Here is a 57,671-nt window from a genome sequence, read left to right as displayed (position 1 = left end):
TTGGTGTTGTTGATGTGGATAAGAATCTTGCGCTGCTCCGGCAACTGCTCCAGCACTTCCAGCATGCCGCCGGGACCATTCTGCGCCAGGTGGCCCATTTCCCGCCCGGTGCGGGTACCGACGCCGCGCCGCTGCATCTCGTCGTCTTCCCACAGGGTGCCGTCCACCAGCAGGCAGTCGCTGCCGCTCATGATCTCCAGCAGCGGCGCATCGACCTTGCCCAGCCCCGGGGCGTAGAACAGCTTGCCGCCGGTGCGCAGGTCTTCGACGATCAGGCCGATGTTGTCGCCGGGGTGCGGATCGAAGCGGTGCGGCGAATAGGGCGGCGCGGCGCTGCGCAGCGGCAGCGGGCTGAAACGCAGGTTCGGACAGGCGGGAATGACGAAGCTGCGATCGAGTTCGATGCGGTTCCAGTTCAGCCCGCCGTTCCAGTGGGTGAGCATGGTGAACAACGGAAAACCGCTGCTGAGGTCTTCATGGACCATGTCGGTGCACCAGACCTGATGCGGGCAGCCTTCGCGCAGGCTGAGCAGGCCGGTGGTGTGGTCGATCTGGCTGTCCATCAGGATGATCGCGCTGATGCCGGTGTCGCGCAGGGCCCGGCCCGGCTGCATGGGGGCGAAGCTCTGGAGCTGGGCGCGGATGTCCGGCGAGGCGTTGCACAGGACCCAGTTCACGCCGTCGTCGGAAATCGCGATGGACGACTGGGTGCGAGCGTTGGCCCGCAGGCTGCCGTCGCGAAAGCCCGCGCAGTTGGCGCAGTTGCAGTTCCACTGGGGAAACCCGCCACCAGCGGCGGAACCTAGAATCTGGACAAACATGGCCGCTCCATCAGGTCAAAGCTGAAAATAAAAACGCCCCGGCGAGCCGAGGCGTTGCACCGCACAACCCATCAACGGCTGGCGAAGTACATGGTGACTTCAAAGCCGATGCGCAGGTCGGTGTAAGCGGGTTTGGACCAAGTCATAGAGATACTCCTTCAGGTGGGTGGGACGGTTGAGATCTATACATATAGTCCACCTCCAGCCGGAGATGTTCAGATGCTTAGGGGGCTATCTTACTAAATTCCTTTCGGGGAATGACCGCAATTGTCGAAGAAAGCTCGTTGCAGCGTGGGTAACGATCATTTTGTTGCTCGCCAGGGCTGGCCAGGACCCGCGCCGTTGGCCAGGCAGCGCCAACCGCCTTGCGCTTGCTGCAAGTGCGTGGTCGCGAGCAACAGCTGTTGCCGGCTCGTCGCCATAATTTCCTGTTGCAATTGTTCCAGGTAATCCGACGGGTGGCCGGCCAACCTGGCGTGCCAGAGCAGCTCGGCCAGTTGCGCCACGGGCAACGCGGGGGCGACGAACTGAGCGGCCAGGTTGCATTTCAGAGCGTCCAGAGAGGCGTCGTCCAGCGCACCGAGCCATTCGGGCAGGCGTGCAAGGAAGGCGCGGATATGTTCGAGGATCTCGCTCAACGAGGCGCTGGGCGATTGCACGCCGAACAGCAGCCCGGTCTGGCCATTGACCTGCCGGACGCCGCTGAACACCGCATACCCCAGTTGCAGCTCGACCCGCAGGCGCTGGTAGAACGGCGTCTGGCCAAGTTGCCCGAGCAACCGCCAACAGGCCTCCTGCGCCAGCGTGGCGTCGAGAGCCGGGCAAAACAGCAGCAAGGCTTGCTCGCCGGCGCCGGTGGCGATCTCATGCCAATGCTGCTGTACGGCGATCGAGGCTGGCGCCGAGAGCTGGCTGTCGGCAGTGCCCGGGGCTTTGCTCAAGGCCGCGCCGATCGCGCTTTGGGCCTGGCCCAGGCCCAAGGCCAGGCCATCCCAGCGGGCATTGCTCCATAACGTTTGCCAGCTGTGCTCGTCAGTCGGTTGGGTCTCCAGCAGCGCCGATTGACCCAGGCAGCGCTCGGGTAGCTCCTGGAGCAATTGCCGGATCGGCATCAGCGGCGCGGCAACGCCAGGTTGCGGCGCTAGCCAGAACTTCGCGCCGGGCTTGCCCAGTTCCAGCAGTGCCTGCTGGAGCATGGCCGGGATGGGCTCGGGGTGCCCCTTCAGCGTCAGCAGGCACTGGTTGCCCGCGACTCCCAAGGACAGTTCGACGCCCGCCTGAAGGCCGTCATCCCGCAGGTTGCGCAGATGGTTTTGCAGGCGGCTGCGCAGGTCCTGCGATAACCCGCCCGGCAATTGCCAGCGCAAGTACAGGGCGGCCTCGCCGGCATCCTCGGCGATGGCTGGGCTGAAGGTCATGCCCGACGATTCGCGTCGCTGGCGCAAGCGGTCCTGGGCAAAGGTTCGCAGGCCGCGGTGGGCGCTGGTTTGCCCGCGGATCAAACCGGCCCGGGCCGCTGGCGCCGAGCTGCGCAGGAAGGGGTTGGGCGCGGGCAGTTGCCAGTCGACGCCGCTGGCCTTGGCCGGCGGGGGGCACAGTTGCGACAGCAGGGCCTTGAGGGCGATGACGCCTTGCTCGGACAACTGCGGTTCCAGCTGCTCGTTGTTCAGTCGGGCCAGTTCCAGCGCGCCGGCGACCTGGCGCTTGCGCCGTTGCAGCAGGGCATACTCCTCGCGCAATGCGGGCCAGTCGTCCTGGCGGCTGAAAAAGCCCAGCCAGTCGAAGAGCAACTCGCGAACCTGCTCCAGTTGCTCTGCACCCCGCGGGCTCAGGTCGAACTGGATATGCAGCAGCGCCTGGCCGGCGAACTGGTACAGCGGAGAGGCTTTCAATCCTTCGACCAGCCCGCTTTCTTCAAGCGCGGCAAGCAGCCCGCCGGGTTTGCCGGAGGCGGCCCAGGTGCAGAGAAAATCCATGGCCTCGCGCGCCGCCCCGGGCAATTGCTCGCAGGCGAACAGCAGGTTCAGCCGGCGCCCGTGGAGGTGCTGATAATGACGTTGCGGGGAAGCGAGCAAGGGCGTGGGCGTGCCTTGCGGTTGCGCTTTGGCGGCGTGGAGGGCCGCGCTAAAGCCTTGGGCCAGGGTCTGCAGCTCGTCCAGCGGCTGCGGGCCGGCCAGGCTCAGGGTCATTTGCCCGCTCTGGTAGTACGCCACGTGGAAGGCCTTCAGCGCTTGCTGGAACGCCGGGCGCGGTACGTTGAGGCTGTAGCGATTGCCGGCGTGGAACGCCCGCAGCGGATGCTCCGCGGCAACGCCGCCGAGCAGGGCGAACTGCTGTTGCGCGGTGGTATCCCGCGACCAGGCGATGAACTCCGCGTGCAGCACTTCGCGCTCGCGCAGTTGATCGTCCTGGCTCATGCGCGGATGAGCGAGCATGTCGGCCAGGCGCTCCAGCCCGGCGGCGAAATCCACAGGGGCCAGCTCGAAGAAAAAGTCGGTGTGGCGTTCGCCGGTACTGGCGTTCACCTGGCCGCCGTGGCGCTGTACATAGGCCATCAGGCCCTGCGGCGCGGGAAAGCGTTCGGTGCCGAGAAACAGCAGGTGTTCGAGAAAGTGCGCCAGGCCCGGCCAGGCCAGCGGTACGTCGTGGCTGCCGGCAGACACTCGCAGGGCCGCCGCGCAGCGCTTCAGTCGGGGATCGTGGTGCAGGGAAATCCGCAGGCCGTTGGCCAGGGTTTCCCGAAGAGGGAGCAGGTGGTTCAGCGCGGGCATGGGCACTTCCAGGACAGGGAAGCGCCCATGCTAGCGGATAACCCCGGATCAGCGCTTGTTCAGGTCGTCGTACAGCTCTGGGCGACGGTCATGGAAATAGCGGTTGGCCGCCCGCGAATCGAGCATCAGTTGACGGTCCAGAGCGCCGCTGATCAGCGCTTCGTCCAGCCCGGCCTGGGCGATTCGCTGGCCGTCGGGGGCGGCGATGCTGCTCTGGCCGCAATAGTGGATGTCGTCTTCGTGGCCGCAGTAATTGGCATAGGCCACGTAGCACTGGTTCTCGAAGGCCCGGGCGCGAATCGTCACGTCGGCGACAAAGTCGTAGGGAATCATGTTGGCCGTCGGCACCAGGATCAGCTCGGCCCCGGCAAGGGCCAGGCGCCTGGCGTTCTCCGGGAACTCGATGTCGTAGCAGATCAGGAAACCGAGCGTCCAGCCGTTGAGTTCCACCAGAGGGAAATCGCCGGCGCCGGCGCTGAACATCGAGTGGTCGAGATCGCCGAACAGGTGGGTCTTGCGGTAGTTGCACAGGCGCTGGCCGTGGCTGTCGATCAGTTGCACGGCGTTGTAGATCTGGCCGTCGCCGGCGCGTTCCGGGTAGCCATAGAGAATGGCCATGCCCGTCGACTGCGCGACGTTGGCGATGTATTGCGCCGATGGGCCGTCCTGGGCTTCGGCCAGGGCGCCGACCGCCTCCACGCCGATGTTGTAGCCGCTGAGGAACATCTCCGGCAGCACCAGCAGGTCGGCGTCCGAGGCTTCCACGGCGATCTTCTGCAGGCGTTGCAGATTGCCGGCGACGTCCAGCGGCAAGGGTGGGCATTGATAGAGCGCGACACGCATGATGCGGACTCCTTGTGGGCTCCATTGAGCCGCTGCCGATGACGCTCGGCAGCGGCTACAGGGCGCTTAGTCGGCCAGGGCGATAGGGCCGATTTCGTGGAACACGTCGCCCGGCCCAGGGTTCTCGGCGTGGGTCTGCCCGCCGAAGTGTTTCATGATGCCCCAGACTGCGTTGAGCGAGGTCTGTACCGCGCCTTCGACCCAGGCCGGCGTCCAGGACACATCGTCGCCGGCGATGAAGATGCCGCGCTGTTCGGCCGGCATATCGTCCTGCATGAAGTGCGCGTACATGCGCTGGTTGTAGCGGTAATGGCCGGGTAGAGCGCCTTTGAAGGCACCGAGGAAGTGCGGGTCGGCTTCCCAGGACACGGTGATCGGGTCGCCGATGATACGCCCGGCGATATCGACTTTCGGGTAGATCTTCTTCAGGGCGTCCAGGGCCAGCTTGACCCGCTTTTCCACCGGGTGCGGCAGCATCTTCAGGGCGTCGCTCATCCACGAATAGGACAGGCAGATGACCCCCGGCTTGTCGTCACCGTTGTCGAACAGGTAGGTGCCGCGGGTCAGGCGGTCGGTCAGGGTCATGCTCATCAGGTCGCGGCCGGTTTCCGGGTCCTTGTCCTTCCAGAACGGCCGGTCGACCATGACGAAGGTCTTCGACGACTGCATGTAGCGGGTGCGGTCCAGGGCCATCCACATCTTCTGCGAGAACAGCGACTCCTCGCATTCGATCTGGGTGGTCAGCAGCCAGCTCTGGCACGTGGTCAGCACCGCCGCGTACTGGCGGGTATCGCCCCAGTTGTCGGTGACGCTGAAGCGGCCATCGGCGGCCCGGGCGATGCTTTTCACCCCGGGACGCGGCGCGCCGTGGTGCAGCGAACTGAGGCTGGTGCCTTGCGGCCAGTGGGCGCAGCGTTCCGGTACATGGCGCCAGATGCCCAGCGGTACCTGTTCCACGCCGCCGACCACCAGGTGCTGGTGATCATCGCAGTTGGTCATCACCACGCGGAAGATTTCCAGCATCGAGTTGGGGAAGTCCGAATCCCAGCCGCCGGTGCCGAAACCGACCTGGCCGAACACTTCGCGGTGATGGAACGACAGTTTGGCGAAGGCTTTCGAGGTGGCGACGAAGTCATAGAAGGTGCGGTCGTCCCACAGCGGCACCAGGGTGTTCCACAGCTCCTTGAGGCGCGGCACGTCGCGATCGCGAATCGCTTGCTGGATTTCGCCGAAGCGCGACCCGTCTTCCAGGGCGTCGGCCCAGGCGTCGGCGACTTCCTGGAACAGCGCCGGCAGGTCGGCGAGTTTCTGCGCGTAGTGGGTCTGGCCTTCGAGGTCGATCACCGTGCTGCCGGACGCAGGCGTCAGCGGGTTGGGAAAGGGTTTGGTCTCGAGACCCAGCTTGTCGACGTAGTGATAGAACGCCGTGGAAGACACCGGAAAACGCATGCCGCCCAGCTCGGCGATGATCCCTTCGGCGCCCTCGAAGGCCTGGGAACGCAAGCGGCCGCCCATTTTCGAGGCTTCGTACACCACCGGCTTGAGGCCCAGTTTCATCAACTCGTAGGCCGCCACCAGGCCGGCGATGCCTGCGCCGACAATCGCCACTTCGGCGCCATGGCTGGCCTCGGGAATGCTGCCCAGGCCCGCCGGGTGCTCGATCCAGTCGTCGAAGGCAAACGGAAAGTCCGGGCCGAAAATGGTGATGGGTTTCTTACCGTCTGCAGGATGGCGATTGTTCTTGTTCATGGCTGACCTTGCTGGCGACTCGAGCAGAGCGCTGAGTATAGGAAAAGATGGCAGCCATTCTAGGGAGCGTTGCGCACGTTAATAAGACGCAAAGTGTCGTCGTTATGAAGGATTGCCATTCAATATGACGAAATATTTTTGCTTACTGACGATCATTTCCCCGTGGCCGCTGCCGAAGGCTGCGCCCGAGCGCGAAGCGCTCGCCACCGAGCCGGGAGACACCTTCAGACCGGCTGCCCACGGTCGATCTTGCTGCTGAGGATGATCGAGGTGGTGGTCTTGTCCACGCCGTCGACGCTGCCGATCTGGTCGAGCAACTGGTCCAGCTGCTCCGGCGAGTCGGTGCGCAGCCAAGCGACATAATCGAACTCGCCGCTCACCGCGCAGAGCTGCTGGACCTGGGCCATGGCGCTCAGGCGACGCAGCACCTCCTTGCCGGAGCGCGGCTGCACCTTGATCCCGACATAGGCTTGCAAGCCGCCATCGATGACCCGTTGGCCCAGGCGCACGCCGTAGCCGGTAATCACCCGGGCCTTTTCCAGGCGTGCCAGGCGCGAGGTCACGGTCGTCCGGGCGATCCCCAACTGCCTGGCGAGCATCGCCACGCTTTCGCGGGCGTTGATCTGCAGGGCCGCGATCAGTTGGCGGTCGATTTCGTCGAGGACGGGAGGGCGGCTATCAGACAAGGTGAACTCCGGCGCAGGGATCGGTGGGCCGCATGTTACAGGCTCGCCCTTGGCGATGCATGGGCCTTGGCTGTGCGGTGTGGCGGTTGGATCCGGAGGGGCGGATGACATTTTTCGTCATGAATTGCCTGCGACAAGTTGTCATAAGTAACTGGTTAGTACATTCTTGCGCCACGCAACGAATGAGAGAGATTTTCGACATGAACAACTCTGCAACGGCCGCGGGCAGCCAATGGCTGCTGGTGGCGCTGGGTGTGCTGATCGCCTTGATCGGCCTGGGGCTGGCCGGCGGCGGTGGCTACCTTGTCAGCCTGGGCGGTAGCTGGTTCTTCCTGCTGATGGGCCTGGCGATGATCGTTTCCGGGCTGCTGGTTGCCCGGCGCAACCCGCGCGGCGCCTGGTTGTACGCGGTGGCGCTGGTGGCGACGGCGATCTGGGCGGTGTGGGACGCCGGGCTGGAATACTGGCCGCTGGTTTCGCGGGTGCTGACCTTCGCTGTGATCGGCCTGGTGCTGGCGCTGGTCTATCCCGCCCTGGCAAGGGCCTCGGGCGCGACCGCCGGCCGTGGCGCTTATGGCCTTGCAGGCTTGCTGGGCGTTAGCATCGCGGCGACCCTGGCCTATATGTTCGTGCCGAGCCATGTGGTCAGCGCCAGCAGCGAGCCGGCGATCAAGCCGGTGGTTCCTGGCACCGAGCAGAAAGACTGGGCTCATTGGGGCAATACCACTGCGGGCAATCGCTTTGCCGCGCTGGACCAGATCAACAAGGGCAATGTCGATCAGTTGCAGGTGGCCTGGACCTTCCGCACCGGCGATATCCCGCAAAGCACCGGCGCGGGCGCGGAAGACCAGAACACCCCGTTGCAGATCGGCGACACGGTCTACACCTGCACCGCCTACGGCAAGGTGTTCGCCCTGGACGCCGATACCGGCGCCGAACGCTGGAAGTTCGACCCGCAAGGGTCGGCACCCAACTGGCAACGTTGCCGCGGCCTGGGTTACTTCGATGCCGCCGCCGAGCCTGCCGCCGCATCGGCCGCCCCGTTGGCTTGTGCCAAGCGACTGTTCCTGCCGACCGGCGATGCGCGACTGATTGCGATCAACGCGCAAACCGGCAAGCCGTGCGACGACTTCGGCGACCACGGCACCGTCGACCTGAAGACCGACATGGGTGAAGTCAAACCCGGCTACTACCAGCAGACGTCGACCCCGCTGGTGGCCGGCAATGTGGTGATAGTCGGCGGCCGTGTGGCGGACAACTATTCCATCGGCGAGCCGCCGGGCGTGGTGCGCTCCTTCGACGTGCGCAGCGGCGAACTGGTCTGGGCCTGGGACCCGGGCAACCCGAACACCACCCAGCGTCCACCCGCTGGCGAGACTTACACCCGCGGTACGCCGAACGTCTGGTCGGCGATGTCCTACGACGCCAAATTGGGCTTGGTGTACCTGCCGACCGGCAACGCCACTCCTGACTTCTATGCCGGCCAGCGCACGGAACTCGACGACAAGTGGAGTTCCTCCATCGTCGCCCTGGACGTGAAGAGCGGCCAGGTGCGCTGGCACTTCCAGACCACGCACCATGACCTCTGGGACTTCGACCTGCCGGCGCAACCGCTGCTGTATGACATACCGGACGACAAGGGCGGCCTGCAGCCGGCGTTGGCGCAGGTCACCAAGCAGGGCGAGATCTTCCTGCTCAACCGCGCAACCGGCACGCCGATCGCCCGGGTGGAGGAGCGCCCAGTACCGCAAGGCAACATGCCGGGCGAACGTTATTCGCCGACCCAGCCGTTCTCGGTGGAGATGCCGTCGATCGGCAACCAGACCCTGACCGAATCCGACATGTGGGGCGCCACGCCGTTCGACCAACTGCTGTGCCGCATCCAGTTCAAGGGCATGCGCCATGAAGGCGTGTATACCCCGCCGGGCCTGGACCACGCCTTGCAGTTCCCCGGCTCCCTGGGCGGCATGAACTGGGGTAGCGTGTCGGTGGACCCGAACACGCATTACATGTTCGTCAACGACATGCGCCTGGGCCTGGCCAACTACATGATCCCGCGCGACAAGATCGCGGCCGGGGCCAGCGGTATCGAAATGGGCGTGGTGCCCCAGGATGGCACGCCGTTTGGCGCCATGCGCCAGCGTTTCCTCTCGGCTGCCGGCATTCCCTGCCAGAAGCCGCCGTTCGGCACTATGTCGGCCATCGACCTGAAAACCAGGACGCTGGTGTGGCAGGTGCCGGTCGGGACTGTGCAGGACACCGGGCCTTTGGGCATTCGCATGCACATGCCGATCCCGATCGGCATGCCGACCCTGGGCGCGTCCCTGGCAACCCAGTCCGGCTTGCTGTTCTTCGCCGGGACCCAGGACTTCTACCTGCGTGCCTTCGATACCGGCAACGGCAACGAAATCTGGAAAGCCCGCCTGCCGGTGGGCAGCCAGTCGGGGCCGATGACCTACGTTTCGCCGAAGACCGGCAAGCAGTACATCCTGCTGACCGCTGGTGGCGCGCGTCAGTCGCCGGACCGCGGCGACTATGTGATCGCCTATGCATTACCCGACTGACCGCTGATCTCGGTCTTGCAGAAAAACCGCGCCTGGCGCGGTTTTTTTGTGGCTGCTAGCGGCCAGAGCGTTCAGTGATGCACCAGTTGCTCGACTTCGTCGAGGCTGATGCCGGGAATGATCGAGGCAGGAATACGCGAGGTGGGAGACAGGTTGTACACCGAGAAATCCGTGCCCATGACCTTGTCTGACATCAGCTGCAGGGACGGCAGGATTCGCGATTGCAGATGCTCATCCAGCCCGCAGGGCGACTTGAAAGTGTCCGCCGTTTCATAGAAGCGGCCCATGGCCGGGGTCAGGTCGACACCGACCAGGATGGCGCTGCTGAAACCCGCGTGATAGGCGAGTTGCAGCGCCAGGTAGGCCACCGTGCGAGCATCGAAAAAGCCCTGTTCGAGGTCCTTGCTGAAACCGATGGTCCGGCTTCTGTTGCCGGCAATGAGGGGAGGGCGGACCAGCTTGCTGTTGCGCCTGAGCCACCATTCCTTCCAGGTCTGTCGCGGAGCTTTCTTCAACAGAAACAGCTCGCCTCGCGGCTGGCTCGGAATCGCCTGGGCATGTTCTTTCCAGAGCGCCACGCGCTGGCTGAGAGCCATTGCCTGGGCGAAGAGTTCGGGTTGCTGCAGGGAGAAACTGGTGTCGGTACAGGCATAGAAAAAAGGCCGTATACCGGTCCCGAGGAACATCGAGATGGCTCCGTTCATGGTGATCATTGGGATGTCGGAAAAGGCTTCGATGGGAAAGTCCTTTGCCGAGCTGCCGGATGCAATGATGAAAACCGGGCCTTGCCGGATATTGCGGCAACGAGCGAAGCCCGTTACCTGTCCTGGCGCAGGCGCCATAGGTACTACTTCCATGTGCTGTGTCCGCATCATCAGGCCACTCTGATTATTAGGGGGTGGCTCAGGTTTGTGCTTCACGGGGAGAAGGGCAGGCGTCCCTCGAACGAGTGGAAATGCAGTCCGGGGCAGATGAGGGTCGCGCGGCTTCCGTGCAGATATGACCGCCGCGGATTTTATTAGTTGTGCGCCAGGGCCGATTTCCTGGAAGAAAGGAGCAGTTTTTATGCCAGCCGAGTGAGCGGTTCGCCGGAAGGCTGCCCGCTGAATACGCGAAAGCCGCGCAGTGCGCGGCTTTGAAAAGTGGTGGGCCCACACGGACTTGAACCGTGGACCAAAGGATTATGAGTCCTCTGCTCTAACCAACTGAGCTATAGGCCCTCAGTAGGCCGCGGATTATAACGACGGTTTCTCGGCTGTGCTATCCGAAAAAGCCGAAACCGGCAGGCGCAGAAAGGTGGCGGCGAATTCGTTGGCGCTTAGCGGCAGGCTGATGATGTAGCCCTGGATCTGTTCGCAGCCTTCGCTGGCGAGAAATAGCTGCTGGTCATGGGTTTCCACGCCTTCGGCGATCACGGTGAATTGCATGCTGCGGCCCAGGGCGATGATGGCCCGCACGATGGCCACGTCGTGCGGGTCGTCGGGCAGGCCGCGTACGAAGGATTGGTCGATCTTCAGGAAATCCAGCGGCAGGCGCTTGAGGTAGCTCAGGGAGGAGTAGCCGGTACCGAAGTCGTCGATGGCCAGCTGGACGCCCAGGCGCTTGAGCTGGTGCAGTACCTCCAGGGCTTCCTCGGCCTGGCTCATGATGAAGTTCTCGGTGATTTCCAGCTGCAGCAAGCCAGGCTTGAGGCGGTTCTCCTTCAGCAATTGTTCGATCCGCCCCAGCAGATTCGGTTGGCGCAGTTGGGCACCGGCAAGGTTGACCGAGAGCGGCCCAAAACACTCGTAGCGCTCGTGCCAGGCACGCAATTGCTGGCAGGCGTGTTCCAGTACCCAGTCGCCGATCTGCAGGATCATGCCGTTTTCTTCGGCCAGGGGAATGAAGTGCTCGGGAGGGACATCGCCAAAGGTCGGGTGGCGCCAGCGAATCAGTGCTTCGGCGCCGACCAGGATCTGGTCGCCCAGGCTGATCTTGGGCTGGTAGTACAGATACAACTCGTTGCGCTCGATGGCACGCCGCAGCTCATGTTCCAGGGCTATGCGCTCGCTGGCCTGGGCGGTCAGGTCGCGGGTGTAGCTCTCGACCCGGTTGCGGCCCTTGGCCTTGGACCGATACATCGCGGCATCGGCGTTCTTGACCAGGGTGGCCACGTCGCAGCCGTCCTTGGGGTAGAGGCTGGTGCCGATGCTGGCACTGATGAAAAACTCATGCTCTCCGGCCTGGAAGGGTGCACCAAAGCAGTTCAGCAGCTTGTTGGCGATATGCTCTGCATCGCTTGGCTGGTGCAGGCCGGGGAGCAGGATGATGAACTCGTCGCCGCCCAGGCGGGCGACGGTGTCGATATCCCGCAACTGCTCTTTCAAGCGCACGGCGATGCCCTTGAGCAGCAGGTCGCCGACCGGGTGGCCCAGGCTGTCGTTGATGTGCTTGAAGCGGTCCAGATCGAGAAACAGCACCGCGCCCTGGCCGCCGTTTTCCTGCTGGCTGTTGAGCGCGCTCAGCAGACGGCTTTCGAACAGGGTGCGATTGGGCAGGCCGGTCAACGGGTCATGGTGCGCCTGGTAGTCGAGCTTGGCCTGGGCGTGCTTGAGGCTGGAGATATCGGCGAAGACGGCGACGAAGTGCGTGACGAAGTGGTCCTTGTTGCGTACCGCGCTGATGGTCAGCCAACTGGGGTACAGCTCGCCGTTTTTGCGGCGATTGGAAATTTCTCCCTGCCAATGACCTTCGGCGGTCAATTGGTGCCACATGGCGGCGTAGAAGGCGCTGTCGTGCAGGCCTGAAGCCAGCAGGCGCGGGGTGTGGCCCAGGGCCTCGGTTTCGCTGTAACCGGTGATTTCGGTGAACGCCCGGTTGACCGCGCTGATGTGCTGGCGGGTATCGGTGATCAGGACGCCTTCGGCGGTGCTCTCGAATACGGTGGCGGCCTGTTGCAGTTTCTCCTGCATCATGTGGCGTTCGGTAATGTCACGGGCGATGGTCAGCATGCAGTCTTCGTCACCGATCGGCAGTGGCCGGCTCGACAGTTCGCACAGGCGGATCTGCCCGTCGTTGCGGCGGATATGGCAGCTGAAATCGCGCACGAAGCCATCGCGCTGCAGCAGGTCGAGCATCTGCCGGCGCTCGTTCAGGTTGACCCAGATGCCCAGGTCCAGGGTGGAGCGGTCGAGGGACATGGCGCTGTTGAAGCCGGTGATGCGGCTGAACCCGTCGTTGACCTCGATCAGCAAGCCATCGCGCTGGCGGCTGAGCAACAAGCCGTCCGGCGAGGCGTGAAACGCCTTGGCGAATTTTTCCTCGGAGGTTTGCAACTGCTGCTGGGTTTCCTTCAACTGGCTGATGTCGCGGACCACCACGACCAGGGCGGGCGTGGTATCGAGGTCGAAGGGTTCGGCGGAAATCAGGCCGGTGAACAGCTGGCCGTTGCTGCGTCGAAAGGGCATCTCCAGATTGCGGATGCTGCCCGCCTGCAAGCGCTGCAGGAGTCCCGGGCCCACGCCCTGGATGCCCCAGATATTCAGCTCGGTGGCCGTCTGGCCGATGACCTGCCCGGCACTCAGGCCGATCTGCTCCTCGAACGCCTCGTTGACCTCCAGCAGGCAACCATCCGACAGGCGGGCAATGACCAGGATGTCCGGGCATTGCTGGAATACCGAGGCGAACCGCTGTTCCGAAAGCCGAAGGGCTTCTTCCGTGCGCTTCGTTTCGCTGATATCGATCATCAGCCCGCGCATGACGGGCTCGTGCCCATGCTCGATCAGGCTGACGATGTCGCGAACCCACAGGCAGCGGCCGTCGGCGGTGATGACCCGGTAATCCAGGCTGTGGTCGCGCCCGGCGAGGACTTCATGGTCGCAGAAGTTCTGGGCGCGGGTGAGGTCGGCGGGGTGGATGATGTTTCGCCAGAACCCGGGAATCAGCCAGTGGGAAAGGGGGTAGCCCAGCAGTTGCTCGGCATGGGGCGACACATAGCTGTAGGTAAAGTCGCTGATGCGCGCTTCCCAGGCAATCGCCGACAGGCTTTCGACCAGACCGCGGTAATGGTATTCGCTGCTGCGCAGTTCCTGCTCAAGGGCTACGCGCCGGGCGATTTCGGAGCTCAGCCGGCGATTGATGCGCAGCACTATCGCCAATATGGCAAACAGCAGCAGGAGCCCCGGCAGGCCATAGAGCAGCAGGTCCGACCAGAACGAACGATGATCGAGGACATTGCCGACCCAGCGCTGCTGGATTTCGCTGACTTCCGCCGGGCTGATGTCCGCCAGCACCTTGTCGAGAATCCCCACCAGGATCTTGCTGTCGCGCGGCACGCCCATGGCCAGTTGATAGCGGTAGGGGGTTTCCCCGCTGACATAGAGCCCGTCCAGCTTCAGTTGGCGCAGGCTCCATACGCTGGACGCCAGGTCGCCGACCACGGCGTCGACCTGATTGAGCGCGAGCGCCTGCAGGGCCGAGCTCACGTTGGGCAGGGCCACCAGGTTCAGGTCGGGATGGTGGGTACGGAGCAGTTCGTGGGGGGCGTAGTTCTCCACGACGGCGATCTTCAGGCCGTACAGGTCCTGGATCTTGCGCGGTTGCGCGCCGCCTTTGTGGGCCAGGATCACGATCGGGAAGTCGAGATAGGGGCGGGTGAAGGCCAGGTAGCTCTGGCGTTCAGGGGTCGACATGATCCCGGGCAACAGGTCCAGGTTGCCTTTTTTCGCAGTGTCGAGCACTTCGCTCCAACTGGCGGGTTCTATCGGCTTGAGCGTGATCGCCAGGCGATCCTGGATCAGGTGGATGTAATCCGCGGCAAGGCCCTGGTAGCGCCCCTCTTCGTCGCGATACTCGAAAGGCGGCCATGAGGCGTCTACACCCAGGCGCAATTCCGGGTGGGTCGAAAGCCAGCCACGTTCTTCATCGTTGAGAGTCAGCGCGCCAGCCGTTGCGGTCCAGGCGAGCAGCGACAGCACAAGCACGGTCGGCAGTCTGGGCATAACGGTCTCGTTATGGCACGGGGGAATGTTTCGAGTGTAGACGGGCAATCCGGAGGGGGCGAAGCATGGGGGATTTAAACTGCACAAAGCAAAACCCCCAGCAGGGCTGGGGGTTCTGGGTGTTACTCGTCGAGGAAGGAGCGCAGGTGCTCGCTTCTCGTCGGGTGGCGCAGCTTGCGCAGCGCCTTGGCTTCGATCTGACGAATCCGCTCGCGGGTAACGTCGAACTGCTTACCGACTTCCTCAAGGGTGTGGTCAGTATTCATGTCGATGCCGAAGCGCATGCGCAGTACCTTGGCTTCACGGGCAGTGAGGCCGGAGAGTACTTCGCGAGTCGCTTCTTTAAGGCTCTCAACGGTGGCGACATCGATTGGCGACTGCATGGTCGAGTCTTCGATGAAGTCGCCCAGATGGGAGTCTTCGTCATCACCGATCGGGGTTTCCATGGAGATCGGCTCTTTTGCGATCTTCAATACCTTACGGATCTTGTCCTCAGGCATTTCCATGCGTTCGCCCAGCTCTTCCGGGGTCGGTTCGCGACCCATTTCCTGCAGCATCTGCCGGGAAATACGGTTGAGCTTGTTGATCGTCTCGATCATGTGCACCGGGATACGGATGGTGCGGGCCTGGTCGGCGATCGAGCGAGTGATCGCCTGACGGATCCACCAGGTGGCATAGGTCGAGAACTTGTAGCCGCGACGGTATTCGAACTTGTCTACCGCTTTCATCAAGCCGATGTTGCCTTCCTGGATCAGATCGAGGAACTGCAGGCCACGGTTGGTGTACTTCTTGGCGATGGAGATCACCAGACGCAAGTTGGCTTCAACCATCTCTTTCTTCGCGCGACGGGCCTTGGCCTCGCCGATCGACATGCGACGGTTGATGTCCTTGATCTCGGCGATCGTCAGGCCGGTCTCGGTTTCGAGCGCGGTCAGCTTCTGCTGGCAACGGATGATGTCCGGCTGCAGGCGGCCGATGGCCTCGGCGTACTTGGCCTTGCCCTTGGCCAGGGCGTCGGACCAGCTTTCGTCCACTTCATTGCCAGGGAACTGGCGCAGGAAGTCGGCGCGTGGCATGCGAGCGTCACGAACGCAGAGCTGCATGATCGCGCGCTCTTGCTGGCGCAGGCGATCCAGGGCACTACGAACGCGTTCAACCAGGCCTTCGAATTGCTTCGGAACCAGCTTGATCGGCATGAACAGTTCAGCCAGGGCCAGCATTTCAGCCAGGGCCTGCTTGTGTTCGCGACCATGCTTTTTCAGGGCCTTGCGGGTGATCTCCATCTGCTCGGCAACAGCGCCAAAGCGCTGGGCTGCAATGATCGGATCCGGACCGCTTTCGGTCTCTTCTTCGTCGTCACTGGCTTCGGCGTCATCGTCTTCGCTCTCGTCGTCCGCTTTTGCGGCCTTGGCGTCGACAGGCGGTGGCACTTCGGCGGCAGGTGGTGCGATACCGTCGTCCGGGTCGATGTAACCGCTCAGGACGTCGGACAGGCGACCACCTTCGGTGGTGACGCGATTGTATTCGGAGAGGATGTGCTCAACCGTGCCAGGGAAGTGCGCGATCGCGCCCATCACTTCACGGATGCCCTCTTCGATACGTTTGGCGATTTCGATTTCGCCTTCACGTGTGAGCAGCTCTACCGTGCCCATTTCGCGCATGTACATGCGCACTGGGTCGGTAGTGCGACCAATGTCGGTTTCCACAGCCGCCAACGCTGCGGCGGCTTCTTCAGCTGCTGCTTCGTCGGTATCGGCTTCGGCCAACAAAAGGGCATCCGCATCCGGAGCACTCTCGAATACGTTGATCCCCATGTCGTTGATCATGCGGATGATGTCTTCCACCTGTTCCGGATCTGAAATATCTTCCGGCAGGTGGTCGTTGACCTCCGCGTAAGTCAGGTAACCCTGCTCACGACCACGGCTGATCAACTCTTTGAGGCGAGACTGCTGTTGCGCTTTTCCGGACATAACACCCTATCCACTGAAGGTCTTGGCGGGCAAAAAACAAGCCGAGGATTATACCCGAGCTATGACCTCACGCGCCAGTTGAGGTCGGGTTTGATGCGGGAACATTGCGTTTTAAAAGCTCGAGCAGCTGAATTTTTTCTTCGCCACTCAATTCGCTTTGACGCGATTTCCTGAGAAGTTGTTCCAAAACACGCTCACGTTGGCGAGCGGACAAGCTTTTAATGGTGTCGAAAAACTGTTGTTCAAGGTTGTCGCCTTCAATCAGCCACTCCTTTTCTGCCAGCGCCTTGATCAGGCGTCCCTGTTCAGTGCCGTGCCAACGAGCCATGAGTTGATGAATAGAGCGTAGCCTAGGATTTTTCTGAACGGCTTCGATCAGGGCTACCAGCAACTGGGTATTAGTGTTGTCGTCGGCGGCAAAGTGCCCGGCGTCTTCAACTTTTTCGGCCAGTTGCGGGTGATGCAGCAAGGTTCGAAGCGCTGACAGCGTTGGGGGTTCGACGGCGGTTGGAACGCGCGGGGCACGTGGCTGATCGCGATCGCCATTGCGCTTGCCCTTTTTGTCCCATGGTTTGCTTTCCCATTTCTTGCCGCCCGCGCCGGATTTCTTCGGCGTCCACTCCTGCTGCGGTACGTAGGTGTCCTGCGGCTCATGGTAGTCGGCGTAGTCCGGCATGGCGTCGTAATCGATGCCGGCGTCGTACGTTGGCGGCGCTTCCTGTGGCGCGCTGTGCACCAACTGGCTGACCGTCTCGTTGTTGAGTCCGGTAATTTCGCTGAGGCGCTGGCGCATCAGGGTCCGCAGGTTGGCTCCGGGGACTTTGTCGATCAGCGGCGCGGCCAGGGTCGCCAGGTGGGCCTTGCCCTCGAGTGAGCGCGGATCGGCTTCGTCGGTCAATTGCTGGAAGAAGTAGTCGGCCAGCGGTTGCGCATGCTGGTTGATGCGGGCGCGAAAGGCGTCGGTGCCTTCGGAGCGGACCAGGGTATCCGGGTCTTCCCCTTCGGGAAGAAACAGAAAGCGCGCCCGGCGCCCGTCCTGCAGGCTCGACAAGGTCGCTTCCAGCGCGCGCCAGGCAGCCTTGCGCCCGGCCTGGTCGCCGTCGAAGCAGAACAGGACGTTGGGTACGATGCGGAACAGGCGCTTGAGGTGTTCTTCGCTGGTGGCGGTGCCCAGGGTCGCCACGGCATTACGCAAGCCTTGTTGGGCGAGGGCGATCACGTCCATGTAGCCCTCGACGACGATGATTTCGTCGAGGTTGCGGTTGTTCTTGCGGGCCTCGAACAGGCCGTAAAGCTCCTGGCCCTTGTGGAACACCGGGGTTTCCGGCGAGTTCAGGTATTTTGGCTTGTCGTCACCCAGTACCCGGCCGCCGAAGGCGATGATCCGGCCGCGGCTGTCGCGGATCGGAAACATCACCCGGTCGCGGAAACGATCGTAGCGTTTGCCGGTTTCGGCGTTCTCGATCAGCAGGCCGGCGTCGATCATGGCCTTCTGCTGCAGGGTGTCGCTGCTCAGGTGCTTGAACAGGTTGTCCCAGCCGGGCGGAGCGAAACCGAGGCCGAAATCGCGGGCGATCTCGCCGGTCAGGCCGCGCCCCTTGAGGTAATCGACTGCGGCCTTGCGGGCTGGATGGCTTTTCAGTGCCTGGCGATAGTAATCGGCAGCGGCGGTGAGCAGCGGGTAGAGCGGCGAGTCGGTCGGTTGCCGGGGTTTGTGCGAGCGCCCGCTTTCCTCGCGGGGGATCTCCATGCCGGCGGCCTTGGCCAGTTCCTCGACGGCCTGGGGGAAGTCCAGGTTGTCGTGGTCCATGATGAAGCCGAGGGCATTGCCCCCTGCGCCGCAGCCGAAACAGTAGTAGAACTGCTTGTCCGGGCTGACGCTGAAAGAGGGGGTCTTTTCTTTGTGGAACGGGCAGCAGGCGGTGTAGTTCTTGCCGGCCTTTTTCATCTGCAGGCGCGAGCTGACGACATCGACGATGTCGGTGCGGTTCAGAAGGTCGTCAATAAAGCTCTGGGGAATCAGCCCGGCCATGGCGTTCTCGTCATCACTGCGCGAAAGAATGGGACCAATGCGAAAGCTTCGACAACGAGTTGTTCGAGGCGCAATCGCTGCGCGTTCGACCATTTTTCGTCGGCTTGATCGCTATCGGGAAGTGTATCTGCCGAAAGTCTACTGACGTTAGTTTCAATCAGTCTTCGACTATTTGAAGATATTGCTCTGAGTCCGACAGGTCTCGGATGGCTCATAAGCGGACGCTGCAGAGGGGCGCCGTGGGCTGAGTCTGTTGAGGAATCAGAAAAATGTGCTCGTCAGTAGCCTTGGAAGGCTCGTCAGAAGAGACGTGCACCGCTGGCAGGAGCCAGGTCTGACGTGGTGAAGCGGATTGTCGCGGTCGCATGGACGTTGACGGTGAAGCATCAAGCGTTGTCCGCAAATGCCATTAGCCCGGCTGAGGGCCGGGCTTGGCAGAAGCTTGCAGCGAACGTCTGTGTATTAGTACAGACGTACGGCGCGGCGCTGTTCGCGCTGAACTTTCTTGGCGTGACGCTTAACAGCAGCAGCTGCTTTGCGCTTACGCTCGGAAGTCGGCTTCTCATAAAATTCGCGGCTACGAACTTCAGCCAGAACACCGGCTTTTTCGCAGGAGCGCTTGAAACGACGCAGAGCTACGTCGAAGGGTTCGTTCTCTTTAACTTTGACGGCTGGCATCCAGAGCTACCTTCATTCATTACCGGGGTCAACGGACTCGTCGCAAAATCGCGGCTGAGCTCGTCGGTTTTTAAGGGTTGCGGATGTTAACCCCTCATCGCTCGGAATGCAAAGCCTCTGATCGAAAACCGCTGGTCGGCTGAGGGAGTGGCGACTATTATGCGCGCCTTCGAATTTAGCCTCTACAAGGCGCAAACCCATGTTAGTACTGGGATTAGAAACTTCCTGCGACGAAACCGGCGTCGCGCTTTACGACAGCGAACGCGGCCTGTTGGCCGATGCGCTGTTCAGCCAGATCGACCTGCACCGGGCCTACGGTGGCGTGGTGCCGGAGCTGGCTTCTCGCGATCACGTCAAGCGCATGCTGCCCTTGATTCGCCAGGTGCTGGCCGAGGCGGACTGTGTGCCGACCGAAATCGACGCCATTGCCTATACCGCCGGCCCTGGCCTTGTGGGAGCCCTTCTGGTCGGCGCTTCCTGCGCGCAGGCGTTGGCCTTTGCCTGGGGCATTCCTGCGCTGGGCGTGCACCATATGGAAGGCCACTTGCTGGCGCCGATGCTGGAAGAGCAACCACCGGAATTTCCGTTCGTCGCCTTGTTGGTGTCCGGCGGCCATACGCAACTGGTGCGGGTCGATGGCATTGGCCAATACGAGCTGATGGGCGAAACCCTGGACGATGCCGCCGGCGAGGCCTTTGACAAGACGGCCAAGATGATCGGCCTGAATTATCCAGGCGGTCCGGAAATCGCTCGCCTGGCCATGCAAGGCGTGCCCGGGCGCTTTGTCTTTCCGCGGCCGATGACTGATCGTCCTGGGCTGGATTTCAGTTTCAGCGGCTTGAAAACCTTCGCCCTGAACACCTGGCAGCAATGTGTCAGCGCCGGAGACGACGGCGAGCAAACCCGTTGCGACATCTCGCTCGCGTTCCAGCAAGCGGTAGTAGAAACTCTGACCATCAAGTGCAAGCGGGCCTTGAAGCAGGCCGGGCTCAAGCGTTTGGTCATCGCCGGTGGCGTGAGCGCCAACAAGGCACTGCGCGCGTCGCTGGAGAAGATGCTCGGCGAGATGAAGGGGAATGTATTTTATGCCCGCCCCGAATTCTGCACCGATAACGGCGCGATGATCGCGTTCGCCGGCTGCCAGCGTTTGCAGGCAGGCCAGCAGGAGAGTCTGGCGATCAGCGTGCAGGCGCGTTGGCCGATGGAACAGTTGTTGCCGCTGTAGGTGGTATTTGCCCGACCTGAATCGGGCTCATCTTCAATATTCAGAAATGCCGTTCGCGCCCGGCAAACAGGTCGCGTAGATTGCCGCGGTGGCGCCAGACGATCAGCAACGTGAGTACGCTCATCGGCAGCAATGCCGCCGGCGCTTGCCAGGCCAGCAATGGCAAGGTCAGGGGGGTGGCGATCAGCGCCGCCAGCGAGCTGGTGCGGGTCAGGTAGAAGGTCAGAAGCCAGGCGGCAATGGCCAGGAACGCCGCTGGCGGGTAGAGCCCCAGCAGCATGCCGGCAGCGGTGGCGACGCCCTTGCCGCCGCGGAAGCGGAAATACACCGGGAACAGATGGCCCAGTACGGCGTAGAGCCCGATCCAGGCCTGTTGTTGGAGCGAAAGACCAGCGAGGTTGGCGATCAGCACGGGCAGCAGCCCTTTGAGCAGGTCGCCGAGCAAGGTCAGGACGGCGAGTTTCTTGCCGGCCAGGCGCAGCATGTTGGTAGCGCCGGCATTGCCCGAGCCACTCATTCGCGGATCGGGGTTACCGGTCAGGCGGCTGAGCAAAATGGCGAAGGACAGCGAGCCGAGCAGGTAGGCGAGGATCGCCAGTAACCAAAACATGCTAACTATTCCGGGCGAGGACGCCCTGATTCTAACGGCGCATTGCGCCCTTGTCGTGCTGCGGAGAAGAGTGCTTGGACAGAGTGTTTATCGAGGGCCTGGAAGTCGACACGGTGATCGGTGCCTACGACTGGGAGCGAGGCATCCGGCAATGCCTGCGCCTTGACCTGAGCTTTGCCTGGGACAACCGTCCGGCCGCCGCCGGTGACGACCTGACCCTGGCCCTGGACTATGCCAGCGTGTCTTCGCGGATTCAGGCGTTTGCCGAGCAGGCGCAGTTCCAGTTGGTCGAGACCTTTGCCGAACGTCTGGCCGAGGTGCTGATGAGCGAGTTCCAGATTCCCTGGTTGCACCTCAAGCTGACCAAGCCTGGCGCGGTGGCGGCTGCCAAGGGCGTTGGCGTGGAGATCGAGCGCGGATGTCGCTAACTCAGGTTTTCCTTGGGCTCGGCAGCAATATCGAGCGTGAAACCCATTTGCTGGCCGGGCTCGATGCCTTGGCCGGCTTCCTGCGGGATATGCGCTGCTCGGCGGTTTTCGAGAGTCAGCCGGTCGGTATCAAGAGCGGGCCTTTTTTCAATCTGGTGGTTTCGGCGTTCACTGATCTGCCGCTGATGGAGCTGGACCGCCGGTTGAAGTTCATCGAGGCGGACAACGGCCGTTATGCCCCGGACCGCAAAGGTTTGCCGTTGGATATCGATGTCCTGTTGTACGGCGATCTGGTGGGCAACTTCGACGGGTTGGTCTTGCCGCGCGCGGAGATTCTCAAGAACGCCTTTGTGCTTTGGCCCTTGTCGTTGATGGCTCCGGAACGGGTGCATCCGTTGGCGGGACAGGACTTCGCTACCTTGTGGCGCGAAGCCCGTATCGACCAAGTGTTGGCCCCCGTGGCGTTTGAGTGGCAAGGCAAGCCACTGACCCCGCCGGAGCTGGGCTAGCCTCTGCGATCCACGCTGCAAATCGCGAGCGAGTTCGTTCCTGCCAAGGGCTTGTTCGTGATGTTTGCTACTGCGAGTGCTGTTCCTTGTAGGCTTTCAATGCCTTGAGCCGCTCTCGTTTCAACGCTTCTCCCAACTCCGGTCCCTTGAACCCTCGCTCCAGCAGCGGCTGTACCGCCACGCTGCGCGCGGCGGTGGCTGCGCCGCGCAAGTAGTCGGCCTGTGGATAAGTCCGATCCTCCAGCCCGAGACGGCCGCGAGCGTCCATTTCGCAGGCGGCGATAAACTCCTCGAAGCGCTGTGGGCGACGATACACGTCGAAACTTTGCAGCAGTTCCGCCAGTGTCGAAGGCTTCAGTTCGAGGGCGCGATGGCTGTGGGTGTGGTACTGGCCGACCAGTAGCGCCAGTTCCTGGCAATCGCGCGGGGCCCTGAAGCGCTCGTTGACCTGCTTGATCAACTTCAGGCCCTTGTGCTCGTGTGCAATGTGTCGTGGCCATTCGCTGTGTGGCGTCAGGCCCTTGCCCAAGTCGTGCAGCAGGCACGCCCAACGTACGCTCAAGGGCTGTTTGTACAGGGCTGACTGTTGCAGAACGCTCAGCGTATGCACCCCGCTGTCGATCTCCGGGTGATGGGCTGCCGGCTGCGGAACGCCAAACAGTGCATCCACTTCAGGCAGCAGGACCTTGAGCGCCCCGCAATCGCGCAGTACCTGGATAAACACCTGGGGATGTTCTTCCATCAGTGCGCGGGAGATCTCTTTCCAGCTGCGTTCCGGCGTCAAGGCTTCCAACTCGCCTGACTCGCTGAGTTGACGCATCAGTTCAAGGGTGTCTGCCGCCACCTGGAAACCGAGCTCGGCATAACGGGCAGCGAAGCGGGCCACGCGCAGTACACGCAATGGATCTTCGGCGAATGCCGGGGAAACATGGCGAAGCAGGCGTTTTTCCAGGTCCTGTTGGCCGTGATAGGGGTCGGTCAGAACGCCGTGGTCGTCTTCTGCCATGGCATTGATCGTCAGGTCGCGGCGGATCAGGTCTTCTTCAAGTGTGACCTCGGGGCTGGCATGGAAGGTGAAGCCGCCGTAGCCACGACCGCTTTTGCGCTCGGTGCGGGCCAAGGCATATTCCTCGCCGCTTTTGGGGTGAAGAAAGACCGGGAAGTCCGCGCCCACAGGGCGAAAGCCTTTGGCGAGCATTTCTTCAGCCGTGGCGCCGACCACCACCCAGTCGATGTCGGTTACCGGTTTGCCCAGCAGGCGATCGCGCACCGCGCCGCCGACCTTGTAAATCTGCATAAAAAACCTCCGTTAGCCCGACAGAATAACCCTTGCGCCGAGCTTTCGGAGGTTTGTCATGAGCTCAAAGGTGGATGACAGCCAGGTCCAGTCGGCCGTAATCCCCTTCGTTGTGCTCGCTTCTGGGAGGGACATGATGGGTTTTCATCACCTGTTCGCCCTGGAGGGTTTCCAGGTGGATATCGAACCCCCACAGCCGGTGCAGGTGTTTGAGGACCTCGTCGGTGGAGTCGCCCAGCGGTTTGCGGTCATGTTGTTGATGGCGCAGGGTCAGCGAGCGGTCGCCACGCCTGTCGATGCTCCAGATCTGCACGTTGGGCTCGCGGTTGCCCAGGTTGTACTGGGCGGCGAGGGTCTCGCGGATGATCCGGTAGCCGCTTTCGTCGTGAATGGCCGGTACCAGCAAGTCGTCTTTCTGGTCGTCGTCCAGGATGCTGAACAGCTTCAGGTCGCGGATCACCTTGGGCGACAGGTACTGCAGGATGAAACTCTCATCCTTGAAGCTGCTCATGGCGAACTTGATGCTGGAGAGCCAGTCGGTCCCGGCCAGTTCCGGGAACCAGCGGCGGTCCTCTTCGGTCGGTTCTTCGCAGATGCGCCGAATGTCGCGGTACATGGCGAACCCCAGGGTGTAGGGGTTGATACCGCTGTAGTAGGGGCTGTCGAAGCCGGGCTGGAAGACCACGCTGGTGTGGGAGGCAAGGAACTCCATCATGAAACCGTCGGTGACCAGGCCTTCGTCATACAGGTCGTTCATCAGGGTGTAATGCCAGAACGTCGCCCAGCCTTCGTTCATCACCTGGGTCTGGCGTTGCGGGTAGAAGTACTGGGCGATCTTGCGCACGATCCGTACGATTTCCCGCTGCCATGGCTCCAGCAGCGGCGCGTGTTTCTCGATGAAATACAGGATGTTTTCCTGAGGTTCGGCGGGGAAGCGCGCATTATCCTTGTCGCTGTATTTGTCGGTGCCTTTGGGGATGGTACGCCACAGGTCGTTGATCTGTTTCTGCAGGTGTTCTTCCCGCTCTTTCTGGCGGCGCCGTTCTTCTTCCGCGGAAATCGGATAGGGCCGTTTGTAGCGGTCCACTCCGTAATTCATCAGGGCATGGCAGGAGTCCAACAGGTCCTCCACGGCATCGATCCCGTGGCGTTCTTCGCACTGCATGATGTACTGCTTGGCGAACACCAGGTAATCGATGATCGAACTGGCATCCGTCCAGGTGCGGAACAGATAGTTGCCCTTGAAGAAGCTGTTATGGCCATAGCAGGCGTGGGCGACCACCAGTGCTTGCATGCAGATGGTGTTTTCTTCCATCAGGTAGGCGATGCATGGGTCGGAGTTGATCACGATCTCGTAGGCCAACCCCATCTGGCCGCGGCTGTAGGACTTTTCGGTACTCAGGAAGTGCTTGCCGTAGGACCAGTGGTGGTAACCCAGGGGCATGCCGACGGAGGCGTAGGCATCCATCATCTGCTCGGCGGTGATCACTTCGATCTGGTTGGGATAGGTGTCCAGGGCGTAACGCGCCGCGATACGGCTGATTTCGCGGTCGTAGGACTGGATCAGCTCGAACGTCCATTCCGAGCCGGTGGAGATGGGCTGACGTTTCTGCTCTCTGGCGGTCATGTCACTAACCTGCGCTGGAAGAGTTCACGGAAGACCGGATAGATATCTCCGGCCGAGACCAGTTGCTGCTGGGCGAAAGTATCGGAAAAGGCTTCGGCGATGCGTTCGTATTCGAACCACAGTGCCTGATGTTCGCGCGGGGTAATCTCCACATAAGTGTAGTACTGCACGAAGGGCATGATCTGGTTGATCAGGATGTCGCGGCAGATCGGCGAATCGTCATTCCAGTTGTCGCCGTCGGAAGCCTGGGCGGCGTAGATGTTCCATTCATTGCTCGGATAACGCTCGGCCATGATCTCCTGCATCAGCTTCAGCGCGCTGGAGACGATGGTGCCGCCGGTTTCCCGGGAGTAGAAGAATTCCTCCTCGTCCACTTCGCGGGCACTGGTGTGGTGGCGGATGAACACCACGTCGATCTTGTCGTAATTGCGCTTGAGGAACAGGTACAGAAGGATGAAAAAGCGCTTGGCGATGTCCTTGGTCGCCTGGGTCATGGAGCCGGATACGTCCATCAGGCAGAACATCACGGCCTTGGAGCTGGGGTTGGGCTGCTTGATCAGCAGGTTGTACTTGAGGTCGAAGGTATCGAGGAACGGCACTCGGTGAATTCGTGCGCTGAGACGCTCGATTTCCGCCTCCATTTCCTGGATATCGCCGAAGTTGTCCGGCTCTTCGCGTTTCAGGCGGGCAAGTTCTTCTTTGACTTCGCGCAGCTTCGCCCGACTGCTGCCAGACAGGGCAATGCGTCGGGCATGAGCCGAACGCAGGGTCCGGATGATGTTGATACGCGAGGGGTTGCCTTCGTTGCTGATCCCGGCCCGGACAGTCTTGAAGGTGTCTGTCCCGCTCAGGTTGCGCTTGACCAGGTTCGGCAGTTCCAGGTCCTCGAACATGAATTCGAGGAATTCTTCCTGGGTGATCTGGAACACGAATTCATCCATGCCTTCGCCGGAGTTGCCGGCCTTGCCCCGGCCGCCTCCGCCACCTCCGCCTTGAGGGCGCGCAATATGCTCGCCGGCGGTGAACTCCTTGTTTCCCGGGTGTACCACGGTCTGTTTGCCGCCGCGACCATGATGGAGCACCGGCTCGTCGATATCCCGGCCCGGAATGCTGATTTGCTCGCCATGCTCCATGTCGGTGATGGAGCGGCGGCTGACCGCCTCTTCGACGGCCTTCTTGATGTGGTCACGATAGCGCCGCAGAAACCGCTGGCGGTTTACCGTGCTCTTGTTCTTGCCATTGAGACGTCGGTCGATCACATAACTCATGACTGCTCCTTAGAAGCGGTCTTGAAGCGCGCAAGCGGGCCGGACGGGGTGAGGTGGCGGTAGGAGGCCTGCCGCCCATACTCTGCCCGAGCCTCGCTGCGGACGTTCAAACGCGCTTCCTGAAGCCTGTGTAGCAGAAATTGCCAAGACAGGCTCCTGGCTGACGACAACCGGTGCAACCGGCGGGTTACTGCGATTTTCTGACCCGCAGATACCACTCGGACAGCAGTCGTACCTGTTTGTCGGTGTAGCCACGCTCGACCATTCGAGTAACAAAGTCGTTGTGTTTCTGCTGGTCCTCTTTGCTGGCCTTGGCATTGAAGCTGATGACCGGGAGCAGGTCCTCGGTGTTGGAGAACATTTTCTTCTCGATGACCACCCGCAGTTTTTCGTAGCTGAGCCAGGTCGGGTTCTTGCCATTGTTGTTGGCCCGGGCCCGCAGTACGAAATTGACGATCTCGTTGCGGAAGTCCTTCGGATTGCTGATGCCGGCCGGTTTCTCGATTTTTTCCAGCTCTTCGTTGAGCGCGACCCGGTTGAGGATCTCGCCGGTTTCCGGATCGCGGTATTCCTGATCCTGGATCCAGAAGTCCGCATAAAGCACATAGCGGTCGAAGATGTTCTGGCCGTATTCGCTGTAGGACTCAAGGTACGCGGTCTGGATTTCCTTGCCGATGAACTCGATGTAGCGCGGCGCCAGGTATTCCTTCAGGAAGCGCAGGTAGCGCTCGCGGGTTTCGGCCTGGAACTGCTCCTGCTCGATCTGTTGTTCGAGCACATAGAGCAGGTGCACCGGGTTGGCTGCAATTTCGTGGGGGTCGAAGTTGAAGACTTTCGACAGGATCTTGAAGGCGAAGCGGGTCGACAGGCCATTCATGCCTTCATCTACGCCAGCTGCGTCGCGGTATTCCTGGATCGATTTGGCCTTGGGGTCGGTGTCCTTGAGGTTCTCTCCGTCGTAGACCCGCATTTTCGAGTAGATATTCGAGTTTTCCGGCTCCTTGAGGCGCGAAAGCACAGTGAACTGGGCAAGCATCTTCAAGGTGTCCGGAGCGCAATGCGCCTTGGACAGGGAGCTGTTGAACAGCAGCTTATCGTAGATCTTCACTTCATCGCTGACCCGCAGGCAGTATGGCACCTTGACGATGTAGATCCGGTCGATGAAGGCTTCGTTGTTCTTGTTGTTGCGGAAGGTATGCCATTCCGATTCGTTGGAGTGGGCCAGCAGGATGCCGGTGAAGGGAATCGCCCCCAGGCCCTCGGTGCTGTTGTAGTTGCCTTCCTGGGTGGCTGTCAGCAATGGGTGCAGCACCTTGATCGGTGCCTTGAACATTTCGACGAACTCCATCAGGCCCTGGTTGGCCCGGCATAGTGCGCCCGAATAGCTGTAGGCGTCGGCGTCGTTCTGCGGGTACTCCTCCAGCTTGCGAATATCGACCTTGCCCACCAGCGCGGAAATATCCTGGTTGTTCTCGTCCCCGGGTTCGGTCTTGGCGACGGCGATCTGGTTGAGGATCGAGGGGTAGAGTTTGACCACCCGGAATTGGCTGATGTCGCCGCCGAACTCGGACAGACGCTTGGTGGCCCATGGCGACATGATGGTGTTCAGGTAGCGCCGTGGAATGCCGAAGTCTTCCTCGAGGATGGCGCCATCTTCCGTGGCGTTGAACAGCCCGAGCGGCGACTCGAATACCGGTGAGCCCTTGATGGCGTAGAAGGGCACCTTCTCGATCAGTTGCTTGAGTTTTTCGGCCAGGGAGGATTTACCGCCGCCGACGGGGCCGAGGAGGTAGAGGATCTGTTTCTTCTCTTCCAGGCCCTGAGCGGCATGGCGGAAGTAGGAGACGATCTGGTCGATGCATTCTTCCATCCCGTGGAAGTCTTCAAAGGCCGGATAGCGGCGGATCACTTTGTTGGAGAAAATCCGGGACAGCCTCGAATTGGTCGAGGTGTCCAGCAGTTCCGGTTCGCCGATTGCCAGCAGCAGGCGTTCGGCGGCCGAAACATAGGCGCTACGGTCCTTTTTGCAGAGCTCCAGGTACTCCTGTAACGAGAACTCTTCCTGGCGTGTGGATTCGAAGCGTTGTTGGAAGTGGCTAAAAATACTCATGACGTCACCTCGCTCGATACGTGGAGCCGACGCCGGATCAGTCAGTCAAGTGCTGGCATGCAACCGAGAGCCCGGTTGCTGTTTACCCCCCAGAACACTTTCAAAGCTATCGACCTTGAAAGCTAGTACCGATGACCCGCACGCCGGTGTACCGGCTCTCCCCTGTTTGGATGGCCTGAGGCTAAGGATAGTTCGGAATCGGGGAGGTAAAGGTGGAATACGCAATTTGTTCAAGCGACCGTTCGTCGCTCGTGGCGCCAGCCCGCGAATGACGCGGGCTAGAGCCTCGGAAAAAATTATTCAGCACCACCCTGGGCAGTTTCCGCAGGGTAGGTGGCTCGCCACAGTTCAAAGCCGCCATCCAGGCTGTAGACGTCGGAGAAGCCCTGGCTGATCAGGTAGGCCGCCGCGCTCTGGCTGGAGTTGCCGTGATAGCAGACGACGACCAGCGGTGCGTCGAGATCGGCTTCGCGGATGAAGTCGGAGATCGAGTGGTTGTCCAGGTGCCTGGAACCGCTGATGTGGTTCAGGGCAAATGTCTGCGTATCGCGGATATCGACCACCACGGCGCCTTGTTCGCGCAGTGCCTGGGCCTGTTCTGGGGGGATGCGTTTGAATTCGCTCATGGTGGGCTCCTGGGCCGGGTGAAGGTGCTGCCTAGCGCTTGGCCGGGGTGGTTGGTATGGGGGCGGGTTGAGTGGCCTGGGGGCTGATATGGCCGTGGGCGTCGCATTCGCACGCCAGGCGTTGGCCGGTGTCGACGTTCAGCAAGGTCAGGGCGCCGCCCCAGACACAGCCGGTATCCAGCGCAAAGACGCCGGGCTCGTTGCAGTTGCCTTCAAGGGCTGCCCAGTGGCCGAAGATGATCTTCACATCCCGGGTCTTGCGCTCCTTGTGCTCGAACCAGGGGGCATAACCGGGCGGCGCGGTGTCCGGCCCTTCCTTGCCCTTGAGGTCGAGCTTGCCGTCGCTGGTGCAGAAGCGCATGCGAGTGAAATAGTTGGTGATCACCCGCAGGCGGGTCACGCCTTTGAGCTCGCTGTCCCATTTGTTCGGGTCGTTGCCGTACATGCCGTCCAGATAAGGTTCGAAGCGATTGTCGTCGCGCAGTGCGTCTTCGACTTCCTGAGCGCATTTGAGGGCTTTTTTCAGCGACCACTGCGGCGGTATCCCGGCATGCACCAGGGCGACGTTGCGCTGCTCGTCATGGTGCATCAGCTTTTGCTGGCGCAGCCATTGGAGCAGCTCTTCGCAATCGGGAGCCTTGAGGATTTCGCCCAGGGTATCGGCCTTTTTCAGGCGCTCGATATTGCGCCAGGCGGCCAGCAGGTGCAGGTCGTGATTGCCCAGCACGCACACCAGCGAATCACGCATGGCATACAGGAAACGCAGGGTTTCCAGCGACTGCGGGCCACGGTTGACCAGATCGCCGACCAGCCACAGACGATCCTTGGCCGGGTCGAACGCGACTTTCTCAAGCAGGCACTGCAAGGGCTCCAGGCAGCCTTGCAGGTCGCCGACGGCGTAAGTCGTCATCAGTGCAGGGCTCCGGGAACGGCCAGGCGGAACGGCGCGATGATGGCATCGAAGTGTTTACCGTCTTCGGCAAGCATCTGATAGCTGCCCTGCATGTTACCCACGCGGGTGGTCATGACCGTGCCGCTGCTGTAGGTGTGGCTTTTGCCTGCGGCGATCAGCGGCTGCTGGCCGACCACGCCGGAGCCGCGGACTTCCTCGACGTGCCCGTCGCCGTCGGTGATCACCCAGTGTCGGGAGAGCAGTTTGGCAGGAAGCAGGCCATTGTTCTGGACGGTGATGGTGTAGGCGAAGGCAAAGCGGTTCTGTTCGGGTTGCGACTGTTCTGCCAGAAAGCGAGTGACGACGCTGACGTCGACCTGATAGCGAGGATCGGACATGCAAGAGGCCTTTAAAACAAAGCGGGACGCGGGACGAAGCTGATGGAGGTCAGTCTAGGCCAAGTATCGGGTAGTAAACCAGACATGGCGCCTGGCGTCTTACCCGATAACGCAGGTGGCGTATCAGCTGGCGCTGACAGCCCCTGGAGCCTGTTCGCTGAGCTTGTCGGCCAAGCGGACGAACGCTGCCAGGTCCAGTTGCTCCGGGCGCAGGCTGCCATCGACGCCGGCAGCCTCGATCTCGGCGCTGGAGAGCAGGGCCTTGAGGGTATTGCGCAGGGTCTTGCGACGCTGGTTGAAGGCTTCGCGAACGATGCGTTCCAGCAGGCGATGATCCTTGGCCGGGTGTGGCAGTACCGCATGGGGCACCAGGCGGACGATTGCCGAGTCGACTTTCGGTGGCGGGTTGAACGCGCCTGGGCCGACGTTGAACAGATGCTCCACGCGGCAGTGGTACTGGACCATGATCGACAAGCGACCCCAGTCGCCGCCGCCCGGACCTGCGGCAAGGCGCTCGACCACTTCCTTTTGCAGCATGAAGTGCATGTCGCGGATCAACCCGGCGTTCTGCAGCAGGTGGAAGATCAGTGGGGTGGAGATGTTGTAGGGCAGGTTGCCGACCACTCGCAGGCTGCTTGGTGCTGCGCCCAGGGTGTTGAAGTCGAACTTCAGGGCGTCGCCCTGGTGCAGGCTGAAATTGTCCCGGCTGGCGAACTGCTGGTTGAGGATCGGCACCAGGTCCTTGTCCAGTTCGACCACGTCCAGTTGCGCGCCGCTGTTGAGCAGGCCCTCGGTCAGGGCGCCCTGGCCCGGGCCGATTTCCAGCATGCGGTCGCCGGACTTGGCGTTGATGGAGCGCAGGATGCGGTCGATCACGCCAGCGTCATGCAGGAAGTTCTGGCCGAAGCGCTTGCGCGCCCGGTGTTGGTATTGCTCGGTCATAAACGGGTCTCGGCCATCTGGTAGGCGGTTTCCAGGGCGACTTTCAGGCTGCCGGTATCGATTTTGCCGCTGCCGGCCAAGTCCAGGGCGGTGCCATGGTCGACCGAAGTGCGGATGATCGGCAGGCCAAGGGTCACGTTGACCGCGGCGCCGAAACCTTTGTATTTCAGCACGGGCAGCCCCTGGTCGTGGTACATCGCCAGCACTGCGTCGCAGTGCTCCAGATATTTGGGGGTAAACAGAGTGTCGGCGGGCAGGGGGCCACGCAGGTCCATGCCTTCCTGGCGCAGACGCTCCAGGGTGGGTTCGATGATATCGATTTCTTCATGGCCCAGATGTCCGCCTTCGCCGGCGTGCGGGTTGAGCCCGCAGACTAGGACGCGTGGCTGGGCGATGCCGAATTTGTGCTGCAGGTCGGCATGCAGGATGCGGGTGACCCGCTCCAGGCGCTCCGGGGTAATGGCGTCGGCAATGTCTCGCAGGGGCAGGTGGGTAGTCACCAGTGCCACGCGCAGGCCGTGGGTGGCCAGCATCATCACCACCTGTTCGGTGTGCGTCAGGTCGGCGAGGAATTCGGTATGGCCGGAAAAGGCGATGCCGGATTCGTTGATCACACCCTTGTGTACCGGGGCGGTGATCATGCCGGCAAAATGCCCGTCCAGGCAGCCTTGGCCGGCCCGGGTCAGGGTTTCCAGGACGAACGCGGCATTGGCCGGGTCGAGCTGGCCGGTGACGACCTTGGTCGCCAGCGGGGTATTCCAGACATACAGGCTGCCAGCGGTCGCCGGCTGGTTCGGCCAGTGGTCAGGGCCGACGGCAATCAGGTTGACGGCCACGCCCAGTTGCGCGGCCCGCTCGGTAAGCAGGTCGCGGCTGGTGATGGCAATCAGGGGATGAGGCTGTTGTTGCGAGGCGAGCAACAGGCACAGGTCGGGGCCTATGCCGGCTGGCTCGCCGGGAGTGAGCGCGAAACGCTGGGGTTTCACTGGGCCGCCTGGTCGGCGCCAGGCAGTTTGATCTCGACGTAGGCTTCGTCGCGAATCTGGCGCAGCCAGGTTTGCAGCTCTTCGTCGTATTTACGGTTGCGCAGTACGGTCATCGCTTGCTGTTCGCGGGCCTGGCTGGTGCTGTCGGTGGCGCGGCGGCCAAGGACTTCCAGTACGTGCCAGCCGTAGGGGCTCTGGAACGGCTTGGACAGCTGGCCTTGCGGGGTCTTGGCCATCACGTCGCGGAACTCGGGTACCAGGGCGTTCGGGTCGACCCAGTTGAGGTCGCCGCCGTTGAGGGCAGAACCCGGGTCTTCCGAGTAGCTCTTGGCCAGCTCGGCAAAGTCTTCGCCGGCTTCGATGCGGTCGTAGAGCTTCTGCGCCAGGCGCTTGGTTTCTTCTTCGCTGCGAATTTCGCTTGGCTTGATCAGGATGTGACGGACATGCACTTCGTCACGCACCTGATTGCCGCCGCCGCGCTTTTCCAAGAGCTTCAGGATGATGAAGCCGCCAGGGGTACGAGCTGGCTGGGTGATATCGCCCACTGCCATGGCACTCAGTTCGCGGTCGAACGGAGGTGGCAGTTGAGCGGCTTTACGCCAGCCCATGTCACCACCTTCCAGGGCGTTGTCGCTGCCCGAGCGGGCGATGGCCAGTTGGGCGAAGTCGGCGCCTTGCTTGAGCTGCTGGTAGATATCCATGGCCTGGCGCGCGGCACTCTGAATCGCTTCGGAGTTGGCGCTTTCCGGGGTCGGGATCAGGATATTGGCCAGGTGCAGTTCTTCGGACAGCTGCATCTTGCCCAGGTCGGAGGCGAGGAAGTTTTTCACTTCCTGCTCGGAGACCTGAATCCGCTCGGCAACACGACGCTGACGCACGCGGCTGATGATCATCTCGCGGCGGATCTGCTCGCGGGCGTCCTGGTAGGACAAGCCGTCACGCGCCAGGGCGGCACGGAACTGCTCCGGCGTCATGTTGTTGCGCTGGGCGATAGTGCCAACGGCCTGGTTCAGCTCTTCATCGGTAATGCGGATGCCGGAACGCTCGCCGATCTGCAGTTGCAGGTTCTCGACGATCAGGCGCTCAAGCACCTGCTGGTTCAAGACTTCGGCCGGCGGCATGCCGCTGCCGCGCTTGGCGATGGTTTGCTGAACTTCGTGAACCCGTTGGTCCAGCTGGCTCTGCATGACCACATCGTTGTCGACGATGGCCACCACTTTGTCGATGGGCTGTACCGCGGCGTTCGCCGCGGTACCCAGGAACAGCGCGCCCAGCATCAGCGGGCGCAGACAATCAGAAAGCTTGGTCTTCACGTTCACGGTAACCTTGAATGCCTTTGTCGAGGAAGCTCTCTACCTTGGAGCCGGTGAGGCCGCCGAGTCCCTTCAGAACAATTTGGAGGAAGATGCCATGGTCGCCTTTCTCGTTCTGCGGGGCGTCCTGGCTGAACTCGTCATACTTGACCCAGTAACGGTTGATCAGGCGCAGCTTCCAGCAGCAGTTGTCGTATTCGAAGCCACCGAAGGCATCGAGGGTACGGTTGCGGTTGTAGTCGTACTGCCAGCGGCTGATCAGATTAAATTGCGGCACGATCGGCCAGATCACCGAGAAGTCATGCTGCTTGATCTTGTAGTAGTCCTTCACATAGCCAGGAGTACCTGGGGTGCCATAGTCACCGCCCCCCACAGACCATTTACCCGTGGACTGGTCGTAGCGGACAAGGTCGTTGCGATAACGGTAGCCGGCGTTGATGACCTTGTTCGGGTTATCTTCCGGCTGGTAATGGAACATCGCGCTGCCGGAGCGTGGGCTACGGCTGTCCGGGTCCCAGTTGTAGTCGGCAGTTGTGCGCCAGTCGCGGTTCCAGCGGTACTCGTATTCCAGCGCATAAGGCGAAACGTTGGAGTGCGCGTCGTCGCGGGTCTTGGCATCGATGCCTGGCAGCTGGACTTCGCGATCCTTGAAGTACAAGGCTTGGCCGACACTGATGCGCTGACGTTCAAAACCGTTTTCTTCGATCCAGCGGTTGGTGACGCCGAGCGACAGCTTGTTCTCGTCGCCTACGCGGTCGGAGCCTGAGAAGCGGTTGTCACGGAACAGAGACGAGTAGTTGAAGGTGGACTCACCGGTATCGAATACCGGGATGTCGCTCTGGTCCTTCTCCGGAACATAGAGGTAGTACAGGCGCGGTTCCAGGGTCTGGCGATAGTTCTTGCCGAACCACTGAGTATTGCGGTCGAAGTACAGGCCGCTGTCGATGCTGGCGATTGGCACGCCACGGTTCTGATTGCTGCTGTAGGTACCGTTCAGGCGATCGCCTTCTGGGCCCTGTCCTGCAATATCACGTTTACCCTGGCCATCAAGATCCAGGTCATATTGGGTGTACTGATACTTGAGCGTTGGTTTCAGGAAACCATACGTCCAGTTCAGGGGGAGGCTCACGGATGGGGCCAGATTGAGGCGGTTACCGTTGGCGCGAGCCAGGCCAAAAATATTGGTATCGAGGCGAGGTGTCCCTCTTGAGCCGTCTGCGTTTAGTGGCCCACCGTTCTCATCAATAAAGTTACCGGTCTTAAGGTCGCGATCAAACCGGACAATCTCGCTTTCATACTTGAAGTCCAGCCCAGCTGGATGTTGTGGCAAGAAGCCATTCAAGGTGATTTGTGGCAAGCGATTATAAGGCGTGACGTTGGAGACCGTCGCCAGCTCGTAGGCCTGGGCATTGAGCCGCGCGGTATAGGTATCGCCGCGATAGCTCACAGCCCCTTGCTGGTTGATGTAGTCGCGGCTTTCCACGCCGATCTGGTCGGTCTGCAGATCCTGGAAGTAGTACGGATCGCTGATCTTGGTGTAGTCGACCTCGGTCATGACGCGCGAATCGAGCCCGCCCTTGTGCTGCCAGTTGTACATGTAGCGGGTTTTTTCGTAGTCCGACTGCAGTTTACGGTCGTCGTTGTCGTCGTTGAGGTACGCCGCACCGAACTGACCTTCGCTGGACTTGGTCAGGTAGCGGAATTCGCCTTCCATCAACATGCCGCGCTTGCTCATGTAGCGTGGGTACAACGTGGCGTCGTAGTTTGGCGCCAGGTTGAAGTAGTACGGGGTGACCAGCATGAAGCCGGTATCGCTGCCGCTGCCAATGGTCGGCGGCAGGAAGCCGGACTGGCGACGGTCGTCGATCGGGAAATAGATGTATGGCGTGTACAGGACCGGGATGTCCTTGACGCGCAAGGTCACGTTGGTCGCGGTACCGAAGCCGGTCGCCGGGTTCAGGGTGATGTTGTTGCCCTTGAGCTGCCAGGCGTTGCTGCTCGGTTCGCACGTGGTGTATGTACCGTCCTTGAGACGGATGATCGCGTTTTCGGCACGCTTGGCGTACAGCGCGTTACCGCGGATGCGCGACTTGTGCATCACGTATTCGGCGTTGTCGACCTTGGCTTCGCCGGTGTCCAGCTGCACGTCGGCGTGATCGCCGACCATCAGGGTGCCGTTGTCGCGCAGGCGGACGTTGCCGCTCAGCTCGCCACGGTTCTCGGCCTGGTACAGGTTGGCCTCGTCGGCCTCGACCTGCATGCTGCCTTGGCGCATGACCACGTCACCGGCCAGGGTAGCGATCTGCTGCTCCTGCTGGTAACGCGAGGCCTTGGCGCCGATAAAGGTCGGCGCATCGCTTTTATTCGTCTTGTCATTCATGCCAGGACGAATCGGTTCGATATAGGCACCAGCACAGTAAGGACCGGTCTCGGCCAATTGGGCGGCGGTGAGCTTCTCGCGCGGAACCCAGTCGAGGTGACTGTAGTCTTCGCTGCGGGACTTCAGGCCGCGGCCCTTGGACTCGGTAACCAGCATTGGCTTGGCGCCGGCGTCAGCGCTGGACTCGCCGCCTTCGGCCGAGGCCGCGGTGCTCGAACTGACCGCGCTCGCATCATGCACGGGGCGCGGAGGCAACTGAGCGGCGCTGGTCTTCGGCGCGCAGTCCCAGCCACCCGAAGCAGAGATCGAGCAGTCATACTGTTCTGCGGCGACCACGAACGAACTGGCCAGGGGTTGCAGGGCCAGCAGACTGCCGGTAACCAACAACGGAAATTTTTTACGAAACGCGGGGGATTTCAATGCCATCTTATTAGTCCGGGCTTCCTGCGTGCCATCTGCCCGCGGTGTGGGCCGCACGCCTCTCGATGGTCTGAAAAAGATGCTGGATAATAAAGCATGACCCGCTTGACGGCTAGGGCCGTCGGAGACCCTTGCAATGCCTGACCAAGATGTACGCTTGCAACACCTGAAAGTTTGGCTCGATGAGCAGTTGTCGATTGTTTATGCCTCCAACGGTTGGGGCGCGGTGCCCCCGGCCACATTGACCGCGGCCAGCAGCGACGCGAGTTTCCGGCGCTATTTTCGTTGGGAAGGCGAGGGCCGCAGCTTCGTTGTGATGGACGCTCCACCCCCCCAGGAAAACTGCAAACCTTTCGTGGATATTGCCCATCTGTTGGCAAAATCCGGCATCAATGTGCCGAAAATTTATGCGCAGGATTTGCCGCGTGGCTTTCTTTTGCTCAACGACCTGGGCAATCAGACCTATCTGGACGTGATCGACGGCGAAAATGCCGATGCCTTGTTCAAGGACGCGCTGCGTGCCTTGCTGGCCTTCCAGCAATTGCCGATGGACGCGCCGTTGCCCAGCTACGACGTCGCCTTGCTGCGTCGCGAGCTGGAGTTGTTTCCCGAGTGGTACGTGGGGCGCGAGCTGGGCGTCGAGCTGAGCGAGCGCCAGCGCGGCCAATGGCAGCGGGTCAGCGACCTGCTGATCGACAGCGCCCTGGCCCAGCCCAAGGTGCTGGTCCATCGCGACTACATGCCGCGCAACCTGATGCTCAGCGAGCCCAACCCGGGCGTGCTGGATTTTCAGGACGCGGTCTACGGCCCGGTGACCTATGACGTCACTTGCCTGTTCAAGGATGCCTTTCTCAGCTGGCCCGACGCGCGGGTATATGGCTGGCTGGAAGATTACTGGCAACAGGCCCGCGGTCTGGGTATCGCGGTCCAGCCGGTATTCGAGGACTTCCTGCGCGCCAGCGACCTGATGGGTGTGCAGCGCCATCTCAAGGTGATCGGGATCTTCGCGCGGATTTGCCATCGCGACGGCAAACCCCGCTACCTCGGCGATGTGCCGCGTTTCTTCGCTTATATAGAAGCGGTCCTGGCGCGTCGGCCGGAGCTGGCGGAACTGGGCGAGTTACTGGCCAGCCTGCGCCAGCCGGTCGGAGCCTGTGTATGAAGGCAATGATTCTGGCCGCAGGCAAGGGCGAACGGATGCGTCCCCTGACCTTGACCACGCCCAAGCCGCTGATCCGCGCCGCTGGCGTGCCGCTGATCGAATACCACCTGCGGGCACTGGCCCGGGCGGGCTTTAGCGAGATCGTCATCAACCATGCCTGGCTGGGGCAGCAGATCGAAGACCACCTGGGCGATGGCTCGCGCTTCGGCCTGAGCATCTGTTATTCGCCGGAGGGCGAGCCGCTGGAAACCGGCGGCGGTATTTTTCGAGCCTTGCCGTTGCTGGGCGACGAGCCTTTTCTGGTGGTCAACGGCGATGTCTGGACCGACTACGATTTCCGCAGGCTGAACCGTCCGCAGGCCGCTTTGGCGCACCTGGTGCTGGTGGATAACCCGGCCCACCATACCGCCGGCGATTTCATCCTTGGCGAGGATGCCCTGGTGCGGGACTCTGAGCCGGGCGCGCAGACCCTGACCTACAGCGGTATCGCGGTGCTGCATCCGGATCTGTTCGAGGGCTGTGCCGCGGGTGCCTTCAAGCTGGCGCCCCTGCTGCGCAAGGCAATGGCCGCAGGCCAGGTTAGCGGCGAGCGGTTGCTGGGGCATTGGGTCGATGTCGGTACCCACGAGCGCCTGGCGGAAGTCGAAACCTTGCTAGAAGCGAGTCGCTGATATGTTGTGGCCAGGGACTCTGATCGGAGCCGGGGCTGGCTTTGCCATAGCCAGTATTCCGGGGGCCATGTTGGGCGCCTTGCTGGGGCAGGCGCTGGACCGGCGCTTGCAACTGCATAGCTGGGCCCAGGTGCGCGAGCGGCTGGGTGGGCGCCCGGCGCTACGCAACGACGAATTGCTGTTCGTGTTGCTGGGGCGTCTGGCGAAAAGCGATGGCCGGGTGGTCGATGGGCATATCCAGCAGGCGCGCCTGGAGATGCGCTCGCTGGAGATGGGCGACGCGGCGCAGCGCCGTGCCATTGCCGCGTTCAATCGCGGTAAGTCGGGTAACGATCGGCTACGCGGTTACCTGCGTCGCCTGGCGGCTCAGCCCCATGCGGCCGAGGGGGTGTTGCGGGCTTGCTGGCGAATGGTCTGGGCCGATGGCCGGGCCAGTACGGCCGAACGTGAGCTGATTCAGCTCTGGGGCAAGTGGCTGGGCTGGACGGGGCCGCAGGTGCAGGCTTTGGCGGCAGACTACGAGCCCAGCCGAAAACCGCTGGCCAATAGCACGGGCGCCTATCAGGAAGCCTTGCGCTTGCTGGGTGTCTCGGCGACCAGCGAGCCTTCGCAGATCAAGCGCGCTTATCGGCGTCTGCTTAGCCGCCATCATCCGGACAAGATCGCCGGCAGCGGCGCCAACCCGTTGCAGGTGCGCGAAGCCACGGAAAAGACCCGCGAGCTGCACAGCGCTTACGCGCTGATCCGCGAACGCCGAGACTTTCGTTAGGCCTGGACTGTCGTTGAGAGGCGAGTCCATGCTGGCCCCGCGCCCTGTCAGGCACAGGCGCGGGGCCAGCATGGCGGAGCTCAGTCTTGCACGGGTTGTGGGCTCAACCAGCCGCGTATACGTCTGAACAGTTGCTCGTTTTCAGCCGCGTTGTTTCCCGGCAATGCATTGAGCGAGATCTGCGTGAAGTTGGCGTTCTTCAGGCGTTTGCTTGCTTGCAGGCGCTCCAGCGCATTTTTACGGGACTGCGCACTGTCGCCGTAGAAGAAATCGGCGATCGGCAGTTTCAGGCCGGGCGCCAGCTCCGCCAGTCCGGGTTTGCCGATGGACGGGGTCTGGGCGGCCACCAACACCAGTTTCTGCACCTGTGGCGGTTGTTTCTCGCTCAAGTAACGCGTCGCCCAATAGGCGCCAGTGCCATGCCCCAGCAAGACAATGCTGCGGGCATTTTGCTGCTCGGCATAGGTCAGCGCGGCGTCGATCCGCGCGAAGATTCGCTCGGCGTCGGCCTTGGCCTGTTCCTCGCTACTCTCTGCGACTGCTCGGTCGGCAATCTCGGCTTCGCCGCCGGCGGCCTGTTCAATCGGTTTGGGCGCTGCGGTGGCGGCATCTTTGCTGCTAGTGTCGGCGGTGGCGGGCGCAGGTTCGACTTCGACGATGCGCGGTTGCGCCGCATCGCTCTGCAGGTCGGGCAGGGTCAGACTCAGGCTGCCCCAGTCGGCGTCCGGCAATCGGTTGCGTAAAGGGCCGACGGCCTGCGGCCAGTCAGCGCTTTCGCCAGCACCCGGGACAATGATCACCGCACCCTTGGGGTCGCTGGTGTTGGCCGGTTTCCACAGGGCCAGGAAATTCTCGCTGCCGGCCTGCAAGGATTGTTGTTCGCTAGAGGGCAGGACGCGTTCGAGAGCCGCGGCATCTTCCTGGCTACGCTCAAGGAGCGGCTGGCGCTCGGCCGGTTTTTCCGCGGCCGGTTCCGTCGGGGCGGGCGCGGGGTCGGCGGCCTCGACCGAAAAGGCACAAGGCAGGATCAGCGACAGGCACAATGCGGGCAGTGCCGAGCGGTGGACAAGGGGCATCGGTTATTCCAGGCCAGAAGTAATCCCGGCAGCCTAATGGGTTGGTCAGTATTTGTCAGTGTGTGAGATTTCAGATGATGGGTTTTCGCTGCCTGCTGGTTATCGGCTGTATCTGTCTCCCCTTGATGGCCAGGGCGGCGCCGGCGCCGCATGTCGCCCAGACGCCGTTGAGCACCGCGCAGCAGCAGTGGCTGGCGCAGCATCTGGAACTGCGGGTCGGCGTGGTGCTCCAGGCACCCTATGCCCAGTACGACCGGCGGCTGCAGCGGCTGTCCGGGGTCAATATCGAACTGATGCAGTGGTTGGCCCAGGCGATGAAGGTCGAGCTGGTCTGGCGCAACTTTGCCGACCAGGCGCAGTTGGATGCGGCGGTGCGAGACGGCGAGGTCGACATGGCCCCGGGACTGACCCAGACCCCGGCCGGGTTGCGGCTCTGGCAGTTTTCCGACCCTTACATGCGCGTGCCGCAACTGGTGGTCGGCGAGCAGAAAGGCGCCGGCGCGGTGGAGCTGGAAAAACTCGATAGCCAGACCCGCGTGGCTGTACGCATGCCCAGCGCGGTGGCCGACCACCTGCGCGTGACCTACTCCAATCTCAACCTGCAGGGCGTACCGCTGGAGCGCCAGGCCTTGCAGCTGCTGCTCAGCCAGCAGGCGCGTTACGCGGTGATCGACGAGGCGCAGCTCAGTCGCCTGTCGGCGGAGCCGGAGTTCGCCGGTCTCGCGGTGGTGGGCGATATCGGCCTGCCGCAACTGTTGCGGGTGGCGACCCGGCGTGACTGGCCGGAGTTGGCGGACATCGTCCAGCGCGCCCTGCACGGCATCGCCGCCAAGGACCTGGAGCAGTTGCACAATCGCTGGCTGCAACCCAAATACCCGCGTTTCAGCGAGTCCCGCGGTTTCTGGCAGAACCTCAGCCTGCTGCTGGCCGTCTTGCTGTCGGCCTGCATGGCCATCGTGATCTGGCAGCGGCGCCAGCAGCAGGCGCTCGAACATCGCCTGCTGGCGACCCGCGAGGACCTGGCCCGGCGCGAGGCCAGCGAAGAAGCCTTGCGCCTGACCCAGTTTTCCATCGACCAGAGCACGGTGGGGATTCTCTGGGTCAACTGGGACAGCCATGTGCGCTACGCCAACCGCGCGGCCGAGAGCATGCTGGGCTATGCGCCGGGGGCGATCATCGATCGGCCGTTGAGCGACTTCGAGCCCAACCTGCACATGGACCGCTGGCTCAGCCTGTGGAAGCGCGCCCGCGCCAACGAGGACGCGCCACCCAGTTTCGAAACCCAGTGCGTACGCGCCGACGGCAGCATCCTGCCCACGGATGTGTCGTTGAGTTTTCTGCGCTTTCGCGACGGCGAGTACCTGGTGGTGTACCTGAACGACGTCACCGAGCGCCGCCGCGCCCTGGCCGCCTTGCAGGAAAGCGAGGCGCGGTTGCAGGGGATAGCCGCCAATGTGCCGGGTCTGGTGTTCCGCCTGGAACGGGCGCCGGTGACCGGGCAGATCGATTTCGCCTACATCAGCGAAGGCAGCGAGAGTCTGGTGGGGTATTCCCCGGCGATCCTCAGCCACCGCGACATCGGGCTGCGCAGCCTGGTGCACCCGGGCGACCGGGCCAGCTATCACCAGACCCAGGACCATGCCCTGGACACCGACAGCGACTGGTCCTGGCAAGGGCGGATCCTGACCCGGCAGGGCGAGCAGCGCTGGGCGGAGATCAAGGCCATCACCCGCCAGCTCGACGACGGCGCCTATGTCTGGGACGGCATTGTCTGGGACATCAGCGAAAGCAAGCGCATCGAACTGGAACTGGCCAGCTCGCGAGAGCAACTGCGCGAACTGTCGGCGCACCTGGAAAGCGTGCGCGAGGAGGAAAAGGCGCGTATCGCCCGTGAGGTGCATGACGAGCTGGGCCAGATGCTCACGGTGCTCAAACTGGAAACCTCGATGTGCGAACTGGCGTATGCCCAGCTCGACCCGGGGCTGCACGAACGCTTGAACAGCATGAAGCGCCTGATCGCCCAACTGTTCCAGCTGGTGCGCGATGTGGCCACGGCGTTGCGCCCACCGATCCTCGATGCCGGGATCGCCTCGGCCATCGAGTGGCAGGCGCGGCGCTTCGAGGCGCGCACGCAGATTCCCTGCCTGGTGCAGGTGCCGGACAACTTGCCGGTGCTCAGCGACGCCAAGGCCATCGGTCTGTTCCGCATCCTCCAGGAAGCCCTGACCAATGTGATGCGCCATGCCCAGGCGCATACTGTGGAGCTGACCCTGAGCCTCGAGCGCGACCAGCTGCGCATGAGCATCAGCGACGACGGCCGGGGGTTTGTGGTCGAGGCCGGGCGGCCGACTTCCTTCGGCCTGGTGGGCATGCGCGAGCGGGTGCTGATCATGGGCGGCAGCCTGACGCTGGACAGCCAGTTGGGCGAGGGCACGACCCTGAGCGTCACTGTCCCGCTGGACCTGTAGGAGCGAGCTTGCTCGCGATACGCTCGCTCATCATCACTAATAAGAAGAGGTACGAGCTTTGATCCGTGTACTGGTAGCCGAAGACCACACCATCGTCCGCGAAGGCATCAAGCAGTTGATCGGCCTGGCCAAGGACCTGACGGTGGCGGGGGAGGCGAGCAACGGCGAGCAGTTGTTGGAAGCCCTGCGGCATGTGCCGTGCGAAGTGGTGCTGCTGGATATCTCCATGCCCGGGGTCAACGGCCTGGAGGCGATCCCGCGGATTCGCGCGTTGAACCATCCGCCGGCGATCCTGGTGCTGTCGATGCACGACGAAGCGCAGATGGCCGCCCGGGCGCTGAAAGTGGGGGCGGCCGGTTATGCCACCAAGGACAGCGACCCGGCGCTGCTGCTGACGGCGATCCGCAAGGTCGCGGCGGGCGGTCGCTACATTGATCCGGAGCTGGCCGACCGTATGGTTTTCGAGGTTGGCCTGACCGATAGCCGACCGCTGCATTCCCTGCTGTCGGAGCGCGAGTTTTCCGTGTTCGAGCGCCTGGCCCAAGGCGCCAACGTCAACGATATCGCCCAGCAGTTGGCCTTGAGCAGCAAGACCATCAGCACCCACAAGGCGCGGTTGATGCAGAAGCTCAATATCACTTCCCTGGCCGAGCTGGTGAAGTACGCGATGGAGCACAAGCTGCTCTGAACCTGTAGCCGCTGCTGCAGGCTGCGATTGACCCGAAGGGGCGCCAGCGGTCTTGAGTCTGTCGAGGTCCTGCGGACCTTGCGCAGCCTTCGGCAGCGGCTACAGAAACGCTACTTATCCATTTGCGACATGCCGGCGTCACGCGCGGGGCTGGCGGCAAAGGCCTTTGGCGGGGAGGGGGCTGGAGGTCGTGCAGGACGTATCCAATCGCGCCATCCTTGTAGGGCAATCCCTACAAAGAACCTTCCATCCGGCTGAGGCCAATCTCTCCTACCCCCCGATTTGCGCGGCTTTTGGCCTGCACTAGGCTTAGTCCACAGCCGTCAAAAAATAAAAGGTGTGGGTATGAGCGAGGTCGTTTCAAGCGCTGGGGCGAGTGATGTACTGGTCAGCTTTCGTGGTGTGCAAAAGAGCTACGACGGCGAAAACCTGATCGTCAAAGACCTCAATCTGGAGATTCGCAAAGGCGAGTTTCTGACCCTGCTCGGGCCGTCCGGCTCCGGCAAGACCACCAGCCTGATGATGCTGGCCGGCTTCGAGACGCCGACCGCCGGGGAAATCCAGCTGGCCGGGCGTTCGATCAACAACGTGCCGCCGCACAAGCGCGATATCGGTATGGTGTTCCAGAACTATGCGTTGTTCCCGCACATGACCGTGGCCGAGAACCTGGCGTTCCCGCTGTCGGTGCGGGGCTTGGGCAAGACCGATATCAGCGAGCGGGTCAAGCGCGTGCTGAGCATGGTCCAGCTCGATGCTTTCGCCCAGCGTTATCCGGCGCAGTTGTCCGGCGGCCAGCAGCAGCGGGTGGCCCTGGCCCGGGCGTTGGTGTTCGAGCCGCAGCTGGTGCTGATGGACGAACCCCTCGGCGCGCTGGACAAACAACTGCGCGAACACATGCAGATGGAAATCAAGCACCTGCACCAGCGCCTCGGCGTGACCGTGGTCTACGTGACCCACGACCAGGGCGAAGCCCTGACCATGTCCGACCGGGTCGCGGTGTTCCACCAAGGCGAGATCCAGCAGATCGCCCCGCCTCGCACCCTTTACGAAGAACCGAAGAACACCTTCGTCGCCAACTTCATCGGCGAGAACAACCGCCTCAACGGTCGCTTGCACAGCCAGGCCGGCGACCGCTGCGTGGTCGAGCTGGGGCGCGGCGAGAAGGTCGAGGCACTGGCGGTCAATGTCGGCAAGACCGGCGAGCCGGTGACCCTGTCGATTCGTCCGGAGCGCGTGAGCCTCAACGGTTCCAGCGAAAGCTGTGTCAACCGCTTCTCAGGGAGGGTGGCGGAATTCATCTATCTGGGCGACCACGTCCGGGTTCGCCTGGAAGTCTGCGGCAAGACCGACTTCTTCGTGAAACAGCCGATTGCCGAGCTCGATCCGGAGCTGGCGGTGGGCGATGTGGTTCCGCTTGGCTGGCAGGTCGAGCACGTTCGCGCGCTCGACCCACTTCTAGAGGCGCATTGATCGCCCCCTTGCTTCACCAACCCTGCACGTGGAGAGAACAATAAATGTCGAGATCCCTGAAATTCACCGCTCCCCTTGGCGCCATCGCTGTGGCATTGGGCCTGATGGGCGCGACGCATGCGATGGCGGCGGGCCCGGACCTGACCGTGGTGTCCTTTGGCGGGGCGAACAAGGCGGCTCAGGTCAAAGCCTTCTATGCCCCGTGGGAAAGCGCGGGCAACGGCAAGATCGTCGCCGGCGAATACAACGGTGAGATGGCCAAGGTCAAAGCCATGGTCGACACCAAGAGCGTGTCCTGGGACCTGGTGGAAGTCGAGTCGCCGGAGCTGTCTCGCGGTTGCGACGAAGACATGTTCGAGCAGCTCGACCCTGCGCTGTTCGGCAAGGCCGAGGATTACGTCAAGGGCGCGATCCAGCCTTGCGGCGTGGGTTTCTTCGTCTGGTCCACCGTCCTGGCCTATAACGCCGACAAGCTGAAAAGCGCGCCGACCAGCTGGGCGGATTTCTGGGACACCACGAAATTCCCGGGCAAGCGCGGCCTGCGCAAAGGCGCCAAGTACACCCTGGAATTTGCCCTGATGGCCGACGGCGTGGCGCCCAAGGACGTGTACAAGGTGCTGGCCGGCAAGGATGGCCAGGACCGTGCGTTCAAGAAGCTCGACGAGCTCAAGCCGAACATCCAGTGGTGGGAAGCCGGCGCCCAGCCGCCGCAGTACCTGGCCTCCGGCGACGTGGTCATGAGCTCGGCGTACAACGGCCGGATCGCCGCGGTGCAGAAAGAAAGCAACCTGAAAGTCGTATGGAACGGCGGTATCTACGACTTCGACGCCTGGGCCATTCCGAAGGGCCTGGACAAGACCCGCGCCGAAGCCGCGAAGAAATTCATCGCCTTCTCGGTGCAGCCGCAGCAGCAGAAGACCTACTCGGAAAACATCGCCTACGGTCCGGCCAACACCCAGGCCGTCCCGCTGCTGGCCAAGGACATCCTGAAGGACATGCCGACCACCCCGGAAAACATCGCCAACCAGGTGCAGATCGACGTCAGCTTCTGGGCTGACAACGGTGAGCAGTTGGAACAGCGTTTCAACTCGTGGGCGGCCAAGTAAGGCGCCATGCACTGGCGACGTCGCCTGTGGGTGACGTCGCTGCCGTTTAAAGATTTCCGGAGTTCGTCATGGCCATTACCGTTCCCTTGAACGAGGTCACCAGCCCCAGCCTCAAGCAGCGCCTGGCGCGCGCCGAGCGGGTCAACCGCTGGAAGGCGCAAGCGTTGATCGCGCCTCTGGTGCTGTTCCTGCTGCTGGTGTTTCTCGTGCCTATCGCGGCGCTGCTGTACAAGAGCGTCGGTAACCCGGAGGTGGTGCAAGGCATGCCGCGCACCGTGGCTGCCGTGGCCGGCTGGGACGGACGCGGCCTGCCCGCCGAGCCGGTGTACAAGGCGCTGAGCGAAGACCTGGCCACCGCGCGTAAAAACCAGACCCTGGGCGATCTGTCCAAGCGGTTGAACATGGAGTTGGCCGGCTATCGCAGCCTGCTGACCAAAACGGCTCGTGCCTTGCCCTTCAAGGACGAGCCTGCCTCTTATAAAGAAGCGCTGGAAGCCATCGACGAGCGCTGGGGCGACCCGGCCTACTGGCAGGCGGTACGCCGCAATACCAGCAGCCTGACGCCGTTTTACCTGTTGGCCGCGGTCGACCACCGGATCGACGATCTGGGCGAAGTCGCTCCGGCGACCCCCGACCAGGCCATCTACCTGGATATCTTCGCCCGCACCTTCTGGATGGGCTTGGTGATTACCGGTATCTGCCTGCTGCTGGCCTATCCCCTGGCCTACCTGCTGGCCAACCTGCCGGCGCGCCAGAGCAACCTGTTGATGATCCTGGTGCTGCTGCCGTTCTGGACCTCGATCCTGGTGCGCGTGGCCGCCTGGATCGTGCTGTTGCAATCGGGTGGCCTGATCAACAGCGCGCTGATGGCCATGGGCGTGCTCGACAAACCGCTGGAGCTGGTGTTCAACCGCACCGGGGTCTACATCTCCATGGTGCACATCCTGCTGCCGTTCATGATCCTGCCGATCTACAGCGTGATGAAAGGCATCTCGCCGACCTATATGCGCGCGGCGATTTCCCTGGGCTGCCATCCGTTCGCCAGCTTCTGGCGGGTGTATTTCCCGCAGACTTACGCCGGCGTCGGCGCCGGTTGCCTGCTGGTGTTCATCCTCGCCATTGGCTACTACATCACCCCGGCCCTGCTGGGCAGCCCGAACGACCAGATGGTCAGCTACTTCGTCGCCTTCTACACCAACACCAGCATCAACTGGGGCATGGCCACCGCTCTGGGCGGCCTGCTGCTGTTGGCGACCGTGGTGCTGTACCTGATTTACAGCTGGTTGGTGGGCGCCAGCCGCCTGCGCCTGAGCTAAGGAGAGAACGAAATGCTGAGCCCCTACATGTCGCCCGTCGAGCGGGTCTGGTTCTACAGCTTGCGGATTCTCTGCGGCTTGATTCTGTTGTTCCTGATCTTGCCGGTGCTGGTGATCGTCCCGCTGTCGTTCAACTCGGGCAGTTTCCTGGTGTACCCACTGCAGGGCTTTTCGTTGCAGTGGTATCACGACTTCTTCGCCTCGGCGGAATGGATGCGCGCGCTGAAGAACAGCATCATCGTCGCGCCGGCGGCCACCGTACTGGCGATGGTCTTCGGCACGCTGGCGGCCATTGGCCTGACCCGCGGCGACTTCCCCGGCAAGGCGCTGGTCATGGCCCTGGTGATCTCGCCGATGGTGGTGCCCGTGGTGATCATCGGCGTGGCCAGTTACCTGTTCTTCGCCCCGCTGGGCATGGGCAACAGCTTCTTCTCGCTGATTATCGTCCACGCCGTGCTGGGCGTGCCGTTCGTGATCATCACGGTTTCGGCCACGCTGCAGGGCTTCAACCATAACCTGGTACGGGCCGCGGCCAGCCTGGGCGCTTCGCCGCTGATGGCATTTCGTCGGGTGACCCTGCCGTTGATCGCCCCGGGGGTGATCAGCGGTGCGCTGTTCGCTTTCGCCACTTCGTTCGACGAAGTGGTGGTCACGCTGTTCCTCGCCGGCCCGGAGCAGGCCACCCTGCCGCGGCAGATGTTCAGTGGCATCCGCGAAAACCTCAGCCCGACCATCGCCGCCGCGGCGACGCTGTTGATCGCCTTCTCGGTGATTCTGCTGCTGACCCTGGAATGGCTGCGTGGGCGCAGCGAGAAACTGCGCACCGCCCAGGTCTGATCGGCCCGGACGAATTGCTCCCACGCACGCCGGGGGAGCGATTCATTCAGGCATTCATTCGCCGAATGGCAGACAACCGCGAATCCCCAGCTACTCTTGTGCCAGCTCCTACCTGTACAAGAGGCCGCGCACATGAGTCTTTCCTCTTTCAAAATCGCCCACAAACTGCTCACCGGCTCCGCCGCCATCGAGCAACTGGCCGCCGAGTTGAGCCGCCTGGATGTCGATAACCCACTGATCGTCACCGATGCCGCGCTGGTCAAGTCCGGCACCGTGGAGTTGGCGCTGGTGCAGCTCGGGGGGCGCGACTACGAGATTTTCGACCGGGTGCAACCCGACCCGGAAATCGCCATCGTCGAAGACTGCATGCAGGTCTACCGCGAAGGCGGACACGACGGCTTGATCGGCCTGGGCGGCGGCAGTGCCATCGATATCGCCAAGAGCGTTGCGGCCTACGCCGGTTATCACGGCGCGCTGGAGGATCTGTTCGGCATCGATCAGGTGCCGCGCAAGGGACCGCCGTTGATCGCCATTCCCACCACGGCCGGTACCGGTTCGGAAGTCACCAATGTGGCGATTCTCTCGGACAAGGTCGCGCAGTTGAAAAAGGGTATCGTCAGCGATTACCTGTTGCCGGATGTGGCGCTGGTCAGCCCGCAGATGACCTTGACCTGTCCACGAAGTGTTACTGCGGCCAGTGGGGTCGATGCCTTGGCGCACGCCATCGAGTCCTACCTGTCGCTGAACGCCTCGCCTATTACCGACTCCCTGGCCATTGGCGCGATCCGGCTGATCGTCCAGGCGCTGCCCAAGGCGTATGCCAACCCTGCCCACTTGCAGGCCCGCGAAGACATGGCCACCGCCAGTCTGATGGCCGGCATGGCCTTCGGTAATGCCGGGGTCGGCGCGGTACACGCCCTGGCCTATCCGCTGGGTGGGCGTTTCAATATCGGCCACGGTGTCAGCAATGCCTTGTTGCTGCCCCATGTCATGACCTGGAACAAGATGGCCTGTGTCGAGCGCATGCAGGATATCGCCGAGGCCATGGGGGTGAAGACCGCTCACCTGAGTGCGGCCGAGGCGGCCGACAAGGCCGTCGAGGCCATGGCCCAGCTCTGCGCCGCGGTGGAGATTCCGTCGGGGCTGCGCAGTTTCGGAGTGCCGCAGGAGGCGATTCCGTCCATGGCGGTGGAAGCCGCGGGAATCGAGCGCCTGATGCGCAACAACCCACGCAAGTTGAGCCCTGGCGATATCGAGAAGATCTATCGCGCGGCTTACTGATCATCGCGGTCACGGTGCGCGCGTCAAAGCATGAGGTATACAATGCGCGCCACCGTGATTCTGCTCAAAAAAGGTGCGTCATGCAGCCCTTCGCTATTGCTCCGTCGATCCTCTCCGCCGACTTCGCCCGCCTGGGCGAGGAAGTGGACAATGTTCTCGCCGCTGGCGCCGACATCGTGCACTTCGATGTCATGGACAACCATTACGTGCCGAACCTGACCATCGGCCCGATGGTCTGCGCCGCCCTGCGCAAGTACGGCATCACCGCGCCGATCGACGCCCACCTGATGGTGTCCCCGGTGGATCGCATCATCGGCGACTTCATCGAGGCCGGAGCGACCTACATCACCTTTCACCCGGAAGCCACCCTGCACGTTGACCGTTCCCTGCAAATGATCCGCGAAGGCGGTTGCAAGGCCGGCCTGGTGTTCAACCCGGCCACCCCGCTGGATGTGCTCAAGTACGTCATGGACAAGGTCGACATGATCCTGCTGATGAGCGTCAACCCGGGCTTTGGCGGGCAGAAATTCATCCCCGGCACCCTCGACAAGCTGCGCGAGGCCCGGGCCTTGATCGACGCTTGCGGTCGTGACATCCGCCTGGAAATCGACGGCGGCGTGAATGTGAACAACATCCGCGAAATCGCCGCGGCGGGCGCCGACACCTTCGTTGCGGGTTCGGCGATCTTCAACGCGCCGAACTATCGGGACGTGATCGAGAAGATGCGCTCCGAACTGGCCCTGGCTCGTCCATGAGCGGTTTCGAGCAGCTGTTCCCGGGGCGCCTGCCGCGACTGGTGATGTTCGACCTGGATGGCACGCTGATCGATTCGGTTCCCGACCTCGCGGCGGCCGTGGACGAGATGTTGCGCAAGCTCGGGCGTCCGGCCGCTGGCATCGAGGCCGTGCGCGAGTGGGTCGGCAATGGCGCGCCAATGCTGGTCCGCCGTGCCCTGGCCAACGACATCGACGCCCAGGGCGTCGACGACGTCGAGGCGGAACATGCGCTGGAGCTGTTCAACAGTGCTTATGAGGACGGGCACGAGCTGACCGTGGTCTACCCCGGCGTGCGTGACACCCTCAAATGGCTGCAAAAGCAGGGCGTCGAAATGGCGCTGATCACCAACAAGCCGGAGCGCTTCGTCGCGCCCCTGCTGGATCAGATGAAGATCGGTCGGTATTTCCGCTGGATCATCGGCGGCGATACCCTACCGCAGAAGAAGCCCGACCCGGCCGCGTTGTTCTTCGTCATGAAAATGGCCAGCATCCCGGCCTCGCAATCGCTGTTCGTCGGCGACTCGCGCAGCGACGTGCAGGCGGCGAAAGCCGCGGGCGTGAAGTGCGTGGCCTTGAGCTATGGCTACAACCACGGACGGCCGATCGCCGAGGAATTGCCGGCCCTGGTGATCGACGATCTGCGCCAGCTAATTCCCGGTTGCCTGGATCCGGCCGCTGAGATAACGTTGCCCGACGCTGTTCAATCCCCTCCTGGAAACGCCATCGTGGTGGTCACCCGCAAACTCTGGATGAAAGTCATCAAGGCCCTGGCCCGTTGGCGTTGGCGCGCCTGACGTGTTCCTGGCCGGACTTCCGGCGCGTTTGCATACCTGACTGTTAGAACCTCAAGCCACGAGGCACATCATGATCCGCGAAGAATTCCTGCGTTTGGCCGCTGCCGGCTACAACCGCATCCCGCTTGCCTGCGAAACCCTGGCCGACTTCGACACGCCGCTGTCGATCTACCTGAAACTGGCCGACCAGCCCAACTCCTACCTGTTGGAGTCGGTGCAGGGCGGCGAGAAGTGGGGGCGTTATTCGATCATCGGCCTGCCGTGCCGCACTGTGTTGCGGGTGCATGGCCACCAGGTCAGCGTGACCTACGACGGCGTCGAGATCGAAAGCCATGAAGTGGCTGATCCGCTGGCGTTCGTCGAAGCCTTCAAGGCCCGCTACCAGGTGCCGACCATCGCCGGCTTGCCGCGTTTCAACGGCGGCCTGGTCGGCTACTTCGGTTATGACTGTGTGCGCTACGTGGAACCGCGCCTGGGCAAATGCCCGAACCCGGACCCGATCGGCGTACCGGACATTCTGCTGATGGTCTCCGATGCAGTGGTGGTGTTCGATAACCTCGCGGGCAAGATGCACGCCATCGTGCTGGCCGACCCGTCCCAGGACAATGCCTTCGAGCAGGGCCAGGCGCAGTTGCAGGCGTTGCTGGAGAAGCTGCGCCAGCCGATCACCCCGCGTCGCGGCCTGGATTTCAGCCGGCAGCAGGCGGCCGAGCCGGTGTTCCGCTCCAGCTTCACCCAGGCCGACTACGAGCGTGCCGTCGATACCATCAAGGAGTACATCCTGGCGGGCGACTGCATGCAGGTGGTGCCGTCGCAGCGCATGTCCATCGACTTCAAGGCCGCGCCGATCGACCTGTATCGCGCGTTGCGTTGCTTCAATCCGACGCCTTACATGTACTTCTTCAACTTCGGCGACTTCCATGTCGTCGGCAGTTCGCCGGAAGTGCTGGTACGGGTCGAAGACAACCTGATCACCGTGCGGCCGATTGCCGGCACCCGTCCGCGGGGCGCCAGCGAAGAAGCCGACCGGGCGCTGGAAGAGGACTTGCTGTCCGACGACAAGGAAATCGCCGAGCACCTGATGTTGATCGACCTGGGGCGCAACGACACTGGCCGGGTTTCCGAAATCGGTTCGGTGAAGCTCACCGAGAAGATGGTGATCGAGCGTTATTCCAACGTGATGCACATCGTTTCCAACGTCACGGGTCAACTGAAGGCTGGGCTGACGGCGATGGACGCGCTGCGGGCGATTCTGCCGGCGGGCACCTTGTCCGGCGCGCCGAAGATCCGCGCGATGGAAATCATCGACGAGCTGGAACCGGTCAAGCGCGGCGTATACGGCGGGGCGGTGGGTTACTTCGCCTGGAACGGCAATATGGATACGGCCATTGCCATTCGCACGGCGGTGATCAAGAACGGCGAACTGCATGTGCAGGCCGGTGGCGGCATCGTCGCTGACTCGGTACCGGCGCTGGAGTGGGAAGAAACCCTGAACAAGCGTCGTGCCATGTTCCGCGCGGTGGCTTTGGCCGAGCAGGCCCCCGACAGCTGAGCCCGGATAACGGCCCGTAAAAAAACGCTGCCTCCTTGCGGAGGCAGCGTTTTTTATTGCCGACGATGCTAGAAGTCGAGGCTGACCCCGACATTGATGCCCTGTTGGGTGAAGTCGTCGTCCTTGCGGATGTTGTAGCTGGCACGCAACGCCAGATCCCGGGTGAGCTTGTGGCTGACCCCGAGGTTCAGGCGGTTCAGGTTGGTTTGCGGGGTGTAGCCTTCCAGCGTGTAGTGGTTGTCCGGCAGGCTGTTGAGGGCCATGGTCAGCTTCTGGGTATCGTCCTCGTATTCCTTTTCGTGGGCGACTTCGCCGAACACTTGGGTCTGCGGGGTGATCTGGTACTTGCCCTGCAGGCCGATGCCCAGGCGCCGGGAGCTGCGCTTCTGGTCATCGTAGGTCAGGGCGGTGGCGTCGTTGCCATCCTCGGAGTAGCCGTCGACCTTGACCCGCGCATAGTCGGCGCTGACGAACGGCGACAAGTGCCAGGGGCTGCTCGCCTGCTGGGCGATGTCGTAGCCCACGCGTGCGCTGAAGGCCAGGACGTCACCGCTGGTATCGCCTTTTTCCCCGCGTTCGTTGGCGCCCAGGTCGAACTTGCGCTTGAGGTTGTCGTAGTCCAGGTGCCCGGCAGTGGCTGCCGCGTCGGCCCACCAGCGGTTTTGCTGGTACTGGACGAAGGCGGTGCCCAGGTAGGTGTTGAGTTTGTAGTCCGAGTCGTTGTTGCCCGCCTCGAGCTTCTGCCGATAGGCGCCGGCCAGCACGCCGACGCGCCAGGCCTCGTTGAGCCGGTAGCTGCCGCCGACATTCAGGTTGAAGCCGTTGCCGTCGGCGCTGGCCCCGCTGCGTTGGCTGTCGAAGTCCTGGTGCTGGCCGCCGCCGGCGACAATGGCCCGCCATTGGCCGACGCCTTGCCAGTTCTCCCAGTCGGCTTGCCACTGGTTGCGCAATTCATCCTGATGCGCGCGCAGGGTGCCGTGGGCCATTTCCGGGAGCAGGGTGATTTCCCAGGGCGCCGCCAATAGGGAATAGGCGTAATCGGCGATCAGCCGCTGCCCCGCCTCGGTCGGATGGACCGAGTCGTTGTAGATCAGCTTGGTCGGGTCGGGGGTGGCGCTGTTGATGCCGTAACGGGCGTTTTCCGTGCAGCCGCTGCCGCTGAAACAGGTGGCGGTGAGGTTCTGGTCGGTGGCGAGGCCAAACTGCGCCGGGTTGGCGAAGGCTTCCTTCAAGAGCACGGGAATATTCAGGGGGATGACCTCGGCATCGACCGTCTGCAGTTGCCGCACCAGCTCGGTATTGAATTGAGCACTGAGCTGGGAGGTAAACGCCTGAAGCGGGCTGCCGTTGATCGCCGGGGTCAGGCCGATATCCGGCAACAGCCAGACCATGATGTAGCGGGCGCCCGCCTGTTGCAGGGTCTGCACGCTGTCGACCAGGCGGCCGGCCGCGGCGCTGGCCTGGTCGAGGCTGGTAACACGGCCCTGGAGGAAGTCGTTGCCACCGCCGGACAGGTAGTACAGGGCGTTCGGGTCGGCGCGCAAATTATTGGCCACCAGATAACCCGGGCGGCTGCGATCGCCGGCAGTCGAGGTGGTGGTGATCGAGTCGAGGATCTGGTCGGTGCGATACCCCCCGACCGCCCAGTTGTTGCCATCGGGCAGGCCTTCGCTGGCGCGAGTGGCGGAGGTCGAGGCGGCGGTCTGGTCGGCGGAGAACCCTAGCTTGCCGCCGAGGATCTGGGTCGAGTTGGCGGAGCGGACTTCCCCGCTGCCATCCAGGTAGACCGGGCCCGTACGGTTGGTAAAGCGCTGGGTTGCGCCGGCGGGGCCGCCGGGGTCGGCAAATTGCCCGGCATCGTTGAGGCTGTCGCCAAACACGATAAAGCTGGAGTAAGGGGACGGCGCGGCGATTGCCTGGGCGCAGGCCAGGGACAAGAGACTGCTGGCAAGCGGGACGAACAATTTCTGTCTGAGCATAAGGAAGTCCGTTTTATTTATTTTTGTATTGAACGAGACGACAGTACCAAAAACTTTTGTACATCAGCTATGGCAAAAGGCCGCATCGCTTGTTTATCCGGGCGCAGGCCGCGCCATATTGCACGCTCTGCTCAGCTAAGTTACTGTGCCTGAACGTATGAATGAGACCTTCCCCGTGTTGATCGTCAGCAAACTCTTGATGCGAGTTGTTAAGGCCCACGCCCGTTGGCGTTGGCGCGCCTGACTGTTCTCTGCCGGCTTGGCCGGACCTGTACCGTTTCGCCTTCTTTAGCCCTGTTTGATTCCGCTTGTGCGGGTTGAGTGATTGCAACCTGCGGCGGGCGTATCAGCGGGCATTCCACTGAAGGCTGTATTAAAAGTCAGTGAATTCAAGAGGTTGTAATCCCCATGTTGCTGATGATCGATAACTACGACTCCTTTACCTATAACGTTGTGCAATACCTTGGCGAGCTGGGTGCCGAGGTCAAGGTGGTGCGCAACGACGAACTGACCGTGGCTGAAATCGAAGCGCTCAAACCTGAGCGGATCGTCGTGTCGCCCGGTCCTTGCACGCCGACCGAGGCCGGTGTGTCTATCGAGGCAATCAAGCATTTCGCCGGTAAGCTGCCGATCCTCGGCGTCTGCCTGGGCCACCAGTCCATTGGCCAGGCCTTTGGCGGCGACGTGGTGCGGGCGCGGCAGGTGATGCACGGTAAGACTAGCCCGGTATTTCACCAGGACAAGGGCGTATTCGCCGGCCTGAACCATCCGCTGACCGTGACCCGTTACCACTCCCTGGTGGTCAAGCGCGAGACCTTGCCAGACTGCCTCGAGCTGACCGCCTGGACCCAGCTGGAAGACGGCTCCGTCGACGAGATCATGGGGCTGCGCCACAAGACGCTGAACATCGAGGGTGTGCAGTTTCATCCCGAGTCTATTCTCACCGAGCAGGGCCACGAGCTGTTCGCCAACTTCCTCAAACAGAGCGGCGGCACGCGCTAAGGACTTTCCATGGATATCAAGACTGCCCTGAGCCGTATCGTCGGCCATCTCGATCTGAGCACCGAGGAAATGCGCGACGTCATGCGCGAAATCATGACCGGCCAGTGTACCGATGCACAGATTGGCGCCTTCATGATGGCCATGCGTATGAAAAGCGAAAGCATCGACGAAATCGTCGGTGCCGTTTCGGTCATGCGTGAGCTGGCGGACAAGGTCGAGCTGAACACCCTCGACGGCGTCGTCGATGTGGTTGGCACCGGCGGTGACGGAGCGAACATCTTCAACGTGTCCACGGCGTCGTCCTTTGTGGTTGCAGCCGCCGGTTGCACGGTGGCCAAGCACGGTAACCGCGCGGTGTCCGGAAAGAGCGGCAGTGCCGACTTGCTCGAAGCCGCCGGCATCTACCTGAACCTGACACCGGTACAAGTGGCTCGCTGCATCGACAACGTCGGCATCGGCTTCATGTTCGCCCAGTCCCATCATGGGGCGATGAAGTACGCCGCCGGCCCGCGCCGCGATCTCGGCCTGCGCACCCTGTTCAACATGCTTGGCCCGCTTACGAATCCGGCCGGCGTGAAACATCAGGTGGTGGGTGTGTTCACCCAGGCGTTGTGCCGGCCATTGGCCGAGGTTTTGCAACGTCTGGGCAGCAAGCATGTGCTGGTGGTGCATTCGCAGGATGGCCTGGACGAATTCAGCCTCGCGGCACCGACCTATGTGGCTGAGCTGAAAAACGATGAAATCACTGAGTACTGGGTCCAGCCTGAAGACCTCGGTATCAAGAGCCAGAGTCTGTTCGGCCTGGTGGTCGAAAGTCCGGCGGCGTCGCTCGAACTGATTCGCGATGCCCTGGGGCGGCGCAAGACCGAGCATGGGCAGAAGGCGGCGGAGATGATTGTGCTCAATGCCGGTGCCGCGCTCTATGCGGCGGATCACGCCAGCAGCCTGAAAGAAGGCGTGGCCCTGGCCCATGATGCTTTGCACACGGGGTTGGCCCGCGAGAAACTCGAGGAGCTGGGCGCCTTTACCGCGGTATTCAAGCAGGAGAACGAAGGATGAGTGTGCCGACGGTTCTGGAAAAGATCCTCGCCCGCAAGGTCGAGGAAGTGGCTGAGCGTCGCGCGCGGGTCAGTCTGGCCGAGCTCGAGGTCCTGGCCCGCTCCGCGGATGCGCCGCGCGGCTTCGCCAAGGCATTGCTCGACCAGGCCAAGCTCAAGCAGCCAGCGGTGATTGCCGAAATCAAGAAGGCTTCGCCGAGCAAGGGCGTGATCCGTGAGCATTTCGTGCCGGCGGAAATCGCCAAAAGCTACGAAAAGGGCGGGGCGACCTGCCTGTCGGTACTCACCGACATCGATTATTTCCAGGGTGCCGATGCCTACCTGCAACAGGCACGTGCCGCGTGCTCGCTGCCGGTGATTCGCAAGGACTTCATGATCGATCCCTACCAGATCGTCGAAGCCCGTGCCCTGGGCGCCGATTGTGTGCTGCTGATCGTGTCTGCGCTGGACGATGCGCGGATGGCCGAGTTGGCGGCGGTAGCCAAAGGCGTGGGGCTCGATGTGTTGGTCGAGGTACACGACGGCGACGAGCTGCAGCGTGCCCTGAAAACCCTCGACACGCCGCTGGTCGGCATCAACAATCGCAACCTGCACACCTTTGATGTCAGCCTGGAGACTACCCTCGATCTGTTGCCGCGTATTCCGCGCGATCGCCTGGTAATCACCGAGAGCGGTATCCTCAATCGGGCCGATGTCGAGCTGATGGAAATCAGCGATGTGTATTCCTTCCTGGTGGGCGAGGCGTTCATGCGGGCCGAAAGCCCTGGTCTGGAGCTGCAACGCCTGTTCTTCCCGGAGCGGGGCGTGCCGGTGAGCGGTTCGACCCTGGATTGAACCTGAGTTGATGAAAAAGCCGGCGTTGCCGGCTTTTTCATACCTATCGCAAAGGATTTTCTGTCATGACCCAGCCTCTTTCCCTGACCGTCGAAGCCGGCCTGCAAGCCGAACAGGATTTGCTCGCCCAGGTTTGCAGCGGCGACCAGGACTACGGCTTGTTGTTCTGGCAGCCCAGCGATAGAGCGCTGGTCATGCCGCGCCGCTTGAGCCGGTTACCGGGATTCGAGCAGGCCTGCGACGTACTGGCTGCCAGCGGCTGGCCGGTGTTGCTACGCGAGACTGGCGGCGAGCCGGTGCCGCAGTCGGCGGCGACGGTCAATATCGCGCTGGTCTATGCACCGCCTCGCAGCGAGGGCGACCAGAACCGGATCGAGACTGGCTACCAGCGTTTATGCCAACCGATCTGCGACCTGCTCACCGAGCTAGGAGGCGAACCCTCCTTGGGCGAAGTCGAGGGCGCCTTCTGCGACGGCCGGTTCAACGTCAATCTCAGCGGGCGCAAGATGGTCGGTACGGCCCAGCGCTGGCGCCAGAGCAGGGGTGGGACGCGCCCTGTCGGGTTGGTGCACGGAGCGTTGTTGTTGGATGACGAGCGGGAAACCATGGTGGCCGCGGTCAATCGATTCAACCAGGCCTGTGGCCTGGAGCAACGCTGCCGCGCCGAGAGTCATATCGCCTTGCACGAGGCATTCGCCGCACCGGATG

General features: G+C 62.4%; 46 protein-coding genes and 1 tRNA gene (2 of these 47 running past the window's edge). 21 read left to right on the top strand and 26 right to left on the bottom strand.

Annotated elements, in window-relative coordinates; translation table 11 throughout:
• From pqqB to BTN82_RS27080, 6 genes are all read right to left on the bottom strand, one after another.
• Positions 1 to 821 carry the 5' portion of a pyrroloquinoline quinone biosynthesis protein PqqB gene (gene pqqB / locus BTN82_RS27105; RefSeq protein WP_075122100.1) on the bottom strand. 91 nt of this gene lie to the left of the window's left edge, so only the first 821 of its 912 coding nucleotides appear in the window; it begins with the start codon at positions 819 to 821; its stop codon lies beyond the left edge, outside the window.
• Between the two features lie 71 nt (positions 822 to 892).
• A complete protein-coding gene (gene pqqA / locus BTN82_RS27100) occupies positions 893 to 967 on the bottom strand; it encodes a pyrroloquinoline quinone precursor peptide PqqA (protein WP_003194766.1) in 75 nt (24 codons plus the stop codon).
• A 156-nt stretch (positions 968 to 1,123) separates the two neighbouring features.
• The gene (pqqF, locus tag BTN82_RS27095) at positions 1,124 to 3,592 is read right to left on the bottom strand and encodes a pyrroloquinoline quinone biosynthesis protein PqqF (protein ID WP_075122099.1); all 2,469 of its coding nucleotides are present in this window, start codon (positions 3,590 to 3,592) and stop codon (positions 1,124 to 1,126) included.
• Positions 3,593 to 3,640: 48 nt separating this feature from the next.
• Positions 3,641 to 4,435, bottom strand: coding sequence for a carbon-nitrogen hydrolase family protein (locus tag BTN82_RS27090; RefSeq protein WP_075122098.1), 795 nt, complete (start codon positions 4,433 to 4,435; stop codon positions 3,641 to 3,643).
• Positions 4,436 to 4,501: 66 nt separating this feature from the next.
• Positions 4,502 to 6,184: a flavin monoamine oxidase family protein gene (locus tag BTN82_RS27085; RefSeq protein ID WP_075122097.1), complete on the bottom strand. Its 1,683-nt coding sequence runs from the start codon at positions 6,182 to 6,184 to the stop codon at positions 4,502 to 4,504.
• 224 nt (positions 6,185 to 6,408) lie between these two features.
• Entirely contained in the window at positions 6,409 to 6,870 is a 462-nt protein-coding gene (locus BTN82_RS27080; protein WP_075122096.1) for an Lrp/AsnC family transcriptional regulator, read from the bottom strand.
• A gap of 200 nt (positions 6,871 to 7,070) precedes the next feature.
• Here BTN82_RS27080 and BTN82_RS27075 point away from each other — a divergent pair, with 200 nt between their 5' ends.
• Positions 7,071 to 9,434 (top strand): glucose/quinate/shikimate family membrane-bound PQQ-dependent dehydrogenase, encoded by a 2,364-nt coding sequence (locus tag BTN82_RS27075; protein WP_075122095.1) that lies wholly within the window; start codon positions 7,071 to 7,073, stop codon positions 9,432 to 9,434.
• A 71-nt stretch (positions 9,435 to 9,505) separates the two neighbouring features.
• Here the strand turns inward: BTN82_RS27075 and BTN82_RS27070 are convergent, their stop codons facing one another.
• The 6 genes from BTN82_RS27070 to rpsU all read right to left on the bottom strand — a co-directional run bounded on the left by BTN82_RS27070 (position 9,506) and on the right by rpsU (position 19,093).
• Complete coding sequence (locus BTN82_RS27070) at positions 9,506 to 10,138, bottom strand: lipopolysaccharide biosynthesis protein (protein ID WP_261793030.1); 633 nt, start codon at positions 10,136 to 10,138, stop codon at positions 9,506 to 9,508.
• Between the two features lie 439 nt (positions 10,139 to 10,577).
• Positions 10,578 to 10,654 (bottom strand) — tRNA-Ile (locus BTN82_RS27065).
• A gap of 15 nt (positions 10,655 to 10,669) precedes the next feature.
• Complete coding sequence (locus tag BTN82_RS27060) at positions 10,670 to 14,413, bottom strand: EAL domain-containing protein (RefSeq protein WP_075122093.1); 3,744 nt, start codon at positions 14,411 to 14,413, stop codon at positions 10,670 to 10,672.
• Between the two features lie 122 nt (positions 14,414 to 14,535).
• Complete coding sequence (rpoD, locus tag BTN82_RS27055; protein WP_075122092.1) at positions 14,536 to 16,383, bottom strand: RNA polymerase sigma factor RpoD; 1,848 nt, start codon at positions 16,381 to 16,383, stop codon at positions 14,536 to 14,538.
• 67 nt (positions 16,384 to 16,450) lie between these two features.
• A complete protein-coding gene (gene dnaG / locus BTN82_RS27050) occupies positions 16,451 to 18,415 on the bottom strand; it encodes a DNA primase (RefSeq protein ID WP_075122091.1) in 1,965 nt (654 codons plus the stop codon).
• Between the two features lie 462 nt (positions 18,416 to 18,877).
• Positions 18,878 to 19,093, bottom strand: a complete 216-nt coding sequence (gene rpsU / locus BTN82_RS27045) for a 30S ribosomal protein S21 (protein ID WP_002551877.1) — start codon at positions 19,091 to 19,093, stop codon at positions 18,878 to 18,880.
• A gap of 199 nt (positions 19,094 to 19,292) precedes the next feature.
• On the opposite strand from rpsU, the gene tsaD reads away from it, so the two are divergent.
• Entirely contained in the window at positions 19,293 to 20,318 is a 1,026-nt protein-coding gene (tsaD, locus tag BTN82_RS27040) for a tRNA (adenosine(37)-N6)-threonylcarbamoyltransferase complex transferase subunit TsaD (RefSeq protein WP_075122090.1), read from the top strand.
• A gap of 40 nt (positions 20,319 to 20,358) precedes the next feature.
• On the opposite strand, the gene plsY is transcribed toward tsaD, so the two are convergent.
• The gene (gene plsY, locus BTN82_RS27035; RefSeq protein ID WP_075122089.1) at positions 20,359 to 20,928 is read right to left on the bottom strand and encodes a glycerol-3-phosphate 1-O-acyltransferase PlsY; all 570 of its coding nucleotides are present in this window, start codon (positions 20,926 to 20,928) and stop codon (positions 20,359 to 20,361) included.
• Between the two features lie 74 nt (positions 20,929 to 21,002).
• Between plsY and folB the strand changes: the two genes are divergently transcribed.
• Both folB and folK read left to right on the top strand, forming a co-directional pair.
• The gene (gene folB, locus BTN82_RS27030) at positions 21,003 to 21,356 is read left to right on the top strand and encodes a dihydroneopterin aldolase (protein ID WP_075122088.1); all 354 of its coding nucleotides are present in this window, start codon (positions 21,003 to 21,005) and stop codon (positions 21,354 to 21,356) included.
• Positions 21,347 to 21,865, top strand: coding sequence for a 2-amino-4-hydroxy-6-hydroxymethyldihydropteridine diphosphokinase (folK, locus tag BTN82_RS27025; RefSeq protein WP_075122087.1), 519 nt, complete (start codon positions 21,347 to 21,349; stop codon positions 21,863 to 21,865). Before folB ends, folK begins: the two co-directional genes overlap by 10 nt.
• Positions 21,866 to 21,932: 67 nt before the next feature.
• Here the strand turns inward: folK and BTN82_RS27020 are convergent, their stop codons facing one another.
• The 11 genes from BTN82_RS27020 to BTN82_RS26970 form a co-directional block, all read right to left on the bottom strand.
• Positions 21,933 to 23,162, bottom strand: a complete 1,230-nt coding sequence (locus BTN82_RS27020) for a multifunctional CCA addition/repair protein (RefSeq protein ID WP_075122086.1) — start codon at positions 23,160 to 23,162, stop codon at positions 21,933 to 21,935.
• A gap of 64 nt (positions 23,163 to 23,226) precedes the next feature.
• On the bottom strand, positions 23,227 to 24,789 hold the full coding sequence (locus BTN82_RS27015) for a SpoVR family protein (protein ID WP_075122085.1): 1,563 nt from the start codon (positions 24,787 to 24,789) through the stop codon (positions 23,227 to 23,229).
• Positions 24,786 to 26,057 carry a YeaH/YhbH family protein gene (locus BTN82_RS27010; RefSeq protein WP_075122084.1) on the bottom strand — a complete coding sequence of 424 codons (1,272 nt, stop codon included), beginning with the start codon at positions 26,055 to 26,057 and terminating at the stop codon, positions 24,786 to 24,788. The genes BTN82_RS27015 and BTN82_RS27010 overlap by 4 nt, the downstream gene beginning before the upstream one ends.
• 187 nt (positions 26,058 to 26,244) lie before the next feature.
• Positions 26,245 to 28,167 carry a PrkA family serine protein kinase gene (locus BTN82_RS27005; RefSeq protein WP_075122083.1) on the bottom strand — a complete coding sequence of 641 codons (1,923 nt, stop codon included), beginning with the start codon at positions 28,165 to 28,167 and terminating at the stop codon, positions 26,245 to 26,247.
• A 296-nt stretch (positions 28,168 to 28,463) separates the two neighbouring features.
• Positions 28,464 to 28,793: a thiosulfate sulfurtransferase GlpE gene (gene glpE, locus BTN82_RS27000; protein WP_075122082.1), complete on the bottom strand. Its 330-nt coding sequence runs from the start codon at positions 28,791 to 28,793 to the stop codon at positions 28,464 to 28,466.
• A gap of 31 nt (positions 28,794 to 28,824) precedes the next feature.
• A complete protein-coding gene (locus BTN82_RS26995; protein ID WP_075122081.1) occupies positions 28,825 to 29,703 on the bottom strand; it encodes a symmetrical bis(5'-nucleosyl)-tetraphosphatase in 879 nt (292 codons plus the stop codon).
• On the bottom strand, positions 29,703 to 30,083 hold the full coding sequence (gene apaG, locus BTN82_RS26990) for a Co2+/Mg2+ efflux protein ApaG (RefSeq protein WP_075122080.1): 381 nt from the start codon (positions 30,081 to 30,083) through the stop codon (positions 29,703 to 29,705). The genes BTN82_RS26995 and apaG overlap by 1 nt, the downstream gene beginning before the upstream one ends.
• A 123-nt stretch (positions 30,084 to 30,206) precedes the next feature.
• A complete protein-coding gene (gene rsmA / locus BTN82_RS26985) occupies positions 30,207 to 31,025 on the bottom strand; it encodes a 16S rRNA (adenine(1518)-N(6)/adenine(1519)-N(6))-dimethyltransferase RsmA (protein ID WP_075122079.1) in 819 nt (272 codons plus the stop codon).
• Positions 31,022 to 32,011 carry a 4-hydroxythreonine-4-phosphate dehydrogenase PdxA gene (gene pdxA, locus BTN82_RS26980; RefSeq protein ID WP_075122078.1) on the bottom strand — a complete coding sequence of 330 codons (990 nt, stop codon included), beginning with the start codon at positions 32,009 to 32,011 and terminating at the stop codon, positions 31,022 to 31,024. Before pdxA ends, rsmA begins: the two co-directional genes overlap by 4 nt.
• Positions 32,008 to 33,324, bottom strand: coding sequence for a peptidylprolyl isomerase SurA (gene surA / locus BTN82_RS26975; RefSeq protein WP_148169620.1), 1,317 nt, complete (start codon positions 33,322 to 33,324; stop codon positions 32,008 to 32,010). Before surA ends, pdxA begins: the two co-directional genes overlap by 4 nt.
• A complete protein-coding gene (locus BTN82_RS26970; RefSeq protein WP_075122076.1) occupies positions 33,305 to 36,130 on the bottom strand; it encodes an LPS-assembly protein LptD in 2,826 nt (941 codons plus the stop codon). Before BTN82_RS26970 ends, surA begins: the two co-directional genes overlap by 20 nt.
• A gap of 130 nt (positions 36,131 to 36,260) precedes the next feature.
• On the opposite strand from BTN82_RS26970, the gene BTN82_RS26965 reads away from it, so the two are divergent.
• From BTN82_RS26965 to BTN82_RS26955, 3 genes are read left to right on the top strand one after another with little or no spacing between them, the layout of a single operon-like run.
• Positions 36,261 to 37,286: an aminoglycoside phosphotransferase family protein gene (locus tag BTN82_RS26965; protein WP_075122075.1), complete on the top strand. Its 1,026-nt coding sequence runs from the start codon at positions 36,261 to 36,263 to the stop codon at positions 37,284 to 37,286.
• Positions 37,283 to 37,957: an N-acetylmuramate alpha-1-phosphate uridylyltransferase MurU gene (gene murU, locus BTN82_RS26960; protein WP_075122074.1), complete on the top strand. Its 675-nt coding sequence runs from the start codon at positions 37,283 to 37,285 to the stop codon at positions 37,955 to 37,957. Before BTN82_RS26965 ends, murU begins: the two co-directional genes overlap by 4 nt.
• Before the next feature lies 1 nt (position 37,958).
• Entirely contained in the window at positions 37,959 to 38,726 is a 768-nt protein-coding gene (locus tag BTN82_RS26955) for a TerB family tellurite resistance protein (protein ID WP_075122073.1), read from the top strand.
• Positions 38,727 to 38,806: 80 nt separating this feature from the next.
• On the opposite strand, the gene BTN82_RS26950 is transcribed toward BTN82_RS26955, so the two are convergent.
• Positions 38,807 to 39,802: an alpha/beta hydrolase family protein gene (locus BTN82_RS26950; RefSeq protein WP_075122072.1), complete on the bottom strand. Its 996-nt coding sequence runs from the start codon at positions 39,800 to 39,802 to the stop codon at positions 38,807 to 38,809.
• A 74-nt stretch (positions 39,803 to 39,876) separates the two neighbouring features.
• Here BTN82_RS26950 and BTN82_RS26945 point away from each other — a divergent pair, with 74 nt between their 5' ends.
• The 10 genes from BTN82_RS26945 (at position 39,877) to trpE (ending at position 52,090) form a co-directional block, all read left to right on the top strand.
• Entirely contained in the window at positions 39,877 to 42,270 is a 2,394-nt protein-coding gene (locus BTN82_RS26945) for a PAS domain S-box protein (RefSeq protein WP_075122071.1), read from the top strand.
• A gap of 58 nt (positions 42,271 to 42,328) precedes the next feature.
• Positions 42,329 to 42,958 (top strand): response regulator transcription factor, encoded by a 630-nt coding sequence (locus BTN82_RS26940; protein ID WP_075122070.1) that lies wholly within the window; start codon positions 42,329 to 42,331, stop codon positions 42,956 to 42,958.
• A gap of 345 nt (positions 42,959 to 43,303) precedes the next feature.
• Entirely contained in the window at positions 43,304 to 44,428 is a 1,125-nt protein-coding gene (locus tag BTN82_RS26935) for an ABC transporter ATP-binding protein (protein ID WP_075122069.1), read from the top strand.
• A 44-nt stretch (positions 44,429 to 44,472) separates the two neighbouring features.
• A complete protein-coding gene (locus BTN82_RS26930) occupies positions 44,473 to 45,534 on the top strand; it encodes an ABC transporter substrate-binding protein (protein WP_075122068.1) in 1,062 nt (353 codons plus the stop codon).
• Between the two features lie 68 nt (positions 45,535 to 45,602).
• Positions 45,603 to 46,850 carry an ABC transporter permease gene (locus tag BTN82_RS26925; protein WP_075122067.1) on the top strand — a complete coding sequence of 416 codons (1,248 nt, stop codon included), beginning with the start codon at positions 45,603 to 45,605 and terminating at the stop codon, positions 46,848 to 46,850.
• Between the two features lie 12 nt (positions 46,851 to 46,862).
• Positions 46,863 to 47,687: an ABC transporter permease gene (locus BTN82_RS26920; RefSeq protein ID WP_075122066.1), complete on the top strand. Its 825-nt coding sequence runs from the start codon at positions 46,863 to 46,865 to the stop codon at positions 47,685 to 47,687.
• A 132-nt stretch (positions 47,688 to 47,819) separates the two neighbouring features.
• Positions 47,820 to 48,968: an iron-containing alcohol dehydrogenase gene (locus tag BTN82_RS26915; protein WP_075122065.1), complete on the top strand. Its 1,149-nt coding sequence runs from the start codon at positions 47,820 to 47,822 to the stop codon at positions 48,966 to 48,968.
• Between the two features lie 80 nt (positions 48,969 to 49,048).
• Entirely contained in the window at positions 49,049 to 49,723 is a 675-nt protein-coding gene (rpe, locus tag BTN82_RS26910) for a ribulose-phosphate 3-epimerase (protein WP_075122064.1), read from the top strand.
• The gene (locus tag BTN82_RS26905) at positions 49,720 to 50,538 is read left to right on the top strand and encodes a phosphoglycolate phosphatase (protein WP_075122063.1); all 819 of its coding nucleotides are present in this window, start codon (positions 49,720 to 49,722) and stop codon (positions 50,536 to 50,538) included. Before rpe ends, BTN82_RS26905 begins: the two co-directional genes overlap by 4 nt.
• Positions 50,539 to 50,608: 70 nt before the next feature.
• Positions 50,609 to 52,090 (top strand): anthranilate synthase component I, encoded by a 1,482-nt coding sequence (gene trpE, locus BTN82_RS26900; RefSeq protein ID WP_075122062.1) that lies wholly within the window; start codon positions 50,609 to 50,611, stop codon positions 52,088 to 52,090.
• 68 nt (positions 52,091 to 52,158) lie between these two features.
• On the opposite strand, the gene estP is transcribed toward trpE, so the two are convergent.
• Entirely contained in the window at positions 52,159 to 54,069 is a 1,911-nt protein-coding gene (estP, locus tag BTN82_RS26895) for an esterase EstP (protein WP_075122061.1), read from the bottom strand.
• A 408-nt stretch (positions 54,070 to 54,477) separates the two neighbouring features.
• Here estP and BTN82_RS26890 point away from each other — a divergent pair, with 408 nt between their 5' ends.
• From BTN82_RS26890 to BTN82_RS26875, 4 genes are all read left to right on the top strand, one after another.
• The gene (locus BTN82_RS26890) at positions 54,478 to 55,071 is read left to right on the top strand and encodes an aminodeoxychorismate/anthranilate synthase component II (RefSeq protein WP_075122060.1); all 594 of its coding nucleotides are present in this window, start codon (positions 54,478 to 54,480) and stop codon (positions 55,069 to 55,071) included.
• Between the two features lie 9 nt (positions 55,072 to 55,080).
• Positions 55,081 to 56,130, top strand: a complete 1,050-nt coding sequence (gene trpD, locus BTN82_RS26885) for an anthranilate phosphoribosyltransferase (RefSeq protein ID WP_075122059.1) — start codon at positions 55,081 to 55,083, stop codon at positions 56,128 to 56,130.
• Positions 56,127 to 56,963, top strand: coding sequence for an indole-3-glycerol phosphate synthase TrpC (gene trpC / locus BTN82_RS26880; RefSeq protein WP_075122058.1), 837 nt, complete (start codon positions 56,127 to 56,129; stop codon positions 56,961 to 56,963). Before trpD ends, trpC begins: the two co-directional genes overlap by 4 nt.
• Before the next feature lie 65 nt (positions 56,964 to 57,028).
• Positions 57,029 to 57,671: the 5' portion of a biotin/lipoate A/B protein ligase family protein gene (locus BTN82_RS26875; protein ID WP_075122057.1), read on the top strand. 59 nt of this gene lie beyond the right edge of the window; 643 of the gene's 702 nt are visible here — the first part of the coding sequence; it begins with the start codon at positions 57,029 to 57,031; its stop codon lies beyond the right edge, outside the window.

This window comes from Pseudomonas chlororaphis, from assembly GCF_001921865.1.
GTDB classification, from domain to species: Bacteria; Pseudomonadota; Gammaproteobacteria; order Pseudomonadales; family Pseudomonadaceae; genus Aquipseudomonas; species Aquipseudomonas chlororaphis_D.
This window is presented reverse-complemented; position numbering and strand designations above follow the sequence as displayed.

Excerpts from the sequence above, each read along its gene's own strand:
- pqqF (WP_075122099.1), bottom strand. The coding sequence starts at position 3,592 with ATGCCCGCGCTGAACCACCTGCTCCCTCTTCGGGAAACCCTGGCCAAC.
- BTN82_RS27090 (WP_075122098.1), bottom strand. The coding sequence starts at position 4,435 with ATGCGTGTCGCGCTCTATCAATGCCCACCCTTGCCGCTGGACGTCGCC.
- BTN82_RS27085 (WP_075122097.1), bottom strand. The coding sequence starts at position 6,184 with ATGAACAAGAACAATCGCCATCCTGCAGACGGTAAGAAACCCATCACC.
- BTN82_RS27075 (WP_075122095.1), top strand. The coding sequence starts at position 7,071 with ATGAACAACTCTGCAACGGCCGCGGGCAGCCAATGGCTGCTGGTGGCG.
- BTN82_RS27070 (WP_261793030.1), bottom strand. The coding sequence starts at position 10,138 with ATGAACGGAGCCATCTCGATGTTCCTCGGGACCGGTATACGGCCTTTT.
- BTN82_RS27060 (WP_075122093.1), bottom strand. The coding sequence starts at position 14,413 with ATGCCCAGACTGCCGACCGTGCTTGTGCTGTCGCTGCTCGCCTGGACC.
- rpoD (WP_075122092.1), bottom strand. The coding sequence starts at position 16,383 with ATGTCCGGAAAAGCGCAACAGCAGTCTCGCCTCAAAGAGTTGATCAGC.
- dnaG (WP_075122091.1), bottom strand. The coding sequence starts at position 18,415 with ATGGCCGGGCTGATTCCCCAGAGCTTTATTGACGACCTTCTGAACCGC.
- rpsU (WP_002551877.1), bottom strand. The coding sequence starts at position 19,093 with ATGCCAGCCGTCAAAGTTAAAGAGAACGAACCCTTCGACGTAGCTCTG.
- tsaD (WP_075122090.1), top strand. The coding sequence starts at position 19,293 with ATGTTAGTACTGGGATTAGAAACTTCCTGCGACGAAACCGGCGTCGCG.
- plsY (WP_075122089.1), bottom strand. The coding sequence starts at position 20,928 with ATGTTTTGGTTACTGGCGATCCTCGCCTACCTGCTCGGCTCGCTGTCC.
- folK (WP_075122087.1), top strand. The coding sequence starts at position 21,347 with ATGTCGCTAACTCAGGTTTTCCTTGGGCTCGGCAGCAATATCGAGCGT.
- BTN82_RS27020 (WP_075122086.1), bottom strand. The coding sequence starts at position 23,162 with ATGCAGATTTACAAGGTCGGCGGCGCGGTGCGCGATCGCCTGCTGGGC.
- BTN82_RS27015 (WP_075122085.1), bottom strand. The coding sequence starts at position 24,789 with ATGACCGCCAGAGAGCAGAAACGTCAGCCCATCTCCACCGGCTCGGAA.
- BTN82_RS27010 (WP_075122084.1), bottom strand. The coding sequence starts at position 26,057 with ATGAGTTATGTGATCGACCGACGTCTCAATGGCAAGAACAAGAGCACG.
- BTN82_RS27005 (WP_075122083.1), bottom strand. The coding sequence starts at position 28,167 with ATGAGTATTTTTAGCCACTTCCAACAACGCTTCGAATCCACACGCCAG.
- glpE (WP_075122082.1), bottom strand. The coding sequence starts at position 28,793 with ATGAGCGAATTCAAACGCATCCCCCCAGAACAGGCCCAGGCACTGCGC.
- BTN82_RS26995 (WP_075122081.1), bottom strand. The coding sequence starts at position 29,703 with ATGACGACTTACGCCGTCGGCGACCTGCAAGGCTGCCTGGAGCCCTTG.
- apaG (WP_075122080.1), bottom strand. The coding sequence starts at position 30,083 with ATGTCCGATCCTCGCTATCAGGTCGACGTCAGCGTCGTCACTCGCTTT.
- rsmA (WP_075122079.1), bottom strand. The coding sequence starts at position 31,025 with ATGACCGAGCAATACCAACACCGGGCGCGCAAGCGCTTCGGCCAGAAC.
- BTN82_RS26970 (WP_075122076.1), bottom strand. The coding sequence starts at position 36,130 with ATGGCATTGAAATCCCCCGCGTTTCGTAAAAAATTTCCGTTGTTGGTT.
- BTN82_RS26965 (WP_075122075.1), top strand. The coding sequence starts at position 36,261 with ATGCCTGACCAAGATGTACGCTTGCAACACCTGAAAGTTTGGCTCGAT.
- murU (WP_075122074.1), top strand. The coding sequence starts at position 37,283 with ATGAAGGCAATGATTCTGGCCGCAGGCAAGGGCGAACGGATGCGTCCC.
- BTN82_RS26955 (WP_075122073.1), top strand. The coding sequence starts at position 37,959 with ATGTTGTGGCCAGGGACTCTGATCGGAGCCGGGGCTGGCTTTGCCATA.
- BTN82_RS26950 (WP_075122072.1), bottom strand. The coding sequence starts at position 39,802 with ATGCCCCTTGTCCACCGCTCGGCACTGCCCGCATTGTGCCTGTCGCTG.
- BTN82_RS26945 (WP_075122071.1), top strand. The coding sequence starts at position 39,877 with ATGATGGGTTTTCGCTGCCTGCTGGTTATCGGCTGTATCTGTCTCCCC.
- BTN82_RS26935 (WP_075122069.1), top strand. The coding sequence starts at position 43,304 with ATGAGCGAGGTCGTTTCAAGCGCTGGGGCGAGTGATGTACTGGTCAGC.
- BTN82_RS26930 (WP_075122068.1), top strand. The coding sequence starts at position 44,473 with ATGTCGAGATCCCTGAAATTCACCGCTCCCCTTGGCGCCATCGCTGTG.
- BTN82_RS26925 (WP_075122067.1), top strand. The coding sequence starts at position 45,603 with ATGGCCATTACCGTTCCCTTGAACGAGGTCACCAGCCCCAGCCTCAAG.
- BTN82_RS26920 (WP_075122066.1), top strand. The coding sequence starts at position 46,863 with ATGCTGAGCCCCTACATGTCGCCCGTCGAGCGGGTCTGGTTCTACAGC.
- BTN82_RS26915 (WP_075122065.1), top strand. The coding sequence starts at position 47,820 with ATGAGTCTTTCCTCTTTCAAAATCGCCCACAAACTGCTCACCGGCTCC.
- rpe (WP_075122064.1), top strand. The coding sequence starts at position 49,049 with ATGCAGCCCTTCGCTATTGCTCCGTCGATCCTCTCCGCCGACTTCGCC.
- BTN82_RS26905 (WP_075122063.1), top strand. The coding sequence starts at position 49,720 with ATGAGCGGTTTCGAGCAGCTGTTCCCGGGGCGCCTGCCGCGACTGGTG.
- trpE (WP_075122062.1), top strand. The coding sequence starts at position 50,609 with ATGATCCGCGAAGAATTCCTGCGTTTGGCCGCTGCCGGCTACAACCGC.
- estP (WP_075122061.1), bottom strand. The coding sequence starts at position 54,069 with ATGCTCAGACAGAAATTGTTCGTCCCGCTTGCCAGCAGTCTCTTGTCC.
- BTN82_RS26890 (WP_075122060.1), top strand. The coding sequence starts at position 54,478 with ATGTTGCTGATGATCGATAACTACGACTCCTTTACCTATAACGTTGTG.
- trpD (WP_075122059.1), top strand. The coding sequence starts at position 55,081 with ATGGATATCAAGACTGCCCTGAGCCGTATCGTCGGCCATCTCGATCTG.
- trpC (WP_075122058.1), top strand. The coding sequence starts at position 56,127 with ATGAGTGTGCCGACGGTTCTGGAAAAGATCCTCGCCCGCAAGGTCGAG.